Raw genomic sequence first — 55652 nt, forward strand, 5'->3', positions numbered from 1 at the left:
GGGTCGGTGTACCCGTCGGCGCGCCACCTGCCCAGCCTGGTCCGCGGCGGCATGCACGCGGTGGTCGGTCCGTTCTGGAAGCGCAACCCGTGGACGGCGGCCTACCGCCAGGAGCGGCTCGAGCCCAGCGAACGCGCGGTGGGCTGGCTGTCGGGGTCGTGCCTGCTGGTGCGGCGGTCGGCCTTCAGCCAGGTCGGCGGCTTCGACGAGCGCTACTTTATGTACATGGAGGACGTCGACCTCGGCGACCGGCTGGGCAAAGCGGGCTGGCTGAGCGTCTACGTGCCGTCCTCCGAAGTCCTGCACCACAAGGGTCACTCCACCGGGCACGACCCGGCGAGCCACCTGGCGGCCCACCACAAGAGCACCTATCAGTTCCTGGCCGACCGTAATTCCGGTTGGCGGCGTGCGCCGCTGCGCTGGACGCTGCGCGCCTCGCTGGCGGCCCGATCGCGGCTGATGGTGCGCAGTTCGCTGCGCAGCCGCAGGCGGAACCTGGCAGAAGGGCGGCGCTGACGTGGCGGCCCGTCCAGTCGACGCCGTGATCCTGGTTGGGGGCAAGGGCACCCGGCTGCGGCCGCTGACGCTCTCGGCGCCCAAGCCGATGCTGCCCACCGCCGGGCTGCCGTTCCTGACCCACCTGCTGTCGCGGATCGCCGCGGCGGGCATCGAGCACGTCATCCTGAGCACGTCGTATCAGGCCCAGGTGTTCGAGGCCGAGTTCGGCGACGGGTCGAAACTGGGGCTGCAGATCCAATACGTGACCGAGGACTCGCCGCTGGGAACGGGCGGCGGCATCGCCAACGTCGCCGGGCACCTGCGCCACGACACCGCGATGGTGTTCAACGGCGACGTGCTGTCCGGCGCCGACCTGGGCCAGCTGCTTCAGTTCCACCAGACCAACTCCGCCGACGTGACCCTGCACCTGGTGCGGGTGGGGGACCCGCGGGCGTTCGGCTGCGTGCCGACCGACGAAACCGGCAGGGTCACAGCGTTTTTGGAGAAGACGCAGGATCCGCCGACCGACCAGATCAACGCCGGCTGCTACGTCTTCCAGCGCGCGATCATCGACCGGATCCCACGGGGCCGCGAGGTCTCGGTGGAGCGCGAGGTGTTCCCGGCCCTGCTGTCCGACGCGAAAGTCAAGGTCTGCGGCTACGTCGACGCCACCTACTGGCGCGACATGGGCACCCCGGACGACTTCGTGCGCGGCTCGGCGGACCTGGTCCGCGGGATCGCCCCGTCGCCGGCGCTGCACGGCCACCGCGGCGAGCAGTTGGTGCACGACGGCGCGGCGGTGGCGCCGGGCGCGGTGCTGATCGGCGGGACGGTCGTCGGGCGCGGCGCCGAGATCGGCCCCGGTGTCCGCCTGGACGGCGCGGTGATCTTCGACGGCGTCAAGGTCGAGGCCGGCAGCGTGATCGAGCGCTCGATCATCGGCTTCGGGGCACGCATCGGCCCGCGGGCGCTGATCCGCGACGGGGTGATCGGCGACGGCGCCGACATCGGCGCCCGCTGCGAGTTGCTGCGCGGCGCCCGGGTGTGGCCCGGCGTCGCCATTCCCGACGGCGGGATCCGCTACTCCTCCGACGTGTGAGTCCTGCTGTGCGTCGAGATCGACGTGACCGCGACGCCCACTCGAGTTACTCGCACTTCTGTGCGCTGGCGTCGATTTCGGTCGCCCGGGCGACGAGGTACGCCAGCGCGTGATCGGTGCCGTCCGGCAGGGCGTCGGTGGGCCACCACCGCAAATCGTCGGACTCGTCGCTGATGGCGATCTGCGCGCCGGCCGGTGCGTGCGCAACGAATTGCAGGTCCAGGTGACGGGTCGGCACGCCGAGCGAGCAGGTGACCGGGTGGACATGCACGGCCGCCAGCTCGGGATCGATGCGCAGGCCGGCGACGCCGGATTCCTCGGTGGCCTCGCGCAACGCCGCCGCGACGACGTCGCTGTCGTCCTCGTCGCAGTGCCCGCCCAGCTGCACCCAGCGGCCCAGCCGCGGATGCAGGGTCAGCAGCACCCGGGCGCCGGTGTGGTCGAGCACCAGCGCCGAGGCGGTAACGTGGCCCGCCGCGCACTCGCGGCGGCAGGCGTCCGGGCGGGCGTGCACGAAGGCCAGCACGGCGTGCCGCACCGAATCCTGCGCCGGATCCGTCGGCCGCCAGTCGGTGAGAAGCGAGATCGCGGATTCGCGGAGGCTCAACGGGATCCGCGCCTTGCCCGGCGGTCCCGGAGCGAAACCCAGGCCGCGCGGCAGCCCGCGACCACCTCGGGAGACAACCCGAGCCGGTCGATCAGCACCTGCCGGTCGACGAGGTCGAGCGCCTTGTCGATCTCGCCCGCCTTCAGCAACAAGTCGACGTCGCAGGCGAGTTCGGCTTCGGCGTGCGCCGGGGCGGGGATCGGAAGGTGCTCGGCTTCCGCGGGTTCCAGCTCCAAGATGCCCCCACCGTAACTGCGGCCGAGGATCTCGGCGAACGCGAACGTCACGCTGTTGTGGAACACCGCGGCCAGCGCCGCCGGATCCACGCCGGGCGCGACCCGGACCCGGTGCACGGTGTCGGTGCTCGTCGCCGCCACGGCGTTGACGGTCAGCCGCGGCGCCCGGTGGATCTGGCGCAGCAGGAACAGGTCGGGAACCCACAGCGACGGGGTGGTCCACCACGGCGTGCGGATCGAGCACTTGTAGCCCCGGTGCACGCCGGCGGCCTCACCGGCGCGGACGTGCGCGTTCAGGGCGGTGTCGGTGAGTTCGGCCGGCGCGTCGAGCAGCCAGGTCCGCCGGCCCGCCGCGACATCGGTTGCGCGGCAGTCGGTGTCGTAGACCAGCCCGGACAACTGCGCGCTGCGCGACACGAGCTTCACGCAGTGCGGCCGCAGCCCCAGCTCGTCGGCCTGCGCGTCGGTGAACGTGAAGAAGCTGTTGCGGCCCGTCACGATGCCGACGTCCACGCCGGCGAGCGACCCGAGCCGGGTCAGCACCGGCGATCCCTTGAGCGAGCGCAGCAGCCGGATCGCGGCGGGGTCCAGGAAGTACTTGGTCCACTTCTCCTGCTCGTGCAGCAGCGTGGGGGCCCACGGGGCCTCGAGGTCGGCGTCCGCCAGCGCGTCGGCGTCGGCGAGATGGACGGTGCGCATCCGGGCCGGACCCGCCCCGACCACACCGCAGAACAGCACGACCTCCTGCAGGATGCCGTCGAACACCAACCGCTCGAAGGTCAGCAGCGTGATCTCGCAGAACCGGGCGAGCAGATACTCGCGTAGCTGGGCGGCGTAGCCGACCTGGAGCAACTCGGCCGGCAGCACCAGGCCGACCCGCCCGCCGTCGCGCGCCAGGACCGCGCTCGCGACGACGAAGGGGACCCAGGCGTTGGTCAGCCGGCTGGGGCGCAGGCCCTCGCGGCGCATCAGTTCCAGGGCCGGGTCGCGCTGATCGGACGCCCAGTTGCCGAAGCGGATGTAGGGCGGGTTGCCCGCGACGCCGTCGAAGCCACCGGGCTCGGCCGTCGCCAGCCACGCGAAGAGGTTCGCGGCGTCGACGGGCGCGAATTGCCGGGCCTTGGCGGCTTCGTCGGGAATCAGCTCCACGCCGCGCACCCGGGCGCCGAGGGCGGCCAGCTCGCGCAGGATTCGGCCGTCGCCGCAGGACGGTTCGACGATGTGCGGCCCGGCCCCGCGCACCCAGCGGGCCAAGAACCGGGCCACCGGGGCGGGCGTGTAGTAGCCGCCGCGGACCTTGTCGGCCGACGCCGCCGCCTTGCCCGCGAATCCCATGGGCTCAGTATTACTTGCGGATCAGCAAATCACCGGGGTCCGCCGCGTCGCGCGACCCGGGCCGGTCCTCGGCGTAGCCGATCGCGATGGCGCCCAAGGGCTCCCAGTCGGCGGGCAGCTCGAGCTCGGCGCGGACCAACTCGGCGGCAAAGATCGTCGAGCCGATCCAGCAGCTGCCCACCCCCCGCACCGCCAGCGCGACCAGCAGGGCCTGCACGGCCGCGCCGACGGCGACCGTGAACATGGTGTGCTCGGCGTCGGTGCGGGCCGCGTCCCGGTAGGCGTGGGCGCCCTCGGGCACCAGGAACGGGATGAGCACTTCGGGTGCGTCGTAGAGGATCTGGCCGCGCGCCAGCCGCCGCTCTATCGCGTCGGCGGGCCGTCCGTCCCCGGTGAGGTCGGAGCGCCACCTGTCCTTCATGCGGTCCAGCAGCCGGGTGCGGGTGGCCGGGGTCCGCAGCCACACGAAGCGGACCGGTCGGGTGTGGTGGGGGGCCGGCGCGGTGAGGGCCTCGGCGACGGCGTCCTCGACGAGCTCCGGTGGCACCGGCTGGTCGGTGAATCGGCGCACCGAGCGGCGCAGCAGCTGGGCCTGCCGGCGGCCCATGTCGAGGGCCTCGGCGGTGCCCAGCCAGAACAGGTCTTCCTCGCCGGGTCGCAGCAGTTGCCGCGCCGTCGAGCCGTCGTCGGTCACGGCGAGCCCGCGCACGACGGCCACCGGCAGCGCGGTGAGTTTGCCCTTGACCAGATCGGCGGCGGCCGCGACCTCGTCGGCGATCGCGATCTCGGTGACGAGCAGTTCGTTGCCGTGCCGGTCGACGGCTCCGGCATAGCCGTGCAGCACCCGCAGGCCGGCGGCGCCGACGGCCGCGTCGGTCTGGCCGTTGCGCCAGGCGCGGCCCATCGTGTCGGTGATGACGACGGCGACGTCGAGGCCGAGCCGCTCGCGCAGCGCGGCGCGTAGCGCCGCCGCGCTGGCGTCGGGATCGACCGGCAGCAGCGCCAGCTCGTCGCGGCCGACGTTGGACCCGTCCACGCCCGCGGCGGCCTGGACCAGGCCGAGCCGGTTCTCGGTGATCAGGGTCTGGCCCTTGCGCGCCAGCACGCGCACCGCCTCGTCGTCGACGAGCTTGCGCCGCAGCCGATCGCGCTCCTCGGGGTCCCGGGGGGCCGGCACCAGGCGCCCCTCGCACTTGGACACCACCTTGCTGGTGACCACCACGACGTCCCCGTCGCGCAGCCAGGGCGCCGCCGCGGCGACGGCCGCGCCCAGGTCGTCCCCGGGCCGGAACTCGGGGAGCCCGGTGACGGGCAGGATCTCGACGGTGGCCCCGGTGCCGTGCTCGCTCATGCCGCCACGCCCGCCAGCTCCAGCCCGGCCCTGACCATCTCGGCCGTCGCCTTCGGGTCGCTCATCAACAGCGGCACCGCGCGCACGGCGACCCCGTTGACGTCGGCGTGGTCGCCCTCGTGGATCAGCCAGCAGTCCAGGATCCCGGTGGCCCGCCGCGACCCGAAATGCCGGCCGACCGCCTCCGCGGTGGACTCGACCCCGATCACGGACAGGCACGCATCGGCCATGCCGCGCAACGGCTTTCCGCCGATGATCGGGGAGTAGCCGACGACCGGGGCCTGGGCGGCGCGCAGCGCGCCGCGGATGCCGGGGACGGCCAGGATGGCCCCGACGCTGACGACCGGGTTGGACGGCGCCAGCAGGATGATATCGGCGTCGGCGATGGCCGCCACCGCTTCGGCTGCGGCGCTGGCCTTTTCGGCGCCGACGAACGCGAAGCTGTGCGTTGGCACCTGCGCCCGGTAGCGCACCCACCATTCCTGGAAGTGGATCGCCCGACGGCTGTCGTCGGCCGGATCGGTGATCACCACATGCGTTTCGCAGCGGTCGTCGGTGGCCGGCAGCAGCCGCGCGCCCGGCTGCCAGCGATCGCACAACGCGGTGGTGATCTGCGACAGCGGGTAGCCCGCGTTGAGCATCTGGGTGCGCACCAGGTGGGTGCCCAGGTCGCGATCGCCGAGCTGGAACCAGTCGGGCTGCACGCCGTAGCGCGCCAATTCCTCCTTGGCGTGCCATGTTTCGTCGCGGTGCCCCCACCCTCGCTCCGGGTCCACGCCTCCACCTAAGGTGTACATGCAGGTGTCCAAATCCGGACAGACGCGCAACCCGTGGATCCAGGCGTCATCGCCGACGTTGACGACCGCGGTCAGCTCGTGGCTGTCGGTGCGTGGGCCCTGTTGCGTTTCAAACTGACCCAGCCCGAACAGCTGTTGAACCCCCAGCAGGAACCGGGCGCCGCCAACCCCACCGGCCAGAACCGTGACCTTCACTTGACCTTCACAGGGCTCGACAGTACTGCCCGTGATGCGACTGTGACGGACACGCCGAAGGCCCAAAAACAACGGAAACGCCGGAATTTGGTCACGAGATGATATGGAAATGCGCCGAAACGCTTGACCAGGCAGATCAACCCGTGTCTAATCACATCAGTGTCATTTCCCGGTTGGCCGGCCGATTCCGGTGTCGCAGACCGAGATTCGATCACATGTTCGAATTGTCTGTACATCAGAACAGTGGGAACACACTCACTCTCTCAAATCAAAGCTGAGGAGGCGGACGAAGCATGTCTTATGAGCACCTTCGGGGCGTTATGACAGGCACACCGCAGACCATGATCGGCTCGGCGCCGGCGGCACCGGTCCGTCCGCACCTGACTGTGGTTCCCGACGCCCCAGTCGCTTTCGAGCCCGAGCCCCTGCCGCCGGCGACGCCGGATCAGTGGCAGGACCGCGCGCTGTGCGCGCAGACCGATCCCGAGGCCTTCTTCCCGGAGAAGGGCGGCTCCACCCGCGAGGCAAAGAAGATCTGCCTGGGTTGCGAGGTTCGCCACGAGTGCCTCGAGTACGCCCTGGCGCACGACGAGCGCTTCGGCATCTGGGGTGGTCTGTCGGAACGGGAGCGCCGCCGCCTCAAGCGCGGCATCATCTGACGCGCGACGCTATTCGTCGTCGATCGTGGGGTCGATGACCGAGGGCTCGACGTCCAGGTAGATGGCCACCTGGGCCACCAGGATTTCGTGCAACAACTCGCCAAGTTCGTCGGTGTCCTTGGCCCGCCGCTCAATCGGCTTGCGGAACAAGACAATTCGTGCCCGCGTTGCGTTGCCTCGGACGTCGACGCCGGCCGGGATCAACCGGGCGAGCGCGATCGGCCCGTCGGCGATGACCTCCGGCGGCCACTGCACGCTCTCGGGGTCCTTGGCGGCGATCCGCGGGATCTCGTCGACGGCCACGTCCAGTTCGGACACCCGCTCCTGCCAGCGCCGCTCGATCGGTTCGTAGGCCTCCAGCACCGCCATGTCGAACCGCTCGGCGCGGCTGCGCCATCCGGGCACGGTCGGCGGCAGCAGCGGACCGCGCATATCTCGGCCGCGTCGCGACCCTCGGTAGGAAGCCGACCGGCGCCCCGACCGATGGCTGTGCGGGGAGCCGCCGGATTCGCCCACGCGCCGATGGTAACGGTTGTACATCGCGGGTCGAGCGGATGCGCGTGTCCGGCGCTTGCGTGGCGTTTGCGCACGATAGCCTTTCGGCGTGAACGTTCCCCGTCGCTGTTGCCGGCCCGGGTGTCCGCACTACGCCGTGGCGACCTTGACGTTCGTCTACTCGGACTCGACGGCGGTGGTGGGCCCGCTCGCCACCGCGCGCGAACCGCACTCCTGGGACCTGTGCGTCGGCCACGCCAGCCGGATCACCGCACCCCGCGGCTGGGACCTCGTGCGCCACGCCGGGCCCCTTCTTTCTGAGCCCGCCCACCCTGACGAGGACGACCTGGTCGCCCTCGCCGACGCGGTGCGCGAGGGGCGGCCGCGCGATGGGGGCCGGCCCCATCCGAGTGCCGGCGCGCCCCTGAACGGCTTTTCCGATCCCCACATTCACGCCGGAGCCCAGGCCACCGCGCCGAGCAGCGGGCTGCTCGCGCCGCCTGAGCCCCGCTCCGGTCGCCGCCGCGGACATCTTCGGGTGTTGCCGGACCCTGCCGAGTAACCCGCCGCAGGGTTTTTCCCGGGCCGATAGGCTGACGCCAAGAGCCCCACTGTCAGGAGCGTCAGGAGTTTCGCATGTCACGGTCCGCCGCGACCGTTCGCCGCGTCGTCAAGGCCTACGACGTCCGCGGGCTGGTCGGTGAGGAGCTCGACGAGTCGCTGGTCGCCGATCTGGGCGCCGCGTTCGGCGCGTTGATGCGCGCCGAGGGGGCCCGGCAGGTGGCGCTCGGCCACGACATGCGGGACAGTTCGCCGGCGCTGGCCGCGGCCTTCGCGCGCGGGGTGCTGGGCCAGGGCCTGGACGTGGTCCGGATCGGCTTGGCGTCCACCGATCAGCTCTATTTCGCCTCCGGACTGCTGGACTGCCCGGGCGCCATGTTCACCGCGAGCCACAACCCGGCGGCCTACAACGGCATCAAGCTGTGCCGGGCCGGCGCCAAACCGGTCGGGGCGGACACCGGGCTGAGCACCATCAGCGACGACGTGATCGCCGGGGTCCCGGCGTACGACGGCCCCCCGGGCAGCGCCACCGATCGCGACGTGCTGGCCGACTACGGGACGTTCCTGCGTTCGCTGGTGGACACCTCCGGGCTGCGTCCGCTGCGGGTGGCCGTGGACGCCGGCAACGGGATGGCCGGCCACACCGCCCCGGCCGTGCTGGGCGCGATCGACTCGATGACCCTACTGCCGTTGTACTTCGAACTCGACGGGTCGTTCCCCAATCACGAGGCCAACCCGCTCGACCCGGCCAACCTGGTGGACCTGCAGAAATTCGTCGGCGCCGTCGGTGCGGATATCGGGCTGGCCTTCGACGGGGACGCCGACCGGTGCTTCGTGGTCGACGAGCGCGGGGAGCTGGTGTCGCCGTCGACGGTGACCGGCCTGGTGGCCGCCCGGGAGCTGGGCCGGGAGATCGGCGCCATGATCATCCACAACGTGATCACCTCCCGCGCGGTGCCCGAACTGGTCACCGAGCGCGGCGGCACCCCGCTGCGCTCGCGGGTCGGCCACTCCTATATCAAGGCGCTGATGGCCGACACCGGCGCGATCTTTGGCGGGGAGCATTCCGCGCACTATTACTTCCGGGATTTCTGGGGCGCCGACTCCGGGATGCTGGCGGCGCTGCACGTGCTGGCCGCCCTCGGCGAGCACGAACGGCCGCTCTCGGAGCTGACCGCCGACTACCAGCGTTACGAGTCGTCCGGCGAGATCAACTTCACGGTGGCCGACGCGTCGTATTGTGTGGACACGGTGTTGAAATCGTTCGGCACCCGGATTCAGTCCATCGATCACCTGGACGGGGTGACGGTCGATTTGGGCGACGGCAGCTGGTTCAACCTGCGCAGCTCGAACACCGAGCCGTTGCTGCGGCTCAACGTGGAGGGCCGCACCACCGAGGACGTCGACGCCGTCGTCGCCCAGGTCCGCGCCGAGATCGCCGGGACCACACCGTGAACGCCACCGCGGCGATCGACCTCGAAGACGCCCAGGGCCTGCTCGCGGCCGACACCGACGGCCTGTTGCGGGCGGCGTCGTCGGCGGGCGCGCAGGTCCGCGCGATCGCCGCCGCCACCGACGAGGGCGCACTCGACTCGCTGCGGGCCGACGGCCGCGCGCGCAGCGTGATCTGGGTGGCCGGCCGCGGGACGGCCCGCACCGCCGGCGCCCTGCTGGCCGCGACGGTGGGTGGGGTGGCCGCCGAACCGATCGTGGTCGCCGGCGAGGCACCGCAATGGGTCGGCCCGCTGGACGTGCTGGTGGTCGCGGGTGACGATCCCGGCGATCCCGCGCTGGTCGCCGCCGCCGCGACCGGCGTGCGCCGGGGCGCGCGGGTGGTCGTGGTCGCCCCGTACGAGGGCCCGCTGCGCGACTCCACGGCCGGGCGCGCCGCCGTGCTGGAGCCGCGGGTCTGGGTGCCCGACGCGTTGGGGCTGTGCCGTTACCTCGCCGCGGGCCTGGCCGTCCTGGGCATCGTCGACCCCCGGCCTGGCGGACAGGACCTGGGTCCGCTCGCCGACGCGCTCGATGCCGAGGCGCTGCGCAACAGCGCCGCCCGCCAGCTGTTCACCAATCCCGCCAAGACGATCGCCGCCCGGATAGCCGGCTGCAAGGCGGCGCTGGCGGGCGATTGCGCGGCCACGCTGGCGCTGGCCTGGCACGGCAGCTCGGTGCTGCTGCGGCTCGCCCACGAGGTGGTCGCCGCCACCGGGTTGGCGGATGCCGTGCTGGCGCTGCGGGCGGCGGCGAACACGAGCGACGGGGCGGGGGACGACCTCTTCCACGACGAGGAGATCGACGGGCCGCGGCCCGAGCGGCTGCGGGTGCTGGCGCTGACCCTGTCGGCCGAACAGACGGTGGTGGCCGCCCGGACCGCGGGGCTCGACGACGTGTACCTGCTCGCCGCCGAGGATGTTCCCGACGGACCCGGCGGCTCGGCCGGTTCGACGGTTGCGCCGGCGTTGGGGGGCGCCATCAGCGCCGAGGAGCAACTGGCAGTATTGGCCGTTCGGCTCGAGATGGCCGCGGTTTACATGCGACTGGTGCGGGGATAGATAAACAAGTGGAACTGCTTCGCGGGGCCTTGAGGACGTACGCCTGGGGATCGCGCACCGCCCTTGCGGAATTCACCGGGCGCACGGTTCCGGCGGCCCACCCGGAGGCCGAGCTCTGGTTCGGTGCACACCCCGGCGACCCGGCCTGGCTGGAAACGGACACGGGTGAAGTCTCGTTGCTCGAGGCCCTGGTCGCCGACCCGGAGGGACAGCTCGGCGCGGGGTCGCGCGCCCGGTTCGGGGACGTGCTCCCGTTCTTGGTCAAGGTGCTGGCCGCCGACGAGCCGCTGTCGCTGCAGGCGCATCCGAGCGCCGAGCAGGCGGTCGAGGGCTACCTGCGTGAGGAGCGACTGGGCATTCCGGTGTCCTCGCCGTTGCGCAACTACCGCGACACCTCTCACAAGCCGGAGTTGTTGGTGGCGCTGCAGTCGTTCGAGGCGCTGGCCGGATTTCGTCAGGCGTCGGCGACCATCGAGTTGCTGCGCGCGCTTTCCGTCTCCGACCTCGACCCCTACATCGACCTGCTGAACGACCAATCCGACGCCGACGGTCTGCGCGCGCTGTTCACCACGTGGATCACCGCCCCGCAGCCCGATATCGACGTGCTGGTGCCCGCCGTGCTGGACGGCGCCATCCAGTACGTCAGCTCCGGCGCAACGGAATTCGCGGCCGAGGCCAAGACGGTGCTGGAGCTCGGCGAACGCTATCCCGGTGACGCCGGCGTGCTGGCGGCGTTGTTGCTCAACCGCATCACCCTGGCCCCGGGCGAGGCCATCTTCGTGTCGGCGGGCAACCTGCACACCTATCTGCGCGGCTTCGCGGTCGAGGTGATGGCCAACTCCGACAACGTGTTACGCGGCGGGCTCACCCCCAAACACGTCGACGTGCCAGAGCTGTTGCGGGTGCTGGACTTCACCCCCACCACCGAGGCGCAACTGCGCCCGCACGTCCGCCGTGAGGGGTTCGGCCGGATCTACGAGACGCCGACCGCCGAGTTCGCCGTCGCGGTCCTGGCGCTCGACGGCGAGTACCTCGGCCACGAGGTCGACGCGACGTGCAGCCACGAGGGCCCGCAAATCCTGTTGTGCAGCGAGGGCTGCGTGACGGTGCACGCCAAGTCCGCAACGCTCACCCTGGAACGGGGGATGGCCGCCTGGGTGGCGGCCGACGACGGGCCCATCCGGCTGGTCGCGCGCGAGCCCGCCAGGCTGTTCAGGTCGACCGTAGGGCTGTGACGGGCGAGCGCCCGGCTTCCCGGCGCTCGCGCAGCCACAGCCGCATGTTGTGCGCCATGGTGCGCCCGATGATCCGCGGCGGCGGGACCATGTACAGGCTGTCCAGGAGCGAGAACCGGCGCAGAAACCACTCGGCCAGAACGGGATCGGTTTCGGCGGCCCCGAGAAATTGGTCGAAGAGCGCGCCGGACGGCCGCCACCACCACGGGGCGGTTCCCTTGGGCTCGGCGTGGTGGAAGGTGACGTCGCCGATGGCGTTCATGATCCACACCGGATACGTGGTCTTGGCGGTGGCCCGATTCAGCTCGCGCGCGAGGTCGTCGGATTGCAGCGCCCGCCGCAGATGACCGGCCTGCAGCGACGTCATCGTCATGCCCTGCCCGAAGGTGGGGTTGAAGCTGGCCACGGCGTCACCGAACGGGACGATGCCGGCCGGGAAGCGGTCCAGCTTGTGGTAGCGGCGCCACTTGCTGGCCGGAAACGCGTGAAAAGCCGGCTCGCCGAAGGGTTCTGCCCGCGCCAGCGCGGCATTGAAATGTGCGGGCAGCAGCTTGTCGGCCAGCGCGAGCATCTCCGGGAACGTTCTGGGCGGTTTGGCGTCGGCCACGCCGAACGTGGTCAGCACCCAAACGCGGTCCTCGTAGTGCAGCATGCCCAGCCCGAGCGACTCGTCGTGGGAGGCGCCGGCGACCACCACCTTCTCGGCGATCACGCCCTCCGGCATGCGGAACTGGTGGGACGCGTAGTGGATGCCGATGTCGATGACGGCCTCGACCGGGCGCTCGAATCCCCACTGCTCCAACCACACCGGCAACCGGGTGCCCCGGCCCGCGGCGTCGACGACGAGGTCGGTGGGCACGAACTCCGGCTCGCCCCGGTCTTGGGGGTCCAGCAGCACACCGGTGACGCGCTGAAGCCCGCGGTCGTAGCGCGGTTCGGAAACGGAGCGCCGCACGATCTCGACGTTGTCGATGTCGCGCACCCGCCGGCGCAGCTGCCACTCCAGGTGTGGCCGGCTGGGCACGTAGGCGGTGAACTCGTCGCGCAGCGTGTGCCCCGTCCCGAGGACATGGCCCGCGGCGCCGAGGTGGATGCAGTCCGGCCGGTTCTCCAGCATGGGCACGCCCGCTGCCACCATGTCGGCCAGCAGGCCGGGAAACAGGCTCTCGAACTCCGCCGCCCCGCGCGCCATCAGCATGTGCAGATGCCGGTCCTGCGGGACGGCCGCGCGATTCGCCGGCGCGCCCGGCAACTCGTCGCGCTCGTAGACCGTCACCCGCGAGTAGCAATCGGACAGCACCCGTGCGGCACACAAGCCCGCGATGCTTCCCCCGATGACCGCCGCGTGACCCCTTGCGTTCCCCCCGCTTCCCGCCATGCTCGCAGACTACCCAGTACTGTGCGGTCCAACGGGCACATCGGGAAGGGGCCGGCCGAATGGCGAATCGATGGCGCACCAAGTCGGTCGAGCAATCGATCGCCGACACCGACGAGCCCGAAACCCGGCTGCGCAGGGAGCTGACGTGGCGGGACCTGGTGGTCTTCGGCGTCGCGGTGGTGATCGGCGCCGGCATCTTCACGGTCACCGCGTCGACCACCGGCGACATCACCGGGCCGGCCATCTGGATCTCGTTCGTGATCGCGGCCATCACCTGCGCGCTGGCGGCCCTGTGTTACGCCGAATTCGCCTCGACGCTGCCGGTGGCGGGCAGCGCCTACACGTTCTCCTACGCCACCTTCGGGGAGTTCCTCGCCTGGACCATCGGCTGGAACCTGCTGCTGGAGTTGGCGGTCGGCGCCGCGGTCGTGTCCAAGGGCTGGTCGAGCTACCTCGGCAACGTGTTCGGATTCGGCGGCGGCACAATCCAACTCGGTTCGATCCAGCTGGACTGGGGCGCGCTGCTGATCGTCGCGACGGTGGCGACCCTGATCGCCCTGGGAACGAAACTGTCGTCGCGGTTCTCCGCGGTGATCACCGGCGTCAAGGTGTCGGTGGTGCTGCTGGTCGTGATCGTCGGCGCCTTCTACATCAAGGGCTCCAACTACTCGCCGTTCATCCCGAAGCCGGAGTCCGGGCACGAGGCGTCGGGCATCAATCAGTCGGTGCTGTCGCTGCTGACCGGGGCCCACAGCAGCCACTACGGCTGGTACGGCGTGCTGGCGGGGGCGTCCATCGTGTTCTTCGCGTTCATCGGCTTCGACATCGTCGCCACCATGGCCGAGGAGACCAAGAATCCCCAGCGCGACGTCCCGCGGGGAATTCTGGTCTCGCTGGCGGTCGTGACCCTGCTGTACGTCGCCGTCGCGGTCGTGCTGTCCGGCATGGTGTCCTACACCCAGCTCAAGACCCTGCCCGGGCACAAGCCGGCCAACCTGGCCACGGCGTTCGCAGCAAACGGGATCCAATGGGCCAGCAAAATCATCGCCATCGGTGCCCTGGCGGGGCTGACCACCGTCGTGATGGTGCTGATGCTCGGGCAGTGCCGGGTGCTGTTCGCGATGGCGCGCGACGGGCTGCTGCCGCGGTCGCTGGCCAAGACCGGGCCGCGCGGCACCCCGGTCCGGATCACGGTGCTGGTCGCGGTGGTGGTGGCGGCGACGGCGTCGGTGTTCCCGATCACCAAGCTCGAGGAGATGGTCAACGTCGGGACGCTGTTCGCGTTCGTCCTGGTGTCGGCCGGCGTCATGGTGCTGCGCCGCACCCGGCCGGACCTGGAGCGGGGGTTCCGGGCCCCGTGGGTGCCGGTGTTGCCCGTCGCGTCGATCTGCGCCTGCGTCTGGCTGATGCTCAACCTCACCGCGCTGACCTGGGTTCGGTTCGCCGTGTGGCTGGTGGTGGGAACCGCGATCTACGCCGGCTACGGGTACCGGCACTCCGTGCAGGGACGGCGGGACGCCGGTCGGGAGCACGCGGACGCGGGTTCGTTTACAAATTAGCTCTTTATGTCTAGACAGAAGACGCAAACGCCGGTAATGTCCAACTCCAACGTGGTGTGACTCACAAGGAGGTTTGGCATATGACCACACTCAGCCCTACCGAAGCTCTCTCCCCAGAGGTCTGGCGGGACAAGAAGCGCCATCTGTGGCTCATGGGACTGATCGCCCCGACGGCGCTGTTCGTGATGCTGCCGATGGTCTGGGCGCTGAACCGGTTCGGCTGGCACGCCGCCGCGCAGCTGCCGCTGTGGATCGGGCCGATCCTGCTCTACGTCCTGCTGCCGCTCCTCGACGTGCGTTTCGGGCCGGACGGGCAGAACCCGCCCGACGAGGTGATGGCGCGGCTGGAGAACGACAAGTACTACCGCCGGTGCACCTACCTCTACATCCCGTTCCAGTACCTCAGCGTGGTCCTGGGCGCCTACCTGTTCACCGCGTCCGACCTGAGCTGGCTCGGCTTCCCGGCGGGTTCTGCGCTGGGCTGGGCGGGCAAGCTGGGCGTGGCGCTGTCGGTCGGGGTCCTCGGCGGGGTGGGGATCAACACGGCCCACGAGATGGGGCACAAGAAGGAGTCGCTGGAGCGGTGGCTGTCCAAGGTCACCCTGGCGCAGTCCTGCTACGGCCACTTCTACATCGAGCACAACCGCGGCCACCACGTGCGGGTGTCCACTCCGGAAGACCCGGCGTCGGCGCGCTTCGGCGAGACGTTCTGGGAGTTCCTGCCGCGCAGCGTGTTCGGCAGCCTACGCTCGGCGTTCAGCTTGGAGGCGCAGCGGTTGCGCCGGCAAGGCAGGAACCCCTGGGACCCCCGCACCTACCCGGGCAACGACGTCCTGAACGCGTGGGCGATGTCGGTGGTGCTGTGGGGCGCGCTGATCGCGGTCTTCGGCGTGGGCCTGATCCCGTTCGTGCTCATCCAGGCGGTCTTCGGCTTCAGCCTCTTGGAGGCGGTCAACTACCTCGAGCACTACGGCCTGCTGCGGCAGAAGGGCGCCAATGGCCGTTACGAGCGGTGCGCGCCGGTGCACAGCTGGAACAGCGACCACATCGTCACCAATCTGTTCCTCTACCACCTGCAGCGGCACAGCGATCACCACGCCAACCCGACCCGTCGGTACCAGACGCTGCGCAGCATCGAGGGCTCGCCCAACCTGCCCAGCGGGTACGCGTCGATGATCTCGCTCACCTACCTGCCGCCGCTGTGGCGCAAGGTGATGGACCATCGGGTGCTGTCCCACTATGACGGCGACATCACCAAGGTCAACATCCACCCGCGGGTCCGCGACCGGGTGCTGGCGCGCCACGGGGCGAGCGCATGATCGCCTACCGCTGCCCGGGCTGCGACTACGTTTACGACGAGGCGAGAGGCGCTCCGCGGGAAGGCTTTCCCCCGGGCACGCCCTTCGGCGACATCCCCGACGAGTGGTGCTGCCCCGATTGCGCGGTGCGCGAGAAGGCCGATTTCGAAACCACGTCCGGCGACGATGCAGCCGCGCAAGCGGGTGAGAAGAAGCCGGACAATTGGATGGGAGGCAACCGGTGACCGACTACAAGCTGTTCCGCTGCATCCAGTGCGGGTTCGAGTACGACGAGGCGCTGGGCTGGCCGGAGGACGGGATCGGGCCCGGGACCCGCTGGGACGACATCCCCGAGGACTGGAGCTGCCCGGACTGCGGCGCGGCGAAGTCCGACTTCGAGATGGTGGAGGTGGCGCGACCATGAGCGTTACAGTCGCGCCTGTGAAGCGGATGCCGTACGCGGAGGCGTCGCGCGTCCTGCTGCGCGACTCGGTGCTCGACGCGATGCGGGACCTGTTGCTGGTCCGCGACTGGTCGGCCGTCACGCTGGCCGACGTGGCCCGCGCCGCGGGCATCAGCCGGCAGACCATCTACAACGAGTTCGGCTCGCGCCAAGGCCTGGCGCAGGGGTACGCCCTGCGCTTGGCCGATCGCCTGGTCGACGCGGTCGGAGGCGCGATCGACGCCAACGTCGGCAACATCCACGAAGCGTTCCTGCAGGGATTCCGGTCCTTCTTCGCGGAGTCGGCGGCCGACCCGTTGGTGATCTCGCTGCTGACCGGCGTCGCCAAGCCCGACCTGCTGCAGATCATCACCACCGACAGCGGGCCCATCATCGCCCGGGCGTCGGAGCGCCTGACCACGGCGCTGACCCAGAGCTGGGTGGCGACCAGCGACGAGGACGCCGGGGTGCTGGCGCGCGCGATCGTGCGGCTGGCGCTGAGCTATGTGTCCATGCCGCCGGAGGCCGATCACGACGTGGCGGCGGACCTGGCCCGGCTGATGACGCCGTTCGCGGAGCGTCATGGGGTCGCGGCTACAGTGGCGGAAGAACATACCTAAGCTAAGTACCGCTTGAACCCGCCAAGCCCCTCAGAAGGATGAGTCACGTTTATGACGACGACCGAAAGTTCGTTAACCGCCGACGTCCGCAACGGCATCGATTTCAAGGTCGCCGACCTGTCGCTGGCCGACTACGGCCGCCGGGACATCGAGCTCTCCGAGCAGGAGATGCCGGGCCTGATGTCGCTGCGCCGCGAGTACGCCGAGGTGCAACCGCTCAAGGGCGCGCGCATCTCGGGATCGCTGCACATGACCGTGCAGACCGCCGTGCTCATCGAGACCCTCGTCTCGCTCGGCGCGCAGGTCCGGTGGGCGTCGTGCAACATCTTCTCCACCCAGGACCACGCCGCCGCCGCGGTGGTCGTCGGCCCGCACGGCACGCCTGAGGAGCCCAAGGGTGTCCCGGTGTTCGCCTGGAAGGGCGAGACGCTGGAGGAGTACTGGTGGGCCGCCGAGCAGATGCTGACCTGGCCCGACGAGCCGGCCAACATGATCCTGGACGACGGCGGCGACGCCACCATGCTGGTGCTGCGCGGCGCGCAGTACGAGAAGGCCGGCGTGGTGCCCCCGGCGGAAGAGGACGATCCCACCGAGTGGAAGGTCTTCCTGGAGCTGCTGCGCAACCGGTTCGAGACCGACAAGGACAAGTGGACGAAGATCTCCGAGTCGGTCAAGGGCGTCACCGAGGAGACCACCACCGGCGTGCTGCGGCTCTACCAGTTCGCCGCGGCCGGCGACCTGGCGTTCCCGGCGATCAACGTCAACGACTCGGTCACCAAGTCCAAGTTCGACAACAAGTACGGCTGCCGCCACTCGCTGATCGACGGCATCAACCGCGGCACCGACGTGCTGATCGGCGGCAAGAAGGTGCTGATCTGCGGCTACGGCGACGTGGGCAAGGGCTGCGCGGACTCGGTGAAGGGCCAGGGCGCGCGCGTCGTCGTCACCGAGATCGACCCGATCAACGCGCTGCAGGCGCTGATGGAGGGCTACGACGTCAAGACGGTCGAGGACGCGATCGGCGAGGCGGACATCGTCGTCACCGCCACCGGTAACAAGGACATCATCACGCTGGCGCACATGAAGGCGATGAAGGATTACGCGGTGCTGGGCAACATCGGGCACTTCGACAACGAGATCCAGGTCGCCCAGCTCGAGAAGTCCGGCGCCACCAAGGTCAACATCCGCCCCCAGGTCGACGTGTGGACGTTCGGCGACAGCGGCAAGTCGATCATCCTGCTCTCCGAGGGCCGGCTGCTGAACCTGGGCAATGCCACCGGTCACCCGTCGTTCGTGATGAGCAACAGCTTCTCCAACCAGGTGATCGCCCAGATCGAGCTGTGGACCAAGAACGACGAGTACGACAACGAGGTGTACCGGCTGCCCAAGCACCTCGACGAGAAGGTGGCCCGCATCCACGTCGAGGCGCTCGGCGGCGAGCTGACCAAGCTGACCAAGGAGCAGGCCGAGTACATCGGCGTCGACGTCGACGGCCCGTACAAGGCGGACCACTACCGCTACTGAGCGCCGGGCTCGCTAGGCTCGCGCCGTGCTGATCGCGATCGAAGGCGTTGACGGCGCGGGCAAGCGGACGTTGTCGGCCGGATTGCAGAAGGCCTTCGAGTCCGCCGGGCTGTCGGTGGCCACGCTGGCCTTCCCGCGCTACGGGCGATCGGTGACCGCCGACGTCGCGGCCGAGGCGCTGCACGGCGAGCACGGCGACCTCGCGTCGTCGGTGTATGCGATGGCGATGCTCTTCGCGCTCGACCGCGCCGGGGCGATCGGCGAGATCGAGGGTCTGCGCCGCACCTACGACGTGGTGATCATGGATCGCTACGTGGCCTCCAACGCGGCCTACAGCGCGGCGCGGCTGCGCGAGGGCGCGGCGGGGGAGGCGGTGGCCTGGGTCCGTCGGCTCGAATACCAGCGGCTGGCGCTGCCGGCGCCCGACTGGCAGGTGCTGCTCGCGGTCTCCGCCGAGCTCGCCGGGCAGCGGGCCCGGCACCGCGCCGAGCACGAGCCGGGCCGCGCGCGCGACAGCTACGAACGCGACGACGAACTGCAGCGGCGCACCGGCTCGGTCTACGCCGAGCTGGCCGCCGCGGGCTGGGGCGGGCGGTGGCTCGTCGTCGACGCGGGCGTCGATCCGGGCGCGCTGGCGGCGACTTTGACGGCCGAGTAGCACAGAATTGTCACGATTTGGCGGTATCGGGCACGAAACGCCCGTGTGGTGCGCCGAATTTGTCCCGATCTGGTGACACCATGGACTCCATGAGGCAAAGGATTTTGGTCGTCGACGACGACGCTTCGCTGGCCGAGATGCTCACCATCGTGCTGCGTGGGGAGGGCTTCGACACCGCGGTCATCGGCGACGGGACTCAGGCCCTGACCGCCGTGCGCGAGTTGCGCCCCGATCTGGTGCTGCTGGACCTGATGCTGCCGGGCATGAACGGCATCGACGTGTGCCGGGTGCTGCGCGCCGACTCCGGCGTCCCGATCGTGATGCTCACCGCCAAGACCGACACCGTGGACGTGGTGCTCGGCCTGGAGTCGGGCGCCGACGACTACATCATGAAGCCGTTCAAGCCCAAGGAGCTGGTCGCCCGGGTGCGCGCGCGGCTGCGCCGCAACGACGACGAGCCCGCCGAGATGCTGTCGATCGCCGATGTCGAGATCGACGTGCCGGCGCACAAGGTCACGCGCAACGGCGAGCAGATCTCGCTCACACCACTGGAGTTCGACCTGTTGGTCGCGCTGGCACGCAAACCGCGCCAGGTGTTTACTCGTGATGTGCTGCTCGAACAGGTGTGGGGCTATCGGCACCCGGCGGACACCCGCCTGGTGAACGTGCACGTTCAGCGTCTGCGGGCCAAGGTCGAGAAAGACCCTGAGAACCCGACTGTGGTGTTGACCGTTCGAGGAGTGGGATACAAGGCCGGACCTCCGTGATCTGGCGCTCGCCGCGACGCACGAGGAGCCGTTGGGGGCGCTCTGGCCCCATGACCCGCGGCATGGGTGCGTTGAGTCGAGCGGTGGGGGTTGCCTGGCGCCGATCGCTACAGCTGCGAGTGGTGGCGCTGACGCTTGGGCTGTCGCTGGCGGTGATCCTCGCGCTCGGCTTCGTGCTGACCAGCCAGGTCACCAACCGGGTGCTGGACGTCAAGGTCAGGGCCGCCATCGAGCAGATCGAGCGGGCGCGCACCACCGTCGGCGGGATCGTCAACGGCGAGGAGACGCGCTCGCTGGACAGCAGCCTGCAGCTGGCCCGCAACACCCTGACCTCGAAGACCGACACCGCCTCGGGCGCCGGGCTGGCCGGCGCCTTCGACGCGGTGCTGATGGTGCCGGGCGACGGCCCGCGCGCCGCCAGCACGGCCGGACCGGTCGACCAGGTGCCCGGTTCGTTGCGCGGCTTCATCAAGGCCGGGCAGGCGGCCTACCAGTACGCCACCGTGCACACCGACGGCTTCTCGGGGCCGGCGCTGATCGTCGGGACCCCGACGTCCTCGCAGGTCGCCAACGTCGAGCTGTACCTGATCTTCCCGCTGAAGAACGAGCAGGCCACGATCCAGCTGGTGCGCGGCACGATGATCACCGGTGGCGCGGTGCTGCTGGTACTGCTCGCCGGGATCGCGCTGCTGGTCTCGCGCCAGGTGGTGGTGCCGGTCCGCTCGGCGTCGCGGATCGCCGAGCGGTTCGCCGAGGGCCACCTGTCGGAGCGGATGCCGGTGCGCGGCGAGGACGACATGGCCCGGCTGGCGGTGTCGTTCAACGACATGGCCGAGAGCCTGTCCCGCCAGATCACCCAGCTGGAGGAGTTCGGTAACCTGCAGCGCCGGTTCACCTCCGACGTCAGCCACGAGCTTCGCACCCCGCTGACCACCGTGCGGATGGCCGCCGACCTGATCTACGACCACAGCGCCGACCTCGACCCGACGCTGGCCCGGTCCACCGAGCTGATGGTCAACGAGCTGGACCGGTTCGAGACGCTGCTCAACGATCTGCTGGAGATCTCCAGGCACGACGCCGGTGTGGCCGAGCTGTCCGTCGAGGCGGTGGACCTGCGCACGACCGTGCAAAGCGCGCTGGGCAACGTCGGCCACCTGGCCGAGGAGGCCGGCATCGAGCTGCAGGTGGACATGCCGTGCGAAGGGGTGATCGCCGAGGTCGATCCGCGCCGGGTCGAGCGCATCCTGCGCAATCTGATCGCCAACGCCATCGACCACGCCGAGCACAAACCGGTGGACATCCGGATGGGCGCCGACGAGGACACGGTCGCGGTGACCGTTCGCGACTACGGCGTCGGGCTGCGCCCGGGCGAGGAGAAGCTGGTGTTCAGCCGGTTCTGGCGCTCGGACCCGTCGCGGGTGCGGCGCTCCGGCGGCACTGGGCTGGGCCTGGCGATCAGCGTCGAGGACGCGCGCCTGCACCAGGGCCGGCTGGAGGCGTGGGGCGAGCCCGGGCAGGGGGCCTGCTTCCGGCTGACGCTTCCCCTGATTCGCGGCCACAAGGTCACCACCAGCCCGCTGCCGTTGAAACCCATCCCGCAGCCCGCTGCGGAGCCGTCCGCTCCCGACGCCAACGCCCGTCAACGCGAACCCGCCGAGAGGAGCGTCTGATGCGGGGGCCGCGCCGGCTGCTGGCGCCGCTGTTGTTGGCCGCGCTGCTCGGCGGGTGCGCCGGGGTGCCCAGCGCATCGGCTCCGCAGGCCATCGGCACCGTCGAACGGCCGGCCCCGTCGAACCTGCCCAAGCCCACCCCGGGCATGGATCCCGACGTGTTGCTGCGCGAATTCCTCAAGGCCACAGCGGATCCGGCGAACCGGCACCTGGCGGCGCGGCAATTCCTCACCCAGTCGGCGTCCAACGCGTGGGACGACGCCGGTAGCGCCCTGTTGATCGACCACGTGGTGTTCGTGGAAACCCGTGGCGCGGAACGTGTTTCGGCCACCATGCGCGCGGACATCCTGGGCTCGCTGTCCGATGTGGGCGTGTTCGAAACCGCCGAGGGCGTGCTGCCGGACCCGGGTCCGATCGAGCTGGTCAAGACGTCCGGCGGCTGGCGGATCGACCGCCTGCCCAACGGGGTCTTCCTGGACTGGCAGCAGTTCCAGGAGACCTACAAACGCAACACGCTGTACTTCGCCGACCCCACCGGCAAGACCGTGGTTCCCGATCCCCGCTACGTCGCGGTGGCCGATCACGACCAGTTGGCCACCGAGCTGGTGTCCAAGCTGCTGGCCGGGCCGCGGCCCGAAATGGCCCACACCGTGCGCAACCTGCTCGCCCCGCCGCTGCGGTTGCGCGGGCCGGTGACCCGGGCCGACGGCGGCAAGAACGGGATCGGGCTCGGCTACGGCGGTGCCCGCATCGACCTCGAGAAACTGTCCACCACCGACCCGCACAGCAGGGCATTGCTTGCGGCACAGATCATCTGGACGCTGGCCCGGGCGGACATCCGGGGCCCGTACGTGATCAACGCCGACGGCGCGCCGCTGGACGACAGGTTCGCCGAGGGGTGGACCACCTCCGATGTCGCGGCCACCGACCCGGGCGTGGCCGACGGCGCGGGTGCGGGCTTGCACGCCCTGGTCAACGGGTCGCTGGTCGGGCTGGACGGGCAGCACACCACCACCGTGGCGGGGGCCTTCGGGCGGACGGGCGATCAGACCGGCGCCGCGCTGTCCCGCAGCGGGCGGCAGGTGGCGTCGGTGGTGACGCTGCGCCGCGGGGCCCCGGACCAGGCGGCGTCGCTGTGGATCGGCGACCTGGGTGGCGAGGCGGCCCAGTCCGCCGACGGGCACAGCCTGACCCGGCCCAGCTGGTCGCTGGACGACGCCGTGTGGGTGGTGGTGGACAACAACAACGTGCTGCGCGCGATTCAGGAACCCGCGTCCGGTCAGCCCGCGCGGATCCCGGTGGATTCCGCGCTGGTGGCGGCCAGCTTCCCCGGGCCGATCACCGACCTGCAGCTGTCCCGCGATTCGACGCGTGCCGCGATGGTGATCAACGGCCAGGTGATCCTCGCCGGCGTGGAGCAGACGCAGGCGGGTCAGTACGCGCTGACGTACCCGCGCCGGCTGGGCTTCGGGCTGGGCAACTCGGTGGTCTCGCTGTCCTGGCGCACCGGCGACGACATCGTGGTGACCCGCACCGACGCCAGCCACCCGGTGTCCTACGTCAACCTCGACGGGGTGAACTCCGATGCGCCGACCCGCGGCCTGCAGATCCCGGTGACGACGGTCGCGGCCAACCCGTCGGCGGTGTACGTCGCCGCCCCGCAGGGGGTGCTGCAGTATTCGGCGTCGGCGCCCGAAAGCCAGCAGAGCTGGTCGGAGGTCTCCGGGCTGTCGCTGCCCGGGGCGGCGCCGGTGCTGCCGGGCTAATTGTCGGGCCCCACCGCCACACTGGCGGGCGTGCTCGACCTCATCCTGCCGCTGGAATGCGGCGGCTGCGGGGCGCCGTCGACCCGCTGGTGCGACGCGTGCGCGGCCGAGCTCGCCGTCAGGCCCGACGAGCCGCACGTCATCACTCCCCGGATCGACCCGCTGGCGCCGGTGTTCGCGCTGGGCCGCTACGCCGGGGCGAGGCGGCGAGCGATCCTCGCGTGCAAGGAGCGCGGGCGCGCCGACCTGGTGGCACCCCTGGCCGGGGCCCTGGCCCTCGGGGTGCACCGGCTGCTGGCATGGGGGATGGTCGAGACGCCGCTGACGCTCGTGCCGGCGCCGACGCGGCGCTCGGCGGCGCGACGGCGCGGCGGTGACCCGGTCGCCCGGCTGGCCCGGGCCGCCGTGGCCGGACACCCGGACATCGCCGTCGCGCAGACCCTGCGACTGCGGGCGCTGGTCCGCGACTCGGTGGGCCTGGGCACGTCGGCGCGCGAGCGCAACATCGCGGGCCGGGTGGTGCTGCGCGGTCGGCCGCCTCGCACCGAGGTCGTCGTCGTCGACGACATCGTCACCACGGGGGCGACGGCGCGCGAGTCGGTGCGGACCCTGCGGGCGGCGGGCGTGCGTGTGGCGGCGGTGCTGGCGATCGCGGCCGCGTGAGGCTGTGCGGCCACCAAGAGGATGTGAAGAACTCGCAACAGCTATGCGAAATCAGTGGCATCCCAAGGCGAACACGAGCTAACGTCGAGAACAACCTTCAGGAACATCCTGGGCTTCCTGGTTATGACCCACTCGTCGCGATTCCCCAGGTTGAAACGCCATACGTGGAGGGGGTGAGTATTCGACACCTTGCACCGGCGGGCAGCCTGCGGCCAAAACCGCTCCCACCCCGTCGGCGCGTTTCGTAGCAAGCCGGCACGCACCGCGTGCGACGTGGAAAAGGAAACGAGTTGACACGTATGTCAAGGCTTACCGTGGATTCCGGTCAAATTCTCGACCAACCGCCGGCAGACGCCGCCGAGCCGGCCGAACAGACGCTGAACGCCGAAGTCGTGTTCAAGGGCCGCAACGTCGAAATCCCCGATCACTACCGCATTTACGTCTCGCAAAAACTCGCCCGCCTCGAACGATTCGATCGGTCCATCTACCTTTTCGACGTCGAGCTCAAGCACGCGCCCAACCGCCGCCAGCGCAAGTCCTGTCAACGCGTGGAGATCACCGCCCGCGGGCGCGGGCCGGTCAGCCGCGCGGAGGCCTGCGCCGACAGCTTCTACGCCGCCTTCGAGTCGGCGGTGGCCAAGCTGGAGAACCGGCTGCGCCGCGTCAAGGACCGCCGCAAGGTCCACTACGGCGACAAGACGCCGGTGTCACTGGCCGCGGCCACCGCGATGGCGCCGTCCCCGGCCAAGGCCTTCAACAACGAACCCGTGGAGCCGCACAAACACGACGGCGCCGCCGGTCAAGCCCATGACGACCACGAGCCCGGGCGGGTGGTGCGCACCAAGGAGCACCAGGCCACGCCGATGACCGTCGACGAGGCGCTTTACGAGATGGAGCTGGTCGGGCACAACTTCTTTTTGTTCTACGACAAGGAGAGCGAACGGCCGTCCGTCGTCTACCGCCGGCACGCCTATGACTATGGCTTGATTCGACTGGCCTGATCAGGCTCGCCTGACGATTCCTCAGGCGGCGACCCGCCGCGCCCGGCAGTGCCGGGCTTGCGATCGCCGCCGCGGCGGCCATCCCCGGCCAGTCACCTACGATGGGGGTCGGTTTACGAAGAAGAAGACTCCTATCAACAGGGGAATATCCCAATAAGGGGACGACACCGTGCTGGATAAGTTGCTGCGCCTCGGCGAAGGTCGCATGGTCAAGCGCCTCAAGCGGGTGGCCGACTACGTCAACACGTTGTCCGACGACGTCGAGAAGCTCACCGACGCGGAGCTGCGGGCCAAGACCGACGAGTTCCGCAAGCGCCTGGACGACGGGGAGACCCTCGACGACCTGCTGCCCGAGGCGTTCGCCGTGGCCCGCGAGGCCGCGTGGCGGGTGCTGGACCAGCGCCCGTTCGACGTGCAGGTGATGGGCGCGGCCGCGCTGCACCTGGGCAATGTCGCCGAAATGAAGACCGGTGAGGGCAAGACCCTGACCTGTGTGCTGCCGGCCTACCTCAACGCCCTGGCCGGCAAGGGCGTCCATATCGTCACCGTCAACGACTACCTGGCCAAGCGCGACAGCGAGTGGATGGGCCGGGTGCACCGCTTCCTGGGCCTGCAGGTCGGCGTCATCCTGGCGCAGATGACGCCCGACGAGCGGCGCGTCGCCTACAACGCCGACATCACCTACGGGACCAACAACGAGTTCGGCTTCGACTACCTGCGCGACAACATGGCGCACTCGCTCGACGACCTGGTGCAGCGCGGGCACACCTACGCCATCGTCGACGAGGTCGACTCGATTCTCATCGACGAGGCCCGCACCCCGCTGATCATCTCCGGCCCCGCCGACGGCGCGTCCAACTGGTACCTGGAGTTCGCCCGGCTGGCGCCGCTGATGCACAAGGACACCCATTACGAGGTCGACCTGCGCAAGCGCACCGTCGGCGTGCACGAAAAGGGCGTGGAGTTCGTCGAGGACCAGCTCGGCATCGACAACCTGTACGAGGCCGCCAACTCGCCGCTGGTCAGCTACCTCAACAACGCGCTGAAGGCCAAGGAGCTGTTCACCCGCGACAAGGACTACATCGTCCGCGACGGCGAGGTGCTCATCGTCGACGAGTTCACCGGCCGCGTGCTGATCGGCCGCCGCTACAACGAGGGCATGCACCAGGCCATCGAGGCCAAGGAGCACGTCGAGATCAAGGCCGAGAACCAGACGCTGGCCACCATCACGCTGCAGAACTACTTCCGGCTCTACGACAAGCTCGCCGGCATGACCGGCACCGCCCAGACCGAGGCGGCCGAGCTGCACGAGATCTACAAGCTCGGGGTGGTGTCCATCCCGACCAACAAGCCGATGGTCCGCACCGACTGCTCCGACCTCATCTACAAGACCGAGGAAGCCAAGTACATCGCGGTGGTCGACGACGTCTCCGAGCGCTACGAGAAGGGCCAGCCCGTCCTGATCGGCACCACCAGCGTGGAACGCTCCGAGTACCTGTCGCGGCAGTTCCAGAAGCGCCGCATCCCGCACAACGTGCTCAACGCCAAGTACCACGAGCAGGAGGCGGGCATCATCGCGGAGGCGGGCCGCCGCGGCGGCATCACCGTCGCCACCAACATGGCCGGCCGCGGCACCGACATCGTGCTGGGCGGCAACGTCGACTTCCTCACCGACCAGCGGCTGCGCGCACGCGGCCTGGATCCGGTGGAGACGCCCGACGAGTACGAGACGGCCTGGCACGAGGAGCTGGCCCTGGTCAAGGAGGAGGCCGGCAAGGAGGCCGCCGAGGTGATCGAGGCCGGCGGCCTGTATGTGCTGGGCACCGAACGCCACGAGTCGCGGCGCATCGACAACCAGCTGCGCGGCCGCTCCGGCCGGCAGGGCGACCCGGGCGAGTCGCGCTTTTATCTGTCGCTGAGCGACGAGCTGATGCGCCGCTTCAACGGCGCCGCGCTGGAGGCGATGCTCAACCGGCTGAACCTGCCCGACGACGTGCCGATCGAGAACAAGATGGTGACCCGCGCCATCAAGAGCGCCCAGACCCAGGTCGAGCAGCAGAACTTCGAGGTCAGAAAGAACGTCCTCAAGTACGACGAAGTGATGAACCAGCAGCGCAAGGTGATCTACGCCGAGCGCCGCCGCATCCTCGAGGGGGAGAACCTCAAGGAGCAGGCCCTGGACATGGTCCGCGACGTGGTCACCGCCTACGTCGACGGCGCGACGGCCGAGGGCTACGCCGAGGACTGGGACCTGGAGGCGCTGTGGTCGGCGCTGGGGACGCTGTACCCGGTGGGGATCAGCCACGAAGGCCTGACGCACCCGGATGCCGACTCCGACCGTGACGACCTCACCCGCGAAGAGCTGCTCGACGCGTTGCTCGCGGACGCCGAACGCGCTTATGGCGTAAGGGAAGCCGAGCTCGAGGAGATCGCGGGCGAGGGCGCGATGCGCCAGCTGGAGCGCAACGTGCTGCTCAACGTCATCGACCGCAAGTGGCGCGAGCACCTCTACGAGATGGACTACCTCAAGGAGGGCATCGGCCTGCGGGCGATGGCGCAGCGCGACCCGCTGGTCGAGTACCAGCGCGAGGGCTACGACATGTTCATGGCGATGCTCGACGGCATGAAGGAGGAGTCGGTCGGGTTCTTGTTCAACGTGACCGTGGAGGCGGTGCCCACCCCGCAGGTCGCCCCGCAGGCGACGCCGGAGGGGCTCGCGGAGTTGGGGACCGCCGCCGGCTCCCAGCCCGACGGCGAAGCCGAAGCGCCCGCCGAGGTGCGCGAGGAGGCGCCAAGTACCTTGCGCGCCAAGGGCATTGACGACGACGCGCCCGCGCTCACTTATTCCGGCCCGGCCGAGGACGGTTCGGCGCAGGTGCAGCGCAACGGCGGCGGCGCGCAGAAGACCCCGGCTGGGGTGGCCGGTGGCGCCAGCCGCCGCGAGCGTCGCGAGGCCGCCCGGCGGCAAGGCCGCGGCGCCAAGCCGCCGAAGTCGGTCAAGAGGCGCTGATTTGAGGCATTAGCCTCATGCGCGCACCTGAACTCGGCGCGCAGCATTCATGCATGACCAAGATCCGTACCCCTTTGGACGCCGCCTCGGCCGTCCTGCAAAACCCCGCGCTGCCCGCCGGAGACGACGAAAGATTTGTCGGCTTCGGTGTGATGGGGCTGCCGTTCGCCGGTGGGCACTATCTCGCCCTGCGCTGCATGCCGGCGTCGTCGTTCGCGCCCGGCTACCGGTCGGTGTGGCACCGTGACCCGGCCGGCGTGTGGACTTTCTATGCGACGACGCCGGGCCCGCTCAGTTGCGCGCGGTACTTCAGCTCGGCCGCGGCCGGCGAGGCCGTCCAATGCGACATCGACGTCGCGTGGGTCACCCCGTGGTCGTTGTCGGTCGAGATCGGCGGGTTGCTCGGGTGGCAGCTCGATCTCGGTGCCACCCCGGCCACGCGGCTGATGAGCGCGATCGCGCCGCGGCTGCCGGCACGGGCGTGGACCAACCGCCTCATGCTCGGCGCCATCGGCCGGGCGGCCGGACCCGTGATGGGAGCCGGACAGGTCCGGCTATCCGGGGTCGCCCAATGGCCAGCGATTCATGATCGCCCCACGGCGGTTCTGGCCGGTGACCGGTTCGCGCGCACGGCTGCGGGGCGAGGACCTCGGCCCGGTTGGGCCGCTGCCGGCGCAGGCGCGGCTCGCCGAATTTCGGGCCCCGCAACGTGGATATTTCGTGGTGGGCGGCAGCCGCTTCGAGACGGTGCTGCAGGCCGCCGGGCAGCCGGCCGCGCGGGCGAACCGGCGACCGGATGGTCTCACCCCCAGGGAGGTCGAGGTGCTCTGCCTGGTGGCCCGCGGCGCGTCCAACAAGGAGATCGCGGCGACCCTGGTGATCAGCCAAAAGACGGCCCGCAACCATGTCGAGCGGACGTACGCGAAGATCGGCGTGACCAACCGCATCGGCGCCAGCATGTCTGCGCTGCGCAACGGACTAGTCAAAAATACCTAGGGCGCCCTCGCGCAAAGATGAGGCAGATGACCTATATACCCGACTGCCGAGGCGCCCGACACTTGGGTCATGAAGCGTTACTTGACTGTTGCTTATGGCGCGGCGGCCTACCTGCTGTTCCTCGTTGCCTTTTTGTATCTCGTTGGGTTCGTGGCGAACCTGTGGGTGCCGCGCACCGTCGATCACGGGCTCCCGTCACCCATCGGCCTGGCGGTGCTGGTGAATGTGTTGCTGGTTGGGGCGTTTGGCGTCCAGCACAGCGTCATGGCGCGGCCGGCGTTCAAGGCGTGGTGGACGCGGATCGTGCCGCACTCGATAGAGCGCAGCACCTACGTGGTGCTGTCGAGCGCCGTGCTGCTGCTGCTTTATTGGCAGTGGCGGACGATCCCGGCGGTCGTGTGGGACGTGCGGCCGCCGGCGGCGCGCGTGGTGCTGTGGGCATTGTTCTGGCTGGGCTGGTTGATCGCGCTGGGCGCAACGTTCATGATCAACCACTTCGATCTGTTCGGGCTCCGGCAGGTGTATTTGGCTTGGCGCCAAAAGCCTTATACCGACCTCCATTTCCGCACTCATCTGTTCTACCGCTTGGTGCGCCACCCGCTGATGCTGGGATTCCTCATCTCGTTCTGGGCGGCACCCACCATGACGGCCGGGCATCTGCTCTTCTCGATCGCCATGACCGGCTACATCCTGCTCGCCGTGCACATCGAAGAGCGCGGCCTCGTCGCGGCGCTGGGCAACGACTATCGCGAGTACCGCCGCGAGGTCCCCATGCTGGTCCCCCTGAAACACCGCCCGCGCCGGCGCTCTGCGGAAGCGGTGGGCCAGCACTAACTCTCGAGGAGGTCGGCGATGCGCGCCAGCGTGGCGCGCATGCCGGCTGCGGTCAGCTTCGGCATCGAACCGCTGGTGATCATCCGCTTCTGCTTGTCCCGCGACACGTCCCACGTTTCGCGCACCAGCGTGCCGCCCTCGGCCGGAAGCAGTTCATAGCGCCAGATGCGCCCGCCGACCAGGCCGCCCAGCCCGAAGGTCTGCCACGCGATGCGGCGGTCGGGTTCGTATTCGATGACGGTGTTGGTGGTGCGGTACGGGATGAACAGCGTCTCCTTGCGTCCCTTCATCGCCATCGCGAATGTCGAACCCATCGAGAGGGGAACCGACTGCTGCGAAGCGTGATTGACGGACTCCGAACCGTCGAAGCTGGCGTGCCTGGCGGCATCGGCCAGCAGCGCGAAGACCCGTTCGGGTGGCGCCTTGATGACCCGCTCGACGCTGACCGTGCTTCCGTCCATGCGATGACACTAGCGCCGCCCGGCTGGTAAGGATGGACGGTATGGATGTCAAGGAGGTGCTGCTGCCGGGCGTCGGTCTCCGCTACGAATTCACCAGCCACAACGGTGAGCGCATCGGGATCGTCGCACGCCGCGGCGGCGACTTCGACGTCGTCCTGTACGGGCCCGAGGATCCCGACCAGGCCCGACCGGTCTTCCACCTGACCGACGCCGAGGCCGAGGCCGTGGCCCAGATCCTGGGCGCCCCGCGCATCGCCGAGCGGTTCACCGAGCTTTCCCGGGAGGTGACCGGTCTGGAGACGGGGCAGGTCCACATCGTGGCCGGCAGCCCCTTCGTGGACCACCCGCTCGGCGACACCCGCGCCCGCACCCGCACCGGCGCATCGATCGTCGCGATCGTGCGCAACGAGGCAGTGCTCGCCTCGCCCGGACCGGCCGAGATGCTGCACGCGCGAGACGTTCTGATCGTGATCGGCACCGCAGACGGCATCGCCGGTGTCGAGCAGATCATCGATAAGGGCTGAGCCGATGCAGGTTTCGGGGGCGCTGCTGTTTCAACTCGGAGCCCTCCTGGCCACGCTGGCCGTATTGGGCTCTTTCGCAAGGCGTTTCGCGTTGTCACCGATACCGGTGTACCTGCTGGCGGGCCTCTCGCTGGGCAAGGGCGGGCTGCTGCCGGTCGCCGCGGCGGGCGAGTTCATCCAGACGGCGGCGCCCATCGGCATCGTGTTGTTGCTGCTGACCTTGGGGCTGGAATTCTCGGCGACCGAATTCGCCGCGAGCCTGCGGCACCACCTGCCGTCGGCCGCTGTCGACCTCGTCCTCAACGCCACCCCCGGCGCGGTGGCCGGCTGGCTGCTGGGGCTGGACGGCGTGGCCATCCTGGCCCTGGCCGGGGTCACCTACATCTCCTCGTCGGGCGTCATCGCGCGCCTGGTGCAGGACCTGGGCCGGCTGGGTAACCGGGAAACGCCGGCGGTGCTGTCGGTGCTGGTGCTCGAGGACTTCGCGATGGCGGCCTACCTGCCTCTGTTCGCCGTCCTGGCGTCGGGCGGCGGCTGGGTGCACGCCCTCGCCGGCATGGCGGCCGCCGTCGGCGCTCTGCTGGTGGCGTTCGCCGCGTCCTACCGGTGGGGCCACCACTTCGGCCGGCTGGTCGAACACCCCGATTCCGAGCAGCTGCTGCTGCGGGTCCTGGGGATCACCCTGATGGTGGCGGCGGTGGCGGAGGTCCTGCACGCCTCGGCCGCTGTCGGCGCGTTCCTGGTGGGCCTGACCCTGACCGGCGCGACGGCGGACCGGGCGCGCCGGGTGCTGGGCCCGCTGCGCGACCTGTTCGCCGCCATCTTCTTCCTGGCGATCGGCCTGTCGGTCGACCCACACGAGCTGCTTCCGATGCTGCCGGCGGCGCTGGCCCTGGCCGCCGTCACCGCCGCGACGAAGGTGGCCACCGGGATGGTCGCCGCCCGCCGCGACGGCGTGGGGCGGCGCGGGCAACTGCGCGCGGGCGCCGCGCTCATCGCCAGGGGCGAGTTTTCGTTGATCATCATCGGGTTGGTCGGCACCTCGATTCCCGGGGTGGCGGCGCTGGCGACGTCGTACGTCTTCGTCATGGCGATCGCGGGCCCGGTGCTGGCCCGGTATGCGGGAGGTTCGCGCCCGGCCTAGCCGATGTGCAGCGCCACCACGAGCCACCGGGCGCCGCCGGCGCCGGTGGGCAGCTGCTCCACCCGGCAGGCGATGGCGTGGGTCCGGTCCCCGCGGCTGTAGGTCCCGAAAACCTCGGCCGCCGTCTCCGGGCGGCGGCGCCCGGAGGGCTGTAGCCGTGTCCGGCGCAGCATCGCGGCGCCGCCGCGCCCGCGGCCGATCGAGAGCACGGAGTCCATCAGCCCGGGCGCCAGCATCGGCCGCAACTGGGCGGCGGGACGGCGGCGATCGATGACTTCGAGCACCCGGCGCAGGGCGGCGTCGGCGAAGGCGGCCGCCTGGCCCATCGGGACGGTCGCGAGGGGGGCGACGCCCGCCGTCGGGCCGGTGCACGCCCGGCGCGGCGCGGGCGGCCGGCGGCGCGGCGGCGCGTGGGATGACGGCCGGCACTGGGGAACGTCCCGTCGTGGCGGCTCGTAGTCGACGACGGGGGTTACGGCGAAAACGGTCAACGCGCACTCTCCAAGGCGAACGGTCGCACGAGCGCCTGCTGGAGAGTGGCAGACAGCTTGGTCAGTGGTCATCATGGCACAGGTCGCGCCGGCGCGTATCCGCGCCGATGGGGCCAACGCGTACCCGCGCCGAGCTTCGGCCCGGCCGGACTATTACCGTGGGCGGGTACGACCGTTCACCCAGCGAACCGAGGACGAATTGACAAGAAGGACAGGGCCGTAATGGTGGCTCGGTTGTCCCCGGCGGACGCCTCCTTCTACCGGCTGGAGAACACGGCCACCCCGATGTACGTCGGATCGCTCTCCATCCTGCAGCGCCCGCGCGCCGGGTTGAGCTACGAGACGCTGTTGGCCACCGTGGAAAAGCGGCTGCCCCAGATACCGCGTTACCGGCAGAAGGTCCGGGAGGTGGGCGTCGCGGGGGCCCGACCGGTGTGGCTCGACGACAACGACTTCGACATCACCTACCACGTGCGGCGCTCGGCGCTGCCGTCGCCGGGCAGCGACGAGCAGCTGCACGAGCTCGTCGCGCGGCTGGCCGCGCGGCCGTTGGACAAGTCTCGGCCGTTGTGGGAGATGTACCTGGTCGAGGGCCTGGCGAAAAACCGGGTCGCCCTGTACACCAAGTCCCACCAGGCCCTGATCAACGGCATGAGCGCGGTGGAAATCGGGCACGTCATCGCCGACCGGACGCGGCGGCCGCCGCCGTTTCCCGAAGACATCTGGATACCGGAACGCGATCCGGGCGACACCCGGTTGGTCCTGGGCGCGATCGGTGACTTGCTCGCGGGGCCGGGCACGGCGCTGCAGGCCGTCGGGTCCGCGGTGGCCGGCCTGGTGACGAACTATGGCGAGCTGCTCGATGCGGGGCGCCGCGTTGTCGACATTGCCCGCGCGGTGGCGCGGGGCAACCCACCCAGCAGCCCGCTCAACGCCACCGTTTCGCGGAATCGGCGGTTCACGGTCGCTCGGGGCAGTCTCGAGGACTACCGTGCCGTCCGCGCGCGCTACGACTGTGACATCAACGACGTGGTGCTCGCCGTCATCGCCGGCGCACTGGGCAACTGGCTGCTGTCCCGCGGTATGGCGGTGTCACCCACGGGGACGATCCGCGCGATGGCGCCGCTGTCGGTTTATGCCGACGACCATCTCGACTCGACCGGGCCCGGCCAAACGATCAGCCAGGTCACGCCCTTCCTCGTCGATCTGCCGGTGGGGGAGGCGAATCCGGTGGTGCGGCTGTCGCAGATCGCCCACGCCACCGAGTCGAACGCGTCCTCCGCCAGCCTGGTCGACGCGCGGACCATCGTCACCCTCTCGGGTTTCGCGCCTCCCACCCTGCACGCCATGGGGATCCGGGTCGCCACCAACTTTCCGAGCTTTTCCAAGCTCACGTTCAACCTGTTGATCACCAATGCGCCGGGCGCCCAGTCGCAGATGTACATCGCCGGCACGAAACTGCTGGAGACCTACGCGGTGCCACCGCTGCTGCACAATCAGGCCTTGGCGATCAGTGTGACGTCCTATAACGGCATGCTGTATTTCGGAATCAACGCCGACCGCGATGCGATGAGCGATGTCGATCTGCTGCCGGGCCTGTTGAAGCAATCCCTCGACGAACTGCTGGAAGCTTCCCGCTAGTTACCCGGGGTGAAAATCGCTGCCCGGATCTATGATTCGTAATCATGAGCACCGCGACAAATGACGGCCTGTCGGGCAAGGCGAGTTCGAATAAATCGCCTGCGCCCCACGCGCATAAACTTTCCAACGCTGTCTACGAGGCCGAATTATTCAGGCTGCAAACGGAATTCGTGAAGTTACAGGAATGGCTACGGGATGCCGGCGCGCGTCTGGTGGTCATCTTCGAAGGCCGCGACGGGGCGGGCAAGGGCGGGACGATAAAGCGGATCACCGAGTACCTCAACCCGCGGGTCGCCCGCATCGCGGCGTTGCCCGCGCCGAGCGATCGGGAGAGCGGCCAGTGGTACTACCAGCGCTACATCGCCCACCTCCCCGCCAAGGGCGAGATCGTGCTCTTCGATCGATCGTGGTACAACCGCGCCGGCGTGGAACGGGTCATGGGATTCTGTTCGGCTCAGGAGTACGTGCTGTTCCTGCGGCAGACACCGCTCTTCGAGCAGATGCTGATCGACGACGGGATCCTGTTGCGCAAGTATTGGTTCTCCGTCTCCGAGGCCGAGCAGCTGCGCCGGTTCAGGGCGCGACTGAACGACCCTGTCCGGCAATGGAAACTCAGCCCGATGGACATGGAATCGCTGTACCGGCGCGAGGACTATTCGCGCGCCAAGGACGAAATGATGGTGCACACCGACACCCCGGTAAGCCCTTGGTACATCGTGGAATCCGACATCAAGAAGCACGCGCGGCTGAACATGATGGCCCACGTGCTGTCCACGATCGAGTATCACGACGTGGACCGGCCCAAGGTCAAACTGCCCAAACATCCGGTGGTGAGCGGGACCTACCAGCGCCCGCCGCGTGAGCTGTCGAAGTACGTCGACGACTACGCGGCCACCTTGATCGGGACGTGATGATCCAGGTCTACATCCCGGCCACCCTCGCGATGTTGCGGCAGCTCGTCGCCGACGGCTCCCTGTGGCCCGTCAACGGCACCGCGTTCGCGGTCACGCCGACGTTGCGCGAGGCCTACGCGGAGGGTGACGACGACGAGCTTGCCGACGTGGCGCTGCGCGAGGCGGCGCTGGCGTCGGTGCGGCTGCTGGCGTCCCAAGAGGACCGCGCGCCTGAAGGGTCTGAAGCCGACGCCGGTCTGCCGCCGCGGCGCGCGGTGCTGGCCGCCGAGGTCGAGGTGGGCGAATCCGGGGCCAAGTACCGGCCCGACCTCGACGATGCCGTCGTCAGGCTGGCCGCCCCCGTCACGATCGACCAGGTGGTGGCGGCCTACGTCGACAATGCCGCCGCGGAGCCGGACGTCACCCGGGCGATCGAGGTAATCGACGCCGCCGACCTGGGCGATGAGGACGCCGAACTGGTCGTCGGCGATGCCCAAGACCACGACCTCGCCTGGTACGCGAACCAGGAGCTGCCATTCCTGCTTGAGCTGCTGTGACCCGCCGCACCGGCGGCGGATGTGACGCAATCGCGGCCGGCACGCCTGGATACGGGACCGTAAGTTACGGTACCGTAGCCTTTGTGAGGAGCGTCGTGAGCAGGAGTTTTCTATGAGCAAGCAATACGCGCCGATCACCGCCAACCTCGCGGACACCAAGCGCCCGGCGGTCGCCGGCGCCGACCGGCATCCTGGCTGGCACGCGCTGCGCAAATTGGCCGCGCGCATCACCACGCCGCTGCTGCCCGACGACTACCTGCACCTGGCCAACCCGCTGTGGTCCGCGCGGGAGTTGCGGGGCCGCATCGTCGAGGTGCGCCGGGAGACCGAAGATTCCGCGACCCTGGTGATCAAACCGGGCTGGGGCTTCAGCTTCGACTACCAGCCGGGCCAGTACATCGGGATCGGGCTGCTGGTGGACGGGCGCTGGCGCTGGCGGTCGTATTCGCTGACGTCGAGCCCGGCCGAAACCTCGGGCTCGCCGCGCACGGTGACGATCACCGTGAAGGCGATGCCCGAAGGGTTTTTGTCCACCCACCTGGTGGCCGGCGTCGAGCCGGGGACCGTCGTGCGGCTGGCCGCGCCGCAGGGCAACTTCGTGCTGCCCGATCCGGCGCCGCCGTCGATCCTGTTCCTGACCGCGGGGTCGGGGATCACACCGGTGATGTCAATGCTGCGAACGCTGGTGCGGCGCAACCAGATTGGCGACATCACGCACCTGCATTCCGCGCCCACCGAATCCGACGTGATGTTCCGCGCCGAGTTGGCCGCGCTGGCCGCCGATCAGCCGGGCTATCGCCTGCAGGTGCGCGAGACCCGCAGGCAGGGTCGGCTCGATCTCGCTACGCTGGACCACGAGGTCCCGGACTGGCGCGACCGTCAGACCTGGGCGTGCGGGCCGGAGGGCATGCTCGCCCAGGCCCAGAAGGTGTGGTCGGCGGCGGGCGTCGGCGATCGGCTGCACCTGGAGCGGTTCGCGGTGTCCAAGGCCGCACCCGCCGGGGCCGGCGGGACGGTCACGTTCGCCCGCAGCGGGCGCGCGGTGGCGGCGGACGCGGCGACCTCGTTGATGGACGCCGGGGAAGGCGTTGGTGTGCAGATGCCTTTCGGCTGCCGGATGGGCATCTGCCAGTCGTGCGTCGTCAGCCTGGTGGACGGCCACGTCCGCGATCTGCGGACCGGCGCCGAGCACGAGCCGGGCACGCGGATCCAGACCTGCGTGTCGGCCGCGTCGGGCGATTGCACGCTCGACATCTAAAGGCTACTCACAGGTAACCTACGCATTCGTAGGTTACGATAACGTAGGTAAGTAACCGGAAACGACCGCAGGGAGGAAAGACGATGGCGATCACCGACGTCGACGTATTCGCCCATCTGACGGACGCCGACATTGAAAGCCTGGGCGTTGAGCTGGACGCTATCCGCCAGGACATCGAAGACTCTCGCGGGGCGAAAGACGCCCGCTACATCCGCCGCACCATCGCGGCGCAGCGCGCGCTGGAGGTGGCCGCCCGGCTGCTGCTGGCCGCCGGTTCGCGCCGCTCGGCCTGGTGGGCGGGAACCGTCACGTTGGGCGTGGCCAAGATCATCGAGAACATGGAGATCGGCCACAACGTCATGCACGGCCAGTGGGACTGGATGAACGACCCCGAGATTCACTCCTCGACGTGGGAGTGGGACATGAGCGGGTCGTCCAAGCACTGGCGGTACACGCACAACTTCGTGCACCACAAGTACACCAACATTCTCGGGATGGACGACGACGTCGGCTACGGCCTGCTGCGCGTCACCCGCGACCAGCGCTGGAAGCGCTTCAACAGCCTCAACCTGTTCTACAACACCATGCTCGCGCTGCTCTTCGAGTGGGGCGTGGGCCTGCAGCACGTGGAACTCGGCAAGATCGTCAAGAAGCGGATGGACAACGACGAGGCCCGGCAGCGGACGGAGGAGTTCCTGGCCAAGGCCGGCCGCCAGGTCGTCAAGGACTACGTCGCGTTCCCGGCGCTGACCGCGCTGTCGCCCGGCGCGACCTACAAGTCCACGCTGAAAGCCAATGCGGTCGCCAACGTGATCCGCAACGTGTGGGCCAACGCCGTCATCTTCTGCGGCCATTTCCCCGATGGCGCAGAGAAATTCACCAAGACCGACATGATCGGCGAGACCAAGGGCCAGTGGTACCTGCGCCAGATGCTGGGCAGCGCCAACTTCGAGGGCGGGCCGGTGCTGCGATTCATGAGCGGCAACCTGTGCCACCAGATCGAGCACCACCTGTACCCCGACCTGCCGAGCAACCGGTTGCACGAGATCTCGGTGCGGGTGCGCGCGCTCTGCGACAAGTACGACCTGCCCTACACCACGGGCTCGTTTCTGGTGCAGTACGGCAAGACGTGGCGCACGATCGCCAAGCTGTCGCTGCCGAACAAGTACCTGCGCGACGACGCCGACAACGCGCCGGAGACCCGCAGCGAGCGGATGTTCGCCGAGCTGGAGCCCGGCTTCGCGGGCACCGATCCGGCGACGGGCCGCCGGCGCGGGCTGAAGACCGCCATCGCCACCGTGCGGGGCTGGCGCCGCGCCAAGCGCGCCAAAAAGCAAGGGGTACAGGGGCGTTCCGACGGCCTGGCCGCCTGAGGTTCCGCGCCGAGCGTGCACTCAGGGCGAAATTGCGGGGGATTTTTCGCCGTGAGTGCACGTTCGGCGTTAAGGTGCGGCCGTGAGTGATGACGGTGTCGTGTCCGGGCCGCGCTGCGGCGCCACTGGGCGGCCTCCGACGCCAACAATCTTGCCGGCCGAGCACGAAATCTACCGAGCTGACGCGGTTCTCGAGTATCCCCAGTCGGGCGAGCGGATCCAGGGTCGAGCCAACATCGAGGCGTCGCGAACTCGTCCTGACCTATGACGGGCAACCGTTTTACGTGGTCAGCATCATGGAGTTCGAGGGCGGCGACGTGGTCCGCGAGACCCAGTACTTCAGCGATCCGTTCGAGCCGGGTCCGTCACGTGCTCAATGGGTCGAGTTGATGGACTGAGGCCTGGCCGGCCGGGGTCAACATTTGGGTATCGATTTGCTCGTCGGCAGGATCCAGCTAATCTAACTGCAAGTCGCGTGAGCGGCGGGGGGCTTGGAAATCCGTAGTCCACACCGAGGAGTCAACGAATGAAGAAGCCCGCACGACTGAGCTGTTCGCTCGCCGCCGTTCTCGGTGGCATCGCCGTCGTCGCCGCCCCGCTCGCGAATGCCGACTCAGCGGATGACGCCTACCTGCAGACGCTCAAGGACAAGGGCATCACCTGGCCCAGCGGCGCCGACCAGACGATGGTCCAGATCGGGCATGCGGTGTGCACCGACTGGTCCAAAGGGATGACGTTCGAGCAAACCCTCGCCGACGCGAAGTCGGGGATGCCGCAATTAGCTGACACCTCGCTCGCCAAGATCATGGGCGCATCGACGGGCGTTTACTGCCCGCAATACTCCAGCAAGTTCGACTGAGCGCCTACTGCCGCTGAAGGCGCCTAGGTCAGCCGCTCGATGATGGTGGCGTTGGCCATGCCGCCGCCCTCACACATCGTCTGCAGCCCGCACCGACCACCGCGCTGCTCGAGCGCGTTGACCAGCGTGGTCACGATGCGGGCACCGCTGGCGCCCAACGGATGCCCGATCGCGATGGCGCCGCCGTTGACGTTGGTCCTGGCCAGGTCGGCCCCGGTGTCGTGCGCCTACAAGCGTCGGTTTTGGGGGAGCTAAATGCGGCCGGCCCGTCGACGACCAGGAGCGCTACTGCCGAATTGCAGCGGCATCATTGGTTCTTCAGACTGGGGAGATTGGGACATATCTGCTTGAGCCAACCCATGATTAGGTTCCTGTTGGCGTCAATGTCGGGATCATTGGGCTGTGCGCCGACAGTCGTGACGAAGTGCTCGATGGCCGCCCTCACCGGGTCGGGAGGACCGTACTTCTCCAGCGTGTCGGCGGAACTACGCGCTTTCGGGGGAGTTCCGGCCAGCATCACAGCGTCTTTGGCGAAGCTGATGTCCAGGCAGGTCGATTCGTCGAACGACGCGCCTGGCGTGGAGGAGGGCGGCGCCACCGGTTGCGACGAGCTGGGTTGTGTGCCGGCTGGATTCGAGGATGACGGCTGGTTTGATGTCGAGCCCGACGGCGATGTGCCGCTCGAGCACCCCGATGTGGTCACCGCGAACGCCACCATTCCTGCGATCGCAAATCGGTTCAACCGCACCGGACACTCCTTTGCCCCCGCTGCCGGCACGGTATAGGCAATTCGAACCTATTGCTAATCGATGCATGACCACCCCTTGCTGTGGCGTGGTGTCAGGCTGTGCTGAACCGGATCTTCAGTTCTTGTCCGTTCAGTTGGCCACGAACGATCGTGATGTCAACTTCGCGAGGGTTCCTGGCTTGAGGATCGGGATACTCGATCGACTCCGTGACAACGCAGCCGTTTTCTAACAGGTCGAGCAAGCTCGCGATGACCTGCTGAAAGGGGTTGGTTTTTCTAGGCACGACACGCCGGGCCGATGTGCTTGGCGAATTGCTCGGGTCGGGTATTGACCAGCGCGCTGGCATATCGAGTTCGCGCATGAGCAGATCCCCGTGCCGACAGTCATACGTGACATTGGTGGCTGCGTGGTCACGTCACGAACCTGCGCGGTTACGTGTTCAGCAGCGCAGAAGGCAGTGTCACGAGGGCGAGTTGCTTCTTGAGCATGGTGTACCCCCAGCCCAGCACGAACCACGGCGCGATCAGCCAGGGGCCGTTGAGCAGGATGAACTTGACGCCGAGATCCATGACGCTGTGGGTGTTGACCGAGGGGAATCCGGCCATGATCTCAGTGCCGTAGTAGTACCAGGTCAGGATGGTGTGCGTCACGGCAGTCGCCATGATCAGCAGGGTTCCCCGGTAGTCGGTGAACTTGGACCGGAACAGCAAGACCAGTCCGGTGAGGCCGACGCAGGCGTTGATCACCGAGAGCACCTCGACCATCATGAAGTTGGGCTCGGCGTGCAGGTAGCGCAAGTCGCCGCCGTCGATGTAGTTCCACCAGGGGTACGCCCACGCGGCGTTGCGCGCCCCGGCGATCGCCTTGTGCATGATCAGCCAGCCGAGTTCCCAGGTCAGATGTGTTGCGTACGAGCAGATCACGAAGGGCAGCACGACGGCTTGGACGCGCTGGAATCGGGTCCACTTGCGCAGCGACGGGATGGGCAGCAGCGCCGCGAAGATGCCGACAAAGTAGGCCAGGGTGGCTTGCACGGCCATCGCATTGGCGATGACGACGCGGTCCACGCTGCTGTGAAATGCCAAGTGGCTGTAGATCGGGAACGACAGGGCCAGTGAGCCGAACGCCACGATCCACACGATGCGCAGTCCACGCGACCGTGGCAGTTTCGCAGTGATTGGCTGCGTGGTCTCGTGCAGTGCCTCTACGGTCGCCATCGGCGCGCTCCCTTGCTTCATGACGCGGTGTAGTAATGATGCTTATCATATGCAGAACAGCAGTTACTGTGGCACCGTAACACCCTGGTAGCGCGCGGCCAAGGGTGGACAGAGGACAGGTAGGTGGTTATGGCAACGACCCGATCCCCGACGCCGGTCGCCGACATCGCCGATGCGCGCCGGACGATGTACCGGCAACAGATCATCGCTGCGGCTGAATACGAGTTCAGTCAGACAGGCTTCACCGATGCGCGGGTCAGTGAGATAGCCAAGACAGCTGGCGTGTCGCTGGCGACGGTCTACAAGCACTTCGCCGGCAAGGACGACATCTGGGACGCCCTCAATGCCCATCGCATGCAGGAGTTCGTCACCGCCGTGCATGCTCGTACCGAGTCGGTGGACTCGCCGTTGGAGGCGATCCTGGTCGGAGCCCGCGCCGAGGTCGAGTTCTTCGCAGCGCATCCCCACTTTCTGCAACTCCACATCAACGAGGGTTTGAGTTGGGCATCGCCGTCAGGACAAGCTGGCCGCGGTGGTCAGCGCGCGGCGTGGCGAACGGGCATGGAGATGATCACCCGAGCCGCTGGGGCCGCCGTCGATGCGGGAGAAATCACCAACCTACGTCCTGAGATTGCTGGCGCACTTGTCATCTCGGCATTACAGGTGTGGCTCACTGACTGGGTTTCCTCGGGCAAGACAACACCGATCAAGGCCGTCGCTGACGCCGTTGTGCAACACCTGCAAGTAAGCCTTGGCACGAACCGGCCTTAGCGAACGCACAACCAATAGACGGTCGCCCGCCCATCTTCCGGATGAGGGGCATCGACAATACCTACGAGGCTCAGGCTGTGATTCGAGGGGGTATCTCGGAAGAATTACTGTGCCGACGATGAGTTGGACACCGGGGGATCTGGTTTGAAGGGGAATTAGCCGAGTCGCTCGATGATGGTGGCGTTGGCCATGCCGCCGCCCTCGCACATCGTCTGCAGCCCGTAGCGTCCGCCGCGCTGCTCCAGCGCATTGACGAGCGTGGTCATGATGCGGGCACCGCTGGCGCCCAACGGATGCCCGATCGCGATGGCGCCGCCGTTGACGTTGGTCTTGGCCAGGTCGGCCCCGGTGTCGTGCGCCCACGCCAGGACCACGGGCGCGAACGCCTCGTTCACCTCGAATAGGTCGATGTCGGCCAGCGACAGCCCGGCGCGGCGCAACACCTTCTCGGTGGCGGGGATGACCCCGGTCAGCATGTAGAGCGGGTCGGAACCCACCACAGTCGTGGTGTGGATCCGCGCCAGCGGGCGCAGGCCGAGCCTGTTGGCGACCTCGCTCGTGGTGATCAGAACCGCGGCGCTGCCGTCGGACAGCGGCGAGGAGTTGCCAGCCGTGATGGACCAATTGATTTGCGGGAAACGTTCTTTGGCCGCTTCGCTGTAAAACGACGGCTGCAACCCGGCCAGCGTTTCCACCGTCGTGCCCGGCCGGACGATCTCGTCGGTGTTCAGCCCGGCGATCGGGATCAGCTCGTTGTCGAAGAGCCCGTCCTTGGTAGCGCGCGCGGCCTTGTCGTGGCTGCCGGCGGAGAACTCGTCGAGCTGGGTGCGGGAAAAGCCCCACTTGGCGGCGATCAGTTCGGCGCTGATGCCCTGCGGCACCGGGCCGTCGGGGTAGCGGCGCGTCATGTCCGCGCCGAACGGGTTGGAGCCCGGCAGCACGGAGGTGCCCATCGGGACGCGGCCCATCGACTCCACGCCGCCCGCGACGACGAGGTCGTAGGCGCCGGCGAGGACGCCCTGCGCCGCGAAGCTGATGGCCTGCTGGCTGCTGCCGCACTGCCGGTCGATCGTGACGCCGGGGACCGACTCGGGGAATCCGGCGCCGAGCAGCGCGTTGCGCGCGATGTTGACGGCCTGGTCGCCGACCTGGGTGACGGCTCCAGCGATGACGTCGTCGAGCTGCGCGGGGTCGACGCCGGTGCGGGCCACCAGTTCGCGCAGGCTGTGGGCCAGCAGGTCGGCGGGCAGCACGTCGTGCAGCGCGCCGCTGGCCTTGCCCTTGCCGATCGGGGTGCGGACGGCACCGACGATGACGGCGTCGCGACCTTGAACCATGGCTCCTCCTTGAGTCCGAGGCTGGGTATTACTAACTGTACCCAGATAAACATCTAGGTACACTAAAATCAACCCAGACCGGGAGGTGATGTACATGACATTTCTGCAGGGCGCCCTGGCGGACCGGGAGAAGTGGTCCGCGGTCGGTGAGTGCGCGATCGAGAAGACCATGGCAGTGGTCGGCACCAAGTCCGCGATGCTGATCATGCGCGAGGCCTACTACGGCACCACCCGGTTCGACGACTTCGCGCGCCGGGTCGGCATCACCAAGGCGGCCACGTCGGCGCGGCTGGCCGAACTCGTCGACCTCGGCCTGTTGGAGCGGCGGCCCTACCGTGAGCCCGGCCAGCGCGGCCGCGAGGAGTATGTGCTCACCGAGGCCGGCGTCGATTTCATGCCGGTGGTCTGGTCGATGTTCGAGTGGGGCCGCCGCCACCTGCCGGTCCGCAACCGCCTGCGGCTCACCCACCTGGGCTGCGGCGCCGAGGTCAGCGTCGAAATCCGTTGCGGCGAAGGGCATCTGGTGCCGCCGGGCGAGCTTGGCATGCGGCTGGCCAAGTCTGGTTGAGCGCCGCGCGCTAGGCGCCGAGGGTGCGCAGATGTACGCCGTACCCGGCGTGTCGCCGTGCAAACACGCGCGCTCGGCATAGCTGCTACTGCTCGCGCAGCACCGCCAGCAGCCGCCGGGCCGCGGCGACGCGCCGCATGGCCGGACCGGACAGCGCGTCCAGGGCGCATTCGGGGTCGGCGGGCGGCCCCATGTGCCCGCAGCCGCGCGGGCACTCCTCGATCGCCTCGGCCAGATCCGAGAACGACTTCAGCACGTCGTCGGGCTGGATGTGAGCCAGCCCGAACGAGCGGATGCCCGGGGTGTCGACCACCCAGCCGGAACCGGCCAGCGGTAGCGCCACCGACTGGGTCGAGGTGTGTCGGCCGCGGCCGAAGTCGGTCACCTCGCCCACGGCCCGATCCGCATCGGGCACAAGGCGATTGACCAGCGTCGACTTCCCGACGCCGGAATGGCCCAGCAGCACGGTGATCTTGCCGGTCAGCAGGTCGGCCACCGCGAGCAGCGGATCGTCGACGCCGGCGGCGACCACCGTCAGGTCCAAATCCATGAACTGCTTGGCGAACGGCTCCGGCGGCGCGAGGTCGGTCTTGGTCAGGCACAGGATCGGGGCAAGGCCGCCGGCATAGGCGGCGATCAGCGCCCGGTCGACCAGCCCCGTGCGCGGCGGCGGGTCGGCCAGCGCCACCACGATCAGCAGCTGGTCGGCGTTGGCGACCACCACCCGCTCGGTGGGATCGGTGTCATCGGCGGTGCGCCGCAACACCGTTCGCCGCTCGCCGCGGCGCACGATGCGGGCCAGCGTGTCCGTCCGCCCGGACAGGTCGCCGACGATATCGACGTCGTCGCCGACGACGATCGGCGTGCGGCCCAGCTCGCGGGCCCGCATGGCCGTGATTCGGCGATCCGGGCGGCCGCCCAGTACGCACCCCCAGCGGCCGCGGTCGACGCTGACCACCATCGCCGCCTCGGCGTCGGCGTGCTCGGGGCGCGTCTTGGTGCGCGGTCGCGAGCCCTTGCCGGAACGGACCTTGACGTCGGACTCGTCGTAGTCGCCGGGCTTCACATGCCGGGCTCCAACATCCGGGCCCACAGCTGCGGAAACTCCGGTAGCGTCTTGCTGGTCGCACCGATATCGTCGACCTCGACCCCGGCGACCCGCAGCCCCACGATCGCGCCGGCCATCGCCATCCGGTGGTCGGCGTACGCGCGCCACATGCCGGGCCGCAGCGGCGTCGCGGTGATCACCAGGCCGTCGGGCGTTTCGGCGCAGTCGCCGCCGAGGCGGTTGATCTCGGCGCTCAGCGCGGCGAGCCGGTCGGTCTCGTGGCCCCGCAGGTGGGCGATGCCGGTCAGCCGCGACACCGAGCCGGGGGTGGCCAGCGCGGCCAGGGCCGCCACCGACGGCGTCAGCTCGCCGACGGCGCGCAAGTCGACATCGAAGCCGGGGTAGTCGGCCGACCCGCGCACCTCCAGGGACGAATCGGTCTGCGTCACAACGGCATTAAGCTTGCCCAGGACGCCCAGGATGTTGTCGGCGGGCTGCACGCTGGTCGCGGGCCAACCGGTGATGCGCACCGACCCGCCGGTCACCACGGCAGCCGCCAGGAACGGGACGGCGTTGGTCAGGTCGGGTTCGACCTCCCAGTGCCGGGCCGCGACCGCGCCGGCGCGCACCCGCCAGCGGTTCGGGACGGAGTCGTCGACGTCGACGCCGGCCTGCCGCAGCATCATCGTCGTCATCGCGATGTGCGGCGCCGACGGCAGCTGCGGTCCGGTGTGCTGGACGGTCAGGCCTTCGGTGAACGACGCGGCGCACAACAACAGGCCCGACACGAACTGCGACGACGCGGAGGCGTCGATGGCCACGGTGCCGCCGGCGACCGATCCGCTGCCTCGAACCCGGAACGGGAGACCGGTCCCGTCGATCTTGACCCCCAGGCCGCGCAGCGCGTCCAGCAGCGGCGCGATGGGCCGGGCCCGGGCCTGCTCGTCGCCGTCGAACTGCACCACCGCATCGGCCAGGGCCGCCAGGGGTGGGACGAACCGCAGCACGGTGCCGGCCAGCCCGCAGTCGACCGTGGCGTCGGGTCCGGGGGCGATTCGGCCGCTGACCGTAAGGTCGGAGCCCTCCCCGTCGACGCGCAGGCCCAGGGTGCGCAGGGCCCCGATCATCAGGTCGGTGTCGCGGCTGCGCAGCGCCCCGCTGAGCGTGGAGGCGCCTTGTCCTTGCGCGGCCGCCAGCCCGGCCAGCACCAGTGCCCGGTTGGTCTGCGACTTCGAGCCCGGGACGGTCAGTGTCGCGTGCACCGGTGCGGTGGCGTGCGGCGCGGTCCAGGTGGTCACCGGTACATCATCGCCTGTTACCGCGTTCTGCAACCATGGGAGTTATGTGTGGGCGGTTTGCAGTCACGACGGATCCGGCGAAGCTGGCAGAGAAGATCAAGGCGATCGACGAGGCGACCGGAACCGCGCCCGATGCCGCGGCGCCGAACTTCAACGTGGCGCCGACCACGACCATCGCGACCGTCGTGACCCGGCATGCCGAGCCCGAGGACGATCCCACCCGCCGCGTCCGGCTCATGCGATGGGGCCTGATCCCGCCCTGGGCCAAGGCCGGCGCCGACGGGGCGCCGGAGGGCAAGGGGCCACTGCTGATCAACGCCCGCGCCGAGAAGGTCACCAGCTCGCCCGCCTTCCGCGCCAGCGCCAAGTCCAAGCGTTGCCTGATCCCGATGGACGGCTACTACGAATGGCGCGTCAATCCCGACCGTGACGGCAAGAAGTCGCGCAAGACGCCGTTCTTCATGTACCGCGAGGATGGCGAGCCGCTGTTCATGGCCGGGCTGTGGTCGGTGTGGAAGCCCAAAGACCAGAAGGACGCTCAGCCGCTACTGAGTTGCACGATCATCACCACCGACGCCCCGGGGGAACTCGCCGAGATCCACGACCGGATGCCGCTGGTGGTGCCGGAGCGGGACTGGGACCGCTGGCTGAACCCCGACGCGCCGGTCGACGAGGGGCTGCTGGCCCGCGCGCCCGACGTGCACGGCATCCGGATGCGCGAGGTGTCGACATTGGTCAACAGCGTGCGCAACAACGGGCCGGAGCTGCTCGCACCGGTCGAAGAGCAATCGGAGCAGATGAAGCTGCTTTAGCGCCGATCGCTATGCCGCGCCGGGACTCTCGCCAGCGTCGTCGTCGTTGGTGTGGAGGAGTTTTTCGGGTGCCAATAGGTGTTGGTTCGGTTGGCCGGCGTGCGGGTCACCCGCTTGCGGGGGAGTGCGGCGGTGGGATCCACTCGCAGCTTCGCCGTCGATAAGCCGCTCTTTGATTAGTGAGCCTCGCGTGGCATCGCGACTGCGGTCCCGAAAATCCAGGCAAACAAGAAAGCCGGCATTCCCGTGATCGAGAAACCCTCGAGCGAAAGTGGCCCATCATGGACGATGAACGCTGCAAGGAGTAGGGGATGTACTGCCGCGGCGGCGATCGCGAGGTGAGCGGTAAACCGTGGCAGCACCCGGTGGACGTACACCGCCACCGCGAAAGACCCCGCCGCCACGACGGTAGGCATTCCCGACATCGCTAACAATCCGAAGGTCAGATCGTAGAGCAACGTTGATGTTTCGGCGGTGTGTTGTCGGTAGAGCAGGAGATCGAACGCGGTGAACCCGCTAAGCAATAGGGTCACGCATCCGGTGAAGCCGGCGGCGAAGCACATCGGGAGAGTCGATCCCGCGGGAAGTCGGTCACGTAGGTAAGTCCATACCGCGGCGCCGAATATCAGCCAGAGCGTGACGCCGACGGTATTGAGCAGCATCGTCCCGACCAACCGATCGTGGTAAGCCGCGGCCCACAGCGTCAGTTCGGTACCCGACTTCTGGGTCGCCGGGAACGACCAAATCGGATAAACCACAAGCCCCATCGCAGGGATGACGACTCCGACCGTGCCAGCCCATCGCGCCACGCGCGCCGACCCGCCAGGTTCGGCAGCCACATTCGCTACGTTGTCGTCGTCCACGCGTCCTCCTGACGGCTCGTCTTGCCAATGGACGGTTCGTTGCCATTGGTCCGTCCGCCGCATTATCCGCGCGGTCAACCGCCCCGCGGGCGACGACATGCCCGGCAGCGGGCAAGCCGCGCCGGGTGAGCCCATCGGGGTTACGCCGCACCCGGGCTGTCGTCCTCGTCCTCGTCGTGGTCTTCGTCTTCGTCGTTGGTGTGGAGGAGTTTTTCGGGGTGCCAGTAGGTGTTCGTTCGTGGTTGGCCGCGGTCGAAGTGCGGCGGTGGGATCCACTCCGTCTCGCCGCGTGCGTTTTTGCGGGTGCTCCAGCCGTCGGGTTGGATGATGCGGTGTTGGGTGCCGCAGCCGAGGGTGAGGTTGTTGATGTCGGTGGCGCGGCATACGGCGTAGCCGATGACGTGGTGGACTTCGCAGTAGTAGCCGGGCACGGTGCAGCCCGGGGCGCTGCAGCCGCGGTCTTTGGCGTAGAGCACCAGGCGTTGGGCGGGGGAGGCCACACGCTTGGTGTGATAGAGCGCCAAGGCTTTTCCTTTGTCGAAGATGGCCAGGTAGTGGTGGGCGTGGCGGGCCTGGCGGATGACATCGCTCATCGGCAAGATGGTGCCCCCGCCGGTGAGGCCCTTGCCGGCGGCGGCTTCGAGTTCGGCCAGGGTGGTGGTCACGATGGAGGTGGGCAGGCCGTTGTGTTGGCCCAGCTCACCGGACATCAACAGGGCGCGCAGCCCGGTGTTGAGCGCGTCGTGTTGACGTTGGGGTTGGCTGCGCGAGTCGTGCTCGATGGCCTGTTGGGACGGTGTGCCGTCCACGCACGGGGTGTCGTCGTCGGGGTTGCACATGCCGGGGGCGGCCAGCTTGGCCAGGACGGCTTCGACGGTGGCGCGGGCTTCGGGGGTGAGCATGGCGCGCAGCTCCGACATGCCGTCGGCTTGTTGGGGGCCTAGCACCACGGCGCGGGCGCGGGCGCGGTCCTCGTCGGTGTAGGTGCCGTCGGGGTTGAGGCAGTCGGCCAGCACGTTGGCAAAGGCGCGGAGTTGTTCGGGCCGGAACTGGGCGCCCTGGGCGGCCAGCAGCGCTTCGACTTGCTCGCGGGTGGCGGTGTCGATCCAGCCGGGCAGCTGCCTGAAGAACTTGCGGATCACCGCGACCTGTCCGGGCCCCAGCTCACCGTGACGTTGGGCGGCGGCAGAGGCGGCCAGCAGCGGCGCCATGGCTTCGCCGGTCAGGCCGTGGCGCGGCCCCAGGTCGGCGGCCTCGGCGACGCGCCGGGCGGCCTCGCGATAGTCGATCAGGGTGGCCTGCGCGATCGCGTGCTCGAGCTTTCCACCCAACTGCGCCGGGGTGGCCTGGCGGCGGAGCGCGTTGATCAGCGGGTGCTCCACGGCCGGCAGGCGCCGGCGCCAGCGTTCGAAGCGCTGCAGCAATCGCAGGTGCTCGGGGCTGGTCAACGCCTCGCAATCGAACTCGGCCACCTTCTCCAAGGCGGCGTCCAGGGTGTCCAGCGCGGCGGCTAACGCCTCGCGATCAACACCGTTGCCAGCCATACCGCCAACCTAACCAAGAGGTCCGACAAAAACCCCCGCCCACCAACCACTGAAACCACAGTGGCCCAAGTGATTTGGCCCCGTGTGCGTGGTGCAACAGTCGCGAATCACTGGGACCAGTGAAACCAAAGTGGTCTGAGTGGTTCGAGTCTGTCTGCGCGAGAAAACATCTGGCGCATCCTTGTCGTTCGGCGACGGATCCTTGCGTGCCGGACGGACTTAGGATGCGTGTGTGACCGGCTCGTACACCTACACGTTCGAGGACATCCGCGACCGCCCGGTGGCGGTGATCGGAGCGGGAACGCTGGGCCGCCGCATCGCGGTGATGTTCGCCAGCCGCGGCGGGGCCGTGCGAATCCACGCGCGCCGCGCCGAACAGCTCGCCGCGGCAACGCAGTACGTCGCGGAGACCGTGCCAAGGGTGGTGCAGCACAGGGGCTTTGGCGACGTGGGCGTCGCGGCGGCGGCGGCGTCGTTGGAAGACGCGCTGGACGGCGCCTGGCTCGCCGTGGAATCCGTGCCGGAAAAGCTGGAGATCAAGGTTCCCCTGTGGGGCCAGATCGACCAGGCGGCGCCGCCGGGCACCATCTTCGCGACCAACTCGTCGTCGTACCCGTCGCGCCTGATGGCCGACAACGTTCGGGACAAGACCCGGTTGTGCAACATGCATTTCTACATGCCGCCTGAGGTCAACGCCGTCGACCTGATGTCCGACGGACAGACCGACCGCGGGCTGCTCGACACGCTGCTGACCGTGCTGCCCGAGTTCGGCGTCCACCCCTTCGAGGCGCGCAAGGAATCGACCGGCTTCATCTTCAACCGCATCTGGGCGGCCATCAAACGCGAGTCGCTGGCCGTGGTCGCGGAGGGCGTGGCCCGCCCCGCGGACGTCGACGGGATGTTTCGGGTCAACTGGGGCGTGCCGGCCGGGCCGTTCCAGATGATGGATCTCGTCGGCCTCGATGTCGTGCTGGACATCGAAAACCACTACGCCGCCGAGTTCCCGCACCTACCCGAGAGCGTGCGCGAACTGCTGCAGAGCTATGTCGACGCCGGCAAGCTCGGCGTCAAGACCGGCGAGGGCTTCTACACGTATTGACGTGGCGCTCAGTTGCTCAGCACCAGGCGCCACTGGCCGGCGGCCGTGCGGTCCAAGACGCACCAAAAGTTGTTCCAGTTCCCCGGCGTCGACGCTTTCACGCCCGGGCCGGCGTCCTGACAGGCTTCCCGAGTGGGATAGCTGCCCTCGGTCTGAATGGTGTCTGCGCTGCTGACGCCCACGCCGATGGTCATCAACCCCGCGAGTGCCAGCGCGCCGGCCGCGACGAATCGTTTCATGTGACCCAATCCTCCTGTGGTGCTGCGTGTAATCACGCGGTACCGCGAGTGTAGTCACCTGACTACACTCGCGCAAGGCCTTCTGTTATGCCCGCCGGGCCAGGTCGGCGAGCGCGAGTTGGGCGGCGTTGGCGCCACACATGCCGTGGGCGCCCGGCCCGGGCGGGGTGGCCGCCGAGCAGATGTACATGCCGGGCACCCCAAGGGTGTAGGGCGACAGCGTGATTCGTGGCCCAAAAGTCAGCTGGCGGATGTCCTTGGCGCCGGTCATGATGTCGCCGCCCGCATAGTTGAGGTTGTAGGCGGCCATCTGCGTCGTCGAGCGAACCGCTTGTCCGACAACGCGTTCGGCGAAACCCGGGGCGAATCGTTCGATCTGCGCGACGATCGCGTCGGTGGCGTCGCCGGCGTAGCCGTTGGGGACGTGCGCGTAGGTCCACACCGGATGCGTATCGCCCACGGAGCGTTGCGGATCGGCCAGATACTGCTGACCAACCAGCACGAACGGCCGCTCGGGCATCCGCCCGGCATGGATCTCCCGCTCGGTCGCGGCCAGTTCGGCGTACGTCCCGGCCAGGTGCACCGTGCCGGCCCGGCGCGCGTCCGGGTTGGTCCAGGGCACGCCGCCCTCGACGGCGAAGTCGATTTTGAAGGCTCCGGGGCCACGGCGGAAGCTCCTGAAGGCGCGGGAAACGTGGCGCGGCAGGCGATCTCCCAGGATTCCGGCGACGGCGCCCGGTGCCAGGTCGAACATCGTGACGTCCGCGGCCGGCAGCTGCGACGCCGCCTTGACCCGGACGCCGGTCTCGATCTTTCCGCCCAGGTCGGTCAGCAGCGCCACCATCGCGTTGGTGATCGACTGCGATCCCCCTTCGGCCACGGCCCAGCCGTGCCGGTGGCCCGCGGCGATGATGCCCATCCCGATCGCAGACGTCATCGGATAGTGCAACGGCCGGAAGGCATGTGCCGCAACACCTCCGAACAACGCCCGGCCCTCGTCGGTGCGGAACAGCCGCGCGAACGTCGACCCGGGAAGCAACGTGGGCACGCCAAACCGGGCCAGCATCAGCGGATGATGCGGCAGCCGCAGCAGCGGACCCATGATGTCGTCGCTGAGGCCGTCGAAGCGGCGGGCCGCGTAGCCGAACGCCAGCCGCCAGCGCGATCCGTCGCGCCCGAGACCGGCGGCGGTCTCGCCCACCGAGCGGTGCAGCACGCCGGCGCCGCCGCCGTCTAGGGGGTGGACGCAGTCGACCTCCGGCCAGCGCCAGGTCAGGCCGTACCGGTGCAGGTCGAAGCGGTTCAGGAACTGCGATCCGACGGCCATCGGGTGAATCGCCGAGCAGTCGTCGTGCAGCAGGCCGGGGAGAATCGCCTCGGCGCTGCGGGCTCCGCCGCCCACCTCGTCGGCGGCCTCGAGCACCGTGACCTGTACGCCCCCGGCGGCCAGACAGACGGCGGCGGCGAGCCCATTGGGCCCACCGCCGACCACCAGCGCGGTGCTCATTGCACCATCCAACAGGAAATTTCCCGTGGTGTTATCCGCGGTACCCGTGCGCGATACCGAATTGTGTCGCTAGGGACAGTTTTTTCGCGATTGTGATGGCCAATCATGTTTACATGACGAATCGCGAACAGACCGTGTTTGAAGGTCCACTGCAGCAGCTTGCTCGCAGCGCGTGGCAGCTGCTTTTGCTCATCGGCGTCGCCGCGGTGGCGCTGGGTGTCATTGTTCTGGTCTGGCCAGGCAAGACGCTGTTTGTGGCGGGTGTCCTGTTCGGCATCTACCTGGTGGTGTCCGGAATCGGATACATGTTTGCCTCGTTCGGCACCCACGCCGGCGTCGCAATGAGAGTGCTGACGTTCATCACCGGCGTCGTGTCGCTGGTGCTGGGATTCTTCTGCTTCCGCGAAGAATTCGAGGCGGTCTGGCTGCTGGCCATCTGGATCGGCATCGGCTGGCTGTTCCGCGGGATGACGCTGCTCGCCGCGGCTTTGTCGTTCGACCACATGCCCGGCCGCGGCTGGCAGGCGCTGTCCGGGTTGATCATCGTGATCGGCGGCGCCGTGCTGATCATCTCGCCGCTCCGCTCGATCGCGATCCTGGCCCTGGTGGCCGGCTGGTGGCTGATCGTCATCGGCGTCATGGACGTGATCTCGGCCTTCCAGGTCCGCGGCAGGGCCAAGCGGGTAGCGGAAACCGTTGGAGCCGCCGGTTTAACCAGCTCGGCGTAATCTCTGGCCGCGAGCGTAACGCCACTGCGAAATTCCCCCCAGATTTTCGCAGTGGCGTTACGCTCGCGAATCCCGCTAGGCCCGGATGTCCGCGGTGACGGCGCTCGTCAGCCGGATCAGGTCCTGGGGTGACACCGCGACGTCCCAGCCGCGCCGGCCCGCGCTGCAGTAGACCCGCTGAAAGGCGAGCGCGCCGGCGTCGACGACGGTGGGCAGCGACCGGCGCTGCCCGAACGGCGAAATGGCGCCGAGGACGTAACCGGTGGCCCGTTCGGCGACCGCCGGTTCGGCCATGGTTGCCTTGGCGACGCCGAGCGCGGCGGCGGCGGCCTTCAGCGACAGCCGGGCCGGCGCCGGCAGCACCGCGACCGCCAGCCCGTCCGGCACCGCGACGACCAGGGTCTTGTAGATCTGCGCCGGCGCGATGGCGCCCTCGTCGGTGAGCGCGCGCACCGCCTCGAGGCCGAACCACGATTCGCGAGGATCGTGGGAGAACTTGACGACCTCGTGCGGCACACCGGCCTTGACCAGCGCCGCGATGCCCGGCGTCGCAGCGTGCGGCACGCTCTTCCGATGGTCGTGACCCGTCCCCCGCAAGCGGGCGGCACCCCCAGCGCCCGGTTCCGCCGCGCTTGCGATCACGACTAGGGCCCGCTGTACCCCGGCGGGTTCACGCCGTCCACCCAGAAGTCGACGCCCAGCTTCGAACCGGGAATGCAGTCGTACTCCGACAGGTCGGTGACGCCGGATTCCACCAGCACGTCCTCGCAGAGCAGCGTGTTGCCGGTGTACTCGCGGGCGGGCTTGTTGAGGACGACGTAGGCGGCGTCGGAGTAGACCTCGGGCTTGCGGGCCCGGCCCATCGCCTCCTCGCCGCCGAGCAGGTTCTGCACCGCGGCCGTCGCTACCAGCGTCCGCGGCCACAGCGTGTTCGACGCGATGCCCGCCTCGCGCATCTCCTCGGCAATTCCTAACGCGCACAACGTCATTCCGAACTTGGCCATCATGTAGGCGGTCGGCTTCAGCCACTCCTTGCCGAGCAGCACCGGCGGCGACAACGTCAGGATGTGCGGGTTCTCTCGGCCCTGCAAATGGGGGATGCAGGCCTGTGACACCGCGTACGTGCCGCGCACCTGGATGCCGTTCATCAGGTCGAAGCGCTTCATCGGCACCTCGGTGATGGAGCCCAGGTTGATCGCCGACGCATTGTTGACGCAGATGTCGATGCCGCCGAATTGCTCGACGGTCTTGGCCACCGCGGACTCGACCGAGTCCGGGTCACGGACGTCGCCGACGATCGGCAGGGCCTGCCCGCCCGCCTCTTCGAGCTCCTTCGCGGCGGTGAACACCGTCCCCGGCAGCTTCGGGTGCGGCTCGGCGGTCTTGGCGATCAGCGCGACGTTGGCGCCGTCCTGTGCCGCGCGCTTGGCGATCGCCAGGCCGATACCGCGGCTGGCACCGGAGATGAACATGGTTTTGCCATTCAGGGACATGGCGTCACATTAACGCCACGCCCGGACCGGTCGGATTCGGCCCGGGGAAATAGCCGGCCGCCTGACGCTGTTAAAGAAGTCGGTTTCTGATGCAGATGCGGCAGCCACCGGCAGACTAGAACGGACACTGTCGGGGGCAGCCTTTAGATTGGGAGGAGCAGTCTGGTGCCAACGGCGACGTGCCTGCTTGAGCGTCCGGCGGCGCCTCCGGTGCCGCCCGGCGACACCGCTGCAGAAGGGACCGTGTTAATCAAGATGGCCGATACCGACGGCGCAACGGGGTTAGAGGGCTTAGAGGCTGCCGAACCGGCACCGCCAACCGAAACCGACGAGGAACTCACCGCGCGTTTCGAGCGCGACGCGATTCCCCTGCTCGACCAGCTCTACGGCGGCGCGCTGCGCATGACGCGCAATCCCGCCGACGCGGAGGACCTGCTGCAAGAGACGATGGTGAAGGCCTACGCGGGGTTCCGCTCGTTTCGGGCCGGCACCAACCTCAAGGCGTGGCTGTACCGGATCCTGACCAACACCTACATCAACAGCTACCGCAAGAGGCAGCGGCAACCGGCTGAGTATCCGACCGAGGAGATCACCGACTGGCAGCTGGCGGCCAACGCCGAGCACTCCTCGACCGGGTTGCGTTCGGCGGAGGTCGAGGCGCTGGAGTCGCTGCCCGACAACGAGATCAAAGAGGCGCTGCAGGCGTTGCCGGAGGAGTTCCGGATGGCCGTCTACTACGCCGACGTCGAGGGATTTCCGTACAAGGAAATCGCAGAGATCATGGATACGCCGATCGGGACGGTAATGTCACGGCTGCACCGTGGCAGACGTCAACTGCGTGGCCTGCTCGCCGACGTGGCCAAGGAGCGTGGTTTCACCCGCGGTCAACAAGCGCACGAGGAGGTGTCGCCATGAGCGAGTTCGCCGGTCCCACCGACCCGCGCGCCCACGACAGCCACTCCCACGGCCTCGGCTGTGCCGAGGTGATCGCCGAGGTATGGACCCTGCTCGACGGCGAGTGCACACCGGAGGCCAAGGAGCGGCTGCGCCAGCATCTCGAGGCGTGCCCCGGCTGCTTCCAGCACTACGGGATCGAGGAGCGGCTCAAGGCCCTCATCGCGACGAAATGCACGGGCGAGAAGGCCCCCGACGGCCTCAAGGAACGCCTCCGGCTGGAGATCCGCCGGACCACCATCGTCCGCCGGGGCGAGTAGCGCCTAGCTAGGCGTTGGGCCGCTTGCCGTGGTTGGCCTTGCTGTACTTGCGGTCGCGCTTCTTCCGGCCACGCTTGGCCATCGTCATCCTCCGTGATTTCTTCGTCGCTGGTTGATTCGTCAAGAACGGGCGCTCGGCGCCCGTTAGCTTGCCTCAC

The 55652-nt window shown here is 68.9% G+C and carries 57 protein-coding genes and 3 pseudogenes (1 of these 60 only partly in view); 39 read left to right on the forward strand and 21 right to left on the reverse strand.

What is annotated here, in order from left to right; genetic code table 11:
- Both A5787_RS04190 and A5787_RS04195 read left to right on the forward strand, forming a co-directional pair.
- Positions 1-516, forward strand: the 3' portion of a protein-coding gene (locus A5787_RS04190) for a glycosyltransferase family 2 protein (protein ID WP_066962058.1). Its footprint begins 372 nt before the window's first position; the window shows 516 of its 888 coding nt (coding positions 373-888); its start codon lies beyond the left edge, outside the window; it ends in the stop codon at positions 514-516.
- Position 517: 1 nt separating this feature from the next.
- Positions 518-1597 carry a sugar phosphate nucleotidyltransferase gene (locus tag A5787_RS04195; protein ID WP_066962061.1) on the forward strand — a complete coding sequence of 360 codons (1080 nt, stop codon included), beginning with the start codon at positions 518-520 and terminating at the stop codon, positions 1595-1597.
- A gap of 46 nt (positions 1598-1643) precedes the next feature.
- Here A5787_RS04195 and A5787_RS04200 read toward each other — a convergent pair whose 3' ends face one another.
- The 4 genes from A5787_RS04200 to cofD are packed head-to-tail and all read right to left on the reverse strand — an operon-like array spanning position 1644 to position 6118.
- Positions 1644-2204, reverse strand: a complete 561-nt coding sequence (locus A5787_RS04200; protein WP_066962064.1) for an NUDIX hydrolase — start codon at positions 2202-2204, stop codon at positions 1644-1646.
- Entirely contained in the window at positions 2201-3775 is a 1575-nt protein-coding gene (locus tag A5787_RS04205) for a class I SAM-dependent methyltransferase (RefSeq protein ID WP_066962067.1), read from the reverse strand. Before A5787_RS04205 ends, A5787_RS04200 begins: the two co-directional genes overlap by 4 nt.
- A gap of 10 nt (positions 3776-3785) precedes the next feature.
- Complete coding sequence (locus tag A5787_RS04210) at positions 3786-5126, reverse strand: coenzyme F420-0:L-glutamate ligase (RefSeq protein WP_066962070.1); 1341 nt, start codon at positions 5124-5126, stop codon at positions 3786-3788.
- Entirely contained in the window at positions 5123-6118 is a 996-nt protein-coding gene (gene cofD / locus A5787_RS04215; protein WP_066962073.1) for a 2-phospho-L-lactate transferase, read from the reverse strand. The genes A5787_RS04210 and cofD overlap by 4 nt, the downstream gene beginning before the upstream one ends.
- Before the next feature lie 320 nt (positions 6119-6438).
- On the opposite strand from cofD, the gene A5787_RS04220 reads away from it, so the two are divergent.
- Positions 6439-6777: a WhiB family transcriptional regulator gene (locus A5787_RS04220; protein WP_066962075.1), complete on the forward strand. Its 339-nt coding sequence runs from the start codon at positions 6439-6441 to the stop codon at positions 6775-6777.
- A 9-nt stretch (positions 6778-6786) separates the two neighbouring features.
- Here A5787_RS04220 and A5787_RS04225 read toward each other — a convergent pair whose 3' ends face one another.
- Positions 6787-7209: a metallopeptidase family protein gene (locus tag A5787_RS04225; RefSeq protein WP_066908187.1), complete on the reverse strand. Its 423-nt coding sequence runs from the start codon at positions 7207-7209 to the stop codon at positions 6787-6789.
- Positions 7210-7381: 172 nt separating this feature from the next.
- On the opposite strand from A5787_RS04225, the gene A5787_RS04230 reads away from it, so the two are divergent.
- From A5787_RS04230 to manA, 4 genes are all read left to right on the forward strand, one after another.
- Complete coding sequence (locus A5787_RS04230; RefSeq protein WP_197506951.1) at positions 7382-7834, forward strand: DUF3499 domain-containing protein; 453 nt, start codon at positions 7382-7384, stop codon at positions 7832-7834.
- Positions 7835-7908: 74 nt separating this feature from the next.
- On the forward strand, positions 7909-9288 hold the full coding sequence (locus A5787_RS04235) for a phosphomannomutase/phosphoglucomutase (RefSeq protein ID WP_066962082.1): 1380 nt from the start codon (positions 7909-7911) through the stop codon (positions 9286-9288).
- Positions 9285-10385 carry a TobH protein gene (locus A5787_RS04240; RefSeq protein WP_066962085.1) on the forward strand — a complete coding sequence of 367 codons (1101 nt, stop codon included), beginning with the start codon at positions 9285-9287 and terminating at the stop codon, positions 10383-10385. The genes A5787_RS04235 and A5787_RS04240 overlap by 4 nt, the downstream gene beginning before the upstream one ends.
- Before the next feature lie 8 nt (positions 10386-10393).
- A complete protein-coding gene (gene manA / locus A5787_RS04245) occupies positions 10394-11620 on the forward strand; it encodes a mannose-6-phosphate isomerase, class I (RefSeq protein WP_066962088.1) in 1227 nt (408 codons plus the stop codon).
- Here the strand turns inward: manA and A5787_RS04250 are convergent.
- On the reverse strand, positions 11598-12998 hold the full coding sequence (locus A5787_RS04250; RefSeq protein ID WP_066962091.1) for an NAD(P)/FAD-dependent oxidoreductase: 1401 nt from the start codon (positions 12996-12998) through the stop codon (positions 11598-11600). The two genes, manA and A5787_RS04250, sit on opposite strands and share 23 nt — an antisense overlap.
- Positions 12999-13057: 59 nt before the next feature.
- On the opposite strand from A5787_RS04250, the gene A5787_RS04255 reads away from it, so the two are divergent.
- The 16 genes and pseudogenes from A5787_RS04255 (at position 13058) to mddA (ending at position 29806) form a co-directional block, all read left to right on the forward strand.
- On the forward strand, positions 13058-14557 hold the full coding sequence (locus A5787_RS04255; protein WP_066962094.1) for an APC family permease: 1500 nt from the start codon (positions 13058-13060) through the stop codon (positions 14555-14557).
- An 80-nt stretch (positions 14558-14637) separates the two neighbouring features.
- Positions 14638-15876, forward strand: a complete 1239-nt coding sequence (locus A5787_RS04260; protein WP_066962097.1) for an alkane 1-monooxygenase — start codon at positions 14638-14640, stop codon at positions 15874-15876.
- Positions 15873-16100, forward strand: a complete 228-nt coding sequence (locus A5787_RS04265) for a rubredoxin (RefSeq protein ID WP_066962100.1) — start codon at positions 15873-15875, stop codon at positions 16098-16100. The genes A5787_RS04260 and A5787_RS04265 overlap by 4 nt, the downstream gene beginning before the upstream one ends.
- A complete protein-coding gene (locus A5787_RS04270; RefSeq protein WP_066962103.1) occupies positions 16097-16279 on the forward strand; it encodes a rubredoxin in 183 nt (60 codons plus the stop codon). The genes A5787_RS04265 and A5787_RS04270 overlap by 4 nt, the downstream gene beginning before the upstream one ends.
- Positions 16276-16917 (forward strand): TetR family transcriptional regulator, encoded by a 642-nt coding sequence (locus tag A5787_RS04275; protein ID WP_082977060.1) that lies wholly within the window; start codon positions 16276-16278, stop codon positions 16915-16917. The genes A5787_RS04270 and A5787_RS04275 overlap by 4 nt, the downstream gene beginning before the upstream one ends.
- Positions 16918-16968: 51 nt before the next feature.
- Positions 16969-18441 (forward strand): adenosylhomocysteinase, encoded by a 1473-nt coding sequence (gene ahcY / locus A5787_RS04280; RefSeq protein ID WP_066962109.1) that lies wholly within the window; start codon positions 16969-16971, stop codon positions 18439-18441.
- A 25-nt stretch (positions 18442-18466) separates the two neighbouring features.
- Positions 18467-19099 (forward strand): dTMP kinase, encoded by a 633-nt coding sequence (locus A5787_RS04285; RefSeq protein ID WP_066962112.1) that lies wholly within the window; start codon positions 18467-18469, stop codon positions 19097-19099.
- A gap of 80 nt (positions 19100-19179) precedes the next feature.
- Positions 19180-19866 (forward strand): two-component system response regulator MtrA, encoded by a 687-nt coding sequence (gene mtrA / locus A5787_RS04290; RefSeq protein WP_007168097.1) that lies wholly within the window; start codon positions 19180-19182, stop codon positions 19864-19866.
- The gene (mtrB, locus tag A5787_RS04295) at positions 19863-21536 is read left to right on the forward strand and encodes an MtrAB system histidine kinase MtrB (protein ID WP_082977061.1); all 1674 of its coding nucleotides are present in this window, start codon (positions 19863-19865) and stop codon (positions 21534-21536) included. Before mtrA ends, mtrB begins: the two co-directional genes overlap by 4 nt.
- Positions 21536-23302: an MtrAB system accessory lipoprotein LpqB gene (gene lpqB, locus A5787_RS04300; protein ID WP_066962118.1), complete on the forward strand. Its 1767-nt coding sequence runs from the start codon at positions 21536-21538 to the stop codon at positions 23300-23302. Before mtrB ends, lpqB begins: the two co-directional genes overlap by 1 nt.
- 30 nt (positions 23303-23332) lie before the next feature.
- Positions 23333-23965 carry a ComF family protein gene (locus A5787_RS04305; protein WP_066962318.1) on the forward strand — a complete coding sequence of 211 codons (633 nt, stop codon included), beginning with the start codon at positions 23333-23335 and terminating at the stop codon, positions 23963-23965.
- Between the two features lie 314 nt (positions 23966-24279).
- The gene (gene hpf / locus A5787_RS04310) at positions 24280-24966 is read left to right on the forward strand and encodes a ribosome hibernation-promoting factor, HPF/YfiA family (protein ID WP_066962121.1); all 687 of its coding nucleotides are present in this window, start codon (positions 24280-24282) and stop codon (positions 24964-24966) included.
- A 169-nt stretch (positions 24967-25135) separates the two neighbouring features.
- Positions 25136-27976, forward strand: a complete 2841-nt coding sequence (secA, locus tag A5787_RS04315) for a preprotein translocase subunit SecA (protein WP_066962124.1) — start codon at positions 25136-25138, stop codon at positions 27974-27976.
- 53 nt (positions 27977-28029) lie between these two features.
- Positions 28030-28720 (forward strand): annotated as a pseudogene (locus A5787_RS26410) (hypothetical protein); the annotation flags it as partial.
- Positions 28718-28972, forward strand: a pseudogene (locus A5787_RS27200) (response regulator transcription factor); the annotation flags it as partial. The pseudogenes A5787_RS26410 and A5787_RS27200, both read left to right, overlap by 3 nt.
- Before the next feature lie 69 nt (positions 28973-29041).
- A complete protein-coding gene (gene mddA, locus A5787_RS04330) occupies positions 29042-29806 on the forward strand; it encodes a methanethiol S-methyltransferase (protein WP_066962133.1) in 765 nt (254 codons plus the stop codon).
- On the opposite strand, the gene A5787_RS04335 is transcribed toward mddA, so the two are convergent.
- Positions 29803-30267: an SRPBCC family protein gene (locus tag A5787_RS04335; protein WP_066962135.1), complete on the reverse strand. Its 465-nt coding sequence runs from the start codon at positions 30265-30267 to the stop codon at positions 29803-29805. The genes mddA and A5787_RS04335 overlap by 4 nt on opposite strands.
- A gap of 41 nt (positions 30268-30308) precedes the next feature.
- Here A5787_RS04335 and A5787_RS04340 point away from each other — a divergent pair, with 41 nt between their 5' ends.
- Together A5787_RS04340 and A5787_RS04345 are read left to right on the forward strand one after the other, a co-directional pair.
- Complete coding sequence (locus tag A5787_RS04340; protein ID WP_066962138.1) at positions 30309-30791, forward strand: cation:proton antiporter regulatory subunit; 483 nt, start codon at positions 30309-30311, stop codon at positions 30789-30791.
- Positions 30792-30795: 4 nt separating this feature from the next.
- The gene (locus A5787_RS04345) at positions 30796-31935 is read left to right on the forward strand and encodes a cation:proton antiporter (protein ID WP_066962141.1); all 1140 of its coding nucleotides are present in this window, start codon (positions 30796-30798) and stop codon (positions 31933-31935) included.
- Here A5787_RS04345 and A5787_RS04350 read toward each other — a convergent pair.
- Entirely contained in the window at positions 31932-32426 is a 495-nt protein-coding gene (locus A5787_RS04350) for an Rv3235 family protein (protein ID WP_066962144.1), read from the reverse strand. The two genes, A5787_RS04345 and A5787_RS04350, sit on opposite strands and share 4 nt — an antisense overlap.
- A 222-nt stretch (positions 32427-32648) precedes the next feature.
- On the opposite strand from A5787_RS04350, the gene A5787_RS04355 reads away from it, so the two are divergent.
- The 6 genes from A5787_RS04355 (at position 32649) to A5787_RS04385 (ending at position 39007) form a co-directional block, all read left to right on the forward strand.
- Complete coding sequence (locus A5787_RS04355; protein ID WP_066962147.1) at positions 32649-34067, forward strand: wax ester/triacylglycerol synthase family O-acyltransferase; 1419 nt, start codon at positions 32649-32651, stop codon at positions 34065-34067.
- A 44-nt stretch (positions 34068-34111) separates the two neighbouring features.
- Positions 34112-34978, forward strand: a complete 867-nt coding sequence (gene ppk2 / locus A5787_RS04360; RefSeq protein WP_066962150.1) for a polyphosphate kinase 2 — start codon at positions 34112-34114, stop codon at positions 34976-34978.
- Positions 34978-35517: a hypothetical protein gene (locus A5787_RS04365; protein WP_066962153.1), complete on the forward strand. Its 540-nt coding sequence runs from the start codon at positions 34978-34980 to the stop codon at positions 35515-35517. Before ppk2 ends, A5787_RS04365 begins: the two co-directional genes overlap by 1 nt.
- Positions 35518-35629: 112 nt before the next feature.
- Positions 35630-36775 (forward strand): ferredoxin reductase, encoded by a 1146-nt coding sequence (locus A5787_RS04370; RefSeq protein WP_066962156.1) that lies wholly within the window; start codon positions 35630-35632, stop codon positions 36773-36775.
- An 83-nt stretch (positions 36776-36858) separates the two neighbouring features.
- Complete coding sequence (locus A5787_RS04375) at positions 36859-38148, forward strand: fatty acid desaturase (RefSeq protein ID WP_066962159.1); 1290 nt, start codon at positions 36859-36861, stop codon at positions 38146-38148.
- A 526-nt stretch (positions 38149-38674) separates the two neighbouring features.
- A complete protein-coding gene (locus tag A5787_RS04385; protein ID WP_066962162.1) occupies positions 38675-39007 on the forward strand; it encodes a DUF732 domain-containing protein in 333 nt (110 codons plus the stop codon).
- Between the two features lie 23 nt (positions 39008-39030).
- On the opposite strand, the pseudogene A5787_RS26415 reads toward A5787_RS04385, so the two are convergent.
- Positions 39031-39234, reverse strand: a pseudogene (locus A5787_RS26415) (steroid 3-ketoacyl-CoA thiolase); the annotation flags it as partial.
- Between the two features lie 204 nt (positions 39235-39438).
- On the opposite strand from A5787_RS26415, the gene A5787_RS04395 reads away from it, so the two are divergent.
- Positions 39439-39792 (forward strand): hypothetical protein, encoded by a 354-nt coding sequence (locus A5787_RS04395; protein ID WP_197506952.1) that lies wholly within the window; start codon positions 39439-39441, stop codon positions 39790-39792.
- Positions 39793-39847: 55 nt separating this feature from the next.
- Here A5787_RS04395 and A5787_RS27205 read toward each other — a convergent pair whose 3' ends face one another.
- Positions 39848-40117, reverse strand: coding sequence for a hypothetical protein (locus tag A5787_RS27205; RefSeq protein WP_156763754.1), 270 nt, complete (start codon positions 40115-40117; stop codon positions 39848-39850).
- A gap of 70 nt (positions 40118-40187) precedes the next feature.
- Entirely contained in the window at positions 40188-40973 is a 786-nt protein-coding gene (locus A5787_RS04400) for a hypothetical protein (RefSeq protein ID WP_066962171.1), read from the reverse strand.
- Positions 40974-41102: 129 nt separating this feature from the next.
- Between A5787_RS04400 and A5787_RS04405 the strand changes: the two genes are divergently transcribed.
- A complete protein-coding gene (locus tag A5787_RS04405; protein ID WP_231993814.1) occupies positions 41103-41744 on the forward strand; it encodes a TetR/AcrR family transcriptional regulator in 642 nt (213 codons plus the stop codon).
- A gap of 155 nt (positions 41745-41899) precedes the next feature.
- On the opposite strand, the gene A5787_RS04410 is transcribed toward A5787_RS04405, so the two are convergent.
- Positions 41900-43081 carry an acetyl-CoA C-acyltransferase gene (locus A5787_RS04410; protein WP_066962177.1) on the reverse strand — a complete coding sequence of 394 codons (1182 nt, stop codon included), beginning with the start codon at positions 43079-43081 and terminating at the stop codon, positions 41900-41902.
- A gap of 94 nt (positions 43082-43175) precedes the next feature.
- Between A5787_RS04410 and A5787_RS04415 the strand changes: the two genes are divergently transcribed.
- The gene (locus A5787_RS04415; protein WP_066962321.1) at positions 43176-43649 is read left to right on the forward strand and encodes a helix-turn-helix domain-containing protein; all 474 of its coding nucleotides are present in this window, start codon (positions 43176-43178) and stop codon (positions 43647-43649) included.
- An 85-nt stretch (positions 43650-43734) separates the two neighbouring features.
- On the opposite strand, the gene rsgA is transcribed toward A5787_RS04415, so the two are convergent.
- Positions 43735-44715: a ribosome small subunit-dependent GTPase A gene (gene rsgA, locus A5787_RS04420; RefSeq protein WP_066962180.1), complete on the reverse strand. Its 981-nt coding sequence runs from the start codon at positions 44713-44715 to the stop codon at positions 43735-43737.
- Entirely contained in the window at positions 44712-45995 is a 1284-nt protein-coding gene (gene aroA, locus A5787_RS04425) for a 3-phosphoshikimate 1-carboxyvinyltransferase (RefSeq protein WP_066962183.1), read from the reverse strand. The genes rsgA and aroA overlap by 4 nt, the downstream gene beginning before the upstream one ends.
- Before the next feature lie 44 nt (positions 45996-46039).
- On the opposite strand from aroA, the gene A5787_RS04430 reads away from it, so the two are divergent.
- Positions 46040-46807 carry an SOS response-associated peptidase gene (locus A5787_RS04430; protein ID WP_066962187.1) on the forward strand — a complete coding sequence of 256 codons (768 nt, stop codon included), beginning with the start codon at positions 46040-46042 and terminating at the stop codon, positions 46805-46807.
- 176 nt (positions 46808-46983) lie between these two features.
- Here the strand turns inward: A5787_RS04430 and A5787_RS04435 are convergent, their stop codons facing one another.
- Positions 46984-47670 carry a hypothetical protein gene (locus A5787_RS04435; RefSeq protein ID WP_231993816.1) on the reverse strand — a complete coding sequence of 229 codons (687 nt, stop codon included), beginning with the start codon at positions 47668-47670 and terminating at the stop codon, positions 46984-46986.
- 140 nt (positions 47671-47810) lie between these two features.
- Entirely contained in the window at positions 47811-49214 is a 1404-nt protein-coding gene (locus A5787_RS04440; RefSeq protein ID WP_066962190.1) for an HNH endonuclease signature motif containing protein, read from the reverse strand.
- A gap of 232 nt (positions 49215-49446) precedes the next feature.
- Here A5787_RS04440 and A5787_RS04445 point away from each other — a divergent pair, with 232 nt between their 5' ends.
- Positions 49447-50313, forward strand: a complete 867-nt coding sequence (locus A5787_RS04445) for a 3-hydroxyacyl-CoA dehydrogenase family protein (RefSeq protein WP_066962193.1) — start codon at positions 49447-49449, stop codon at positions 50311-50313.
- 8 nt (positions 50314-50321) lie between these two features.
- Here A5787_RS04445 and A5787_RS04450 read toward each other — a convergent pair whose 3' ends face one another.
- Together A5787_RS04450 and A5787_RS04455 are read right to left on the reverse strand one after the other, a co-directional pair.
- The gene (locus A5787_RS04450; RefSeq protein ID WP_066962200.1) at positions 50322-50552 is read right to left on the reverse strand and encodes a hypothetical protein; all 231 of its coding nucleotides are present in this window, start codon (positions 50550-50552) and stop codon (positions 50322-50324) included.
- 85 nt (positions 50553-50637) lie between these two features.
- Entirely contained in the window at positions 50638-52059 is a 1422-nt protein-coding gene (locus tag A5787_RS04455; protein ID WP_197506953.1) for an NAD(P)/FAD-dependent oxidoreductase, read from the reverse strand.
- A 113-nt stretch (positions 52060-52172) separates the two neighbouring features.
- Between A5787_RS04455 and A5787_RS04460 the strand changes: the two genes are divergently transcribed.
- Complete coding sequence (locus A5787_RS04460) at positions 52173-52787, forward strand: HdeD family acid-resistance protein (RefSeq protein WP_066962327.1); 615 nt, start codon at positions 52173-52175, stop codon at positions 52785-52787.
- A gap of 75 nt (positions 52788-52862) precedes the next feature.
- Here the strand turns inward: A5787_RS04460 and A5787_RS04465 are convergent, their stop codons facing one another.
- Complete coding sequence (locus A5787_RS04465) at positions 52863-53351, reverse strand: YbaK/EbsC family protein (RefSeq protein WP_066962206.1); 489 nt, start codon at positions 53349-53351, stop codon at positions 52863-52865.
- A gap of 80 nt (positions 53352-53431) precedes the next feature.
- On the reverse strand, positions 53432-54280 hold the full coding sequence (locus tag A5787_RS04470; protein WP_066962209.1) for an NAD(P)-dependent oxidoreductase: 849 nt from the start codon (positions 54278-54280) through the stop codon (positions 53432-53434).
- Between the two features lie 255 nt (positions 54281-54535).
- Here A5787_RS04470 and A5787_RS04475 point away from each other — a divergent pair, with 255 nt between their 5' ends.
- Together A5787_RS04475 and rsrA are read left to right on the forward strand one after the other, a co-directional pair.
- Positions 54536-55195, forward strand: a complete 660-nt coding sequence (locus A5787_RS04475; RefSeq protein ID WP_066962212.1) for a sigma-70 family RNA polymerase sigma factor — start codon at positions 54536-54538, stop codon at positions 55193-55195.
- Positions 55192-55494 (forward strand): mycothiol system anti-sigma-R factor, encoded by a 303-nt coding sequence (gene rsrA, locus A5787_RS04480; protein ID WP_066962215.1) that lies wholly within the window; start codon positions 55192-55194, stop codon positions 55492-55494. The genes A5787_RS04475 and rsrA overlap by 4 nt, the downstream gene beginning before the upstream one ends.
- A 7-nt stretch (positions 55495-55501) precedes the next feature.
- Here the strand turns inward: rsrA and A5787_RS28745 are convergent, their stop codons facing one another.
- Complete coding sequence (locus A5787_RS28745) at positions 55502-55576, reverse strand: 50S ribosomal protein bL37 (RefSeq protein ID WP_089025046.1); 75 nt, start codon at positions 55574-55576, stop codon at positions 55502-55504.
- Positions 55577-55652 lie beyond the last annotated feature (76 nt).

Source organism: Mycobacterium sp. 852002-50816_SCH5313054-b (genome assembly GCF_001667185.1).
Classification (GTDB): domain Bacteria; phylum Actinomycetota; class Actinomycetes; order Mycobacteriales; family Mycobacteriaceae; genus Mycobacterium.

What these genes read in the sequence shown, in the direction of transcription:
- A5787_RS04205 (WP_066962067.1), bottom strand. Translation starts at nt 3,775, where the DNA reads ATGGGATTCGCGGGCAAGGCGGCGGCGTCGGCCGACAAGGTCCGCGGC.
- A5787_RS04210 (WP_066962070.1), bottom strand. Translation starts at nt 5,126, where the DNA reads ATGAGCGAGCACGGCACCGGGGCCACCGTCGAGATCCTGCCCGTCACC.
- A5787_RS04220 (WP_066962075.1), top strand. Translation starts at nt 6,439, where the DNA reads ATGACAGGCACACCGCAGACCATGATCGGCTCGGCGCCGGCGGCACCG.
- A5787_RS04225 (WP_066908187.1), bottom strand. Translation starts at nt 7,209, where the DNA reads ATGCGCGGTCCGCTGCTGCCGCCGACCGTGCCCGGATGGCGCAGCCGC.
- A5787_RS04235 (WP_066962082.1), top strand. Translation starts at nt 7,909, where the DNA reads ATGTCACGGTCCGCCGCGACCGTTCGCCGCGTCGTCAAGGCCTACGAC.
- A5787_RS04250 (WP_066962091.1), bottom strand. Translation starts at nt 12,998, where the DNA reads ATGGCGGGAAGCGGGGGGAACGCAAGGGGTCACGCGGCGGTCATCGGG.
- A5787_RS04255 (WP_066962094.1), top strand. Translation starts at nt 13,058, where the DNA reads ATGGCGAATCGATGGCGCACCAAGTCGGTCGAGCAATCGATCGCCGAC.
- A5787_RS04260 (WP_066962097.1), top strand. Translation starts at nt 14,638, where the DNA reads ATGACCACACTCAGCCCTACCGAAGCTCTCTCCCCAGAGGTCTGGCGG.
- A5787_RS04265 (WP_066962100.1), top strand. Translation starts at nt 15,873, where the DNA reads ATGATCGCCTACCGCTGCCCGGGCTGCGACTACGTTTACGACGAGGCG.
- A5787_RS04275 (WP_082977060.1), top strand. Translation starts at nt 16,276, where the DNA reads ATGAGCGTTACAGTCGCGCCTGTGAAGCGGATGCCGTACGCGGAGGCG.
- ahcY (WP_066962109.1), top strand. Translation starts at nt 16,969, where the DNA reads ATGACGACGACCGAAAGTTCGTTAACCGCCGACGTCCGCAACGGCATC.
- mtrA (WP_007168097.1), top strand. Translation starts at nt 19,180, where the DNA reads ATGGACTCCATGAGGCAAAGGATTTTGGTCGTCGACGACGACGCTTCG.
- lpqB (WP_066962118.1), top strand. Translation starts at nt 21,536, where the DNA reads ATGCGGGGGCCGCGCCGGCTGCTGGCGCCGCTGTTGTTGGCCGCGCTG.
- mddA (WP_066962133.1), top strand. Translation starts at nt 29,042, where the DNA reads ATGAAGCGTTACTTGACTGTTGCTTATGGCGCGGCGGCCTACCTGCTG.
- A5787_RS04335 (WP_066962135.1), bottom strand. Translation starts at nt 30,267, where the DNA reads ATGGACGGAAGCACGGTCAGCGTCGAGCGGGTCATCAAGGCGCCACCC.
- A5787_RS04340 (WP_066962138.1), top strand. Translation starts at nt 30,309, where the DNA reads ATGGATGTCAAGGAGGTGCTGCTGCCGGGCGTCGGTCTCCGCTACGAA.
- A5787_RS04345 (WP_066962141.1), top strand. Translation starts at nt 30,796, where the DNA reads ATGCAGGTTTCGGGGGCGCTGCTGTTTCAACTCGGAGCCCTCCTGGCC.
- A5787_RS04355 (WP_066962147.1), top strand. Translation starts at nt 32,649, where the DNA reads ATGGTGGCTCGGTTGTCCCCGGCGGACGCCTCCTTCTACCGGCTGGAG.
- ppk2 (WP_066962150.1), top strand. Translation starts at nt 34,112, where the DNA reads ATGAGCACCGCGACAAATGACGGCCTGTCGGGCAAGGCGAGTTCGAAT.
- A5787_RS04365 (WP_066962153.1), top strand. Translation starts at nt 34,978, where the DNA reads ATGATCCAGGTCTACATCCCGGCCACCCTCGCGATGTTGCGGCAGCTC.
- A5787_RS04370 (WP_066962156.1), top strand. Translation starts at nt 35,630, where the DNA reads ATGAGCAAGCAATACGCGCCGATCACCGCCAACCTCGCGGACACCAAG.
- A5787_RS04375 (WP_066962159.1), top strand. Translation starts at nt 36,859, where the DNA reads ATGGCGATCACCGACGTCGACGTATTCGCCCATCTGACGGACGCCGAC.
- A5787_RS04385 (WP_066962162.1), top strand. Translation starts at nt 38,675, where the DNA reads ATGAAGAAGCCCGCACGACTGAGCTGTTCGCTCGCCGCCGTTCTCGGT.
- A5787_RS04395 (WP_197506952.1), top strand. Translation starts at nt 39,439, where the DNA reads ATGGCCGCCCTCACCGGGTCGGGAGGACCGTACTTCTCCAGCGTGTCG.
- A5787_RS27205 (WP_156763754.1), bottom strand. Translation starts at nt 40,117, where the DNA reads ATGCGCGAACTCGATATGCCAGCGCGCTGGTCAATACCCGACCCGAGC.
- A5787_RS04400 (WP_066962171.1), bottom strand. Translation starts at nt 40,973, where the DNA reads ATGGCGACCGTAGAGGCACTGCACGAGACCACGCAGCCAATCACTGCG.
- A5787_RS04405 (WP_231993814.1), top strand. Translation starts at nt 41,103, where the DNA reads ATGGCAACGACCCGATCCCCGACGCCGGTCGCCGACATCGCCGATGCG.
- A5787_RS04410 (WP_066962177.1), bottom strand. Translation starts at nt 43,081, where the DNA reads ATGGTTCAAGGTCGCGACGCCGTCATCGTCGGTGCCGTCCGCACCCCG.
- A5787_RS04415 (WP_066962321.1), top strand. Translation starts at nt 43,176, where the DNA reads ATGACATTTCTGCAGGGCGCCCTGGCGGACCGGGAGAAGTGGTCCGCG.
- A5787_RS04430 (WP_066962187.1), top strand. Translation starts at nt 46,040, where the DNA reads ATGTGTGGGCGGTTTGCAGTCACGACGGATCCGGCGAAGCTGGCAGAG.
- A5787_RS04440 (WP_066962190.1), bottom strand. Translation starts at nt 49,214, where the DNA reads ATGGCTGGCAACGGTGTTGATCGCGAGGCGTTAGCCGCCGCGCTGGAC.
- A5787_RS04450 (WP_066962200.1), bottom strand. Translation starts at nt 50,552, where the DNA reads ATGAAACGATTCGTCGCGGCCGGCGCGCTGGCACTCGCGGGGTTGATG.
- A5787_RS04455 (WP_197506953.1), bottom strand. Translation starts at nt 52,059, where the DNA reads ATGAGCACCGCGCTGGTGGTCGGCGGTGGGCCCAATGGGCTCGCCGCC.
- A5787_RS04460 (WP_066962327.1), top strand. Translation starts at nt 52,173, where the DNA reads ATGACGAATCGCGAACAGACCGTGTTTGAAGGTCCACTGCAGCAGCTT.
- A5787_RS04470 (WP_066962209.1), bottom strand. Translation starts at nt 54,280, where the DNA reads ATGTCCCTGAATGGCAAAACCATGTTCATCTCCGGTGCCAGCCGCGGT.
- A5787_RS04475 (WP_066962212.1), top strand. Translation starts at nt 54,536, where the DNA reads ATGGCCGATACCGACGGCGCAACGGGGTTAGAGGGCTTAGAGGCTGCC.
- rsrA (WP_066962215.1), top strand. Translation starts at nt 55,192, where the DNA reads ATGAGCGAGTTCGCCGGTCCCACCGACCCGCGCGCCCACGACAGCCAC.